Annotated in this window: 57 protein-coding genes and 5 pseudogenes (1 of these 62 cut by a window edge); 46 read left to right on the top strand and 16 right to left on the bottom strand. The window is 63.3% G+C overall.

All coding sequences use genetic code 11. The annotated features are described in order from the left end of the window. The 7 genes and pseudogenes from E4Q08_RS04425 to E4Q08_RS04395 form a co-directional block, all read left to right on the top strand. Positions 1-370, top strand: partial view of an RnfABCDGE type electron transport complex subunit D gene (locus E4Q08_RS04425; RefSeq protein ID WP_169069488.1) — the 3' end only. The gene continues 650 nt to the left of window position 1, outside the view; only the last 370 of its 1,020 coding nucleotides appear in the window; the start codon falls outside the window, past its left edge; the stop codon is at positions 368-370. Continuing rightward, the gene (rsxG, locus tag E4Q08_RS04420) at positions 370-1,098 is read left to right on the top strand and encodes an electron transport complex subunit RsxG (protein ID WP_169069487.1); all 729 of its coding nucleotides are present in this window, start codon (positions 370-372) and stop codon (positions 1,096-1,098) included. The genes E4Q08_RS04425 and rsxG overlap by 1 nt, the downstream gene beginning before the upstream one ends. A 62-nt stretch (positions 1,099-1,160) precedes the next feature. After that, positions 1,161-1,850 carry an electron transport complex subunit E gene (locus E4Q08_RS04415; protein WP_211203303.1) on the top strand — a complete coding sequence of 230 codons (690 nt, stop codon included), beginning with the start codon at positions 1,161-1,163 and terminating at the stop codon, positions 1,848-1,850. Between the two features lie 10 nt (positions 1,851-1,860). Next, positions 1,861-2,517 (top strand): endonuclease III, encoded by a 657-nt coding sequence (gene nth / locus E4Q08_RS04410; protein ID WP_169069486.1) that lies wholly within the window; start codon positions 1,861-1,863, stop codon positions 2,515-2,517. A 42-nt stretch (positions 2,518-2,559) separates the two neighbouring features. Next, positions 2,560-2,988, top strand: a complete 429-nt coding sequence (locus E4Q08_RS04405; protein ID WP_169069485.1) for a DUF1841 family protein — start codon at positions 2,560-2,562, stop codon at positions 2,986-2,988. Positions 2,989-3,058: 70 nt separating this feature from the next. Further along, positions 3,059-3,902, top strand: a pseudogene (locus E4Q08_RS04400) (AAA family ATPase). Positions 3,903-3,921: 19 nt separating this feature from the next. Next, complete coding sequence (locus E4Q08_RS04395) at positions 3,922-5,091, top strand: vWA domain-containing protein (RefSeq protein ID WP_169069484.1); 1,170 nt, start codon at positions 3,922-3,924, stop codon at positions 5,089-5,091. 343 nt (positions 5,092-5,434) lie between these two features. On the opposite strand, the gene E4Q08_RS04390 is transcribed toward E4Q08_RS04395, so the two are convergent. Then, a complete protein-coding gene (locus tag E4Q08_RS04390; protein ID WP_169069483.1) occupies positions 5,435-5,872 on the bottom strand; it encodes a hypothetical protein in 438 nt (145 codons plus the stop codon). A 388-nt stretch (positions 5,873-6,260) separates the two neighbouring features. Here E4Q08_RS04390 and E4Q08_RS04385 point away from each other — a divergent pair, with 388 nt between their 5' ends. Together E4Q08_RS04385 and E4Q08_RS04380 are read left to right on the top strand one after the other, a co-directional pair. Further along, on the top strand, positions 6,261-6,914 hold the full coding sequence (locus E4Q08_RS04385; RefSeq protein ID WP_169069482.1) for a DUF302 domain-containing protein: 654 nt from the start codon (positions 6,261-6,263) through the stop codon (positions 6,912-6,914). A gap of 11 nt (positions 6,915-6,925) precedes the next feature. Next, positions 6,926-7,438 carry an RBBP9/YdeN family alpha/beta hydrolase gene (locus E4Q08_RS04380; RefSeq protein WP_169069481.1) on the top strand — a complete coding sequence of 171 codons (513 nt, stop codon included), beginning with the start codon at positions 6,926-6,928 and terminating at the stop codon, positions 7,436-7,438. A 26-nt stretch (positions 7,439-7,464) separates the two neighbouring features. Here the strand turns inward: E4Q08_RS04380 and E4Q08_RS04375 are convergent, their stop codons facing one another. From E4Q08_RS04375 to E4Q08_RS04350, 6 genes are read right to left on the bottom strand one after another with little or no spacing between them, the layout of a single operon-like run. Beyond that, on the bottom strand, positions 7,465-8,250 hold the full coding sequence (locus tag E4Q08_RS04375) for a CoA-transferase subunit beta (RefSeq protein WP_169069480.1): 786 nt from the start codon (positions 8,248-8,250) through the stop codon (positions 7,465-7,467). Beyond that, positions 8,247-9,239 carry a CoA transferase subunit A gene (locus E4Q08_RS04370; protein ID WP_169069479.1) on the bottom strand — a complete coding sequence of 331 codons (993 nt, stop codon included), beginning with the start codon at positions 9,237-9,239 and terminating at the stop codon, positions 8,247-8,249. Before E4Q08_RS04370 ends, E4Q08_RS04375 begins: the two co-directional genes overlap by 4 nt. A 12-nt stretch (positions 9,240-9,251) precedes the next feature. After that, complete coding sequence (locus E4Q08_RS04365; protein WP_169069478.1) at positions 9,252-10,049, bottom strand: thioredoxin fold domain-containing protein; 798 nt, start codon at positions 10,047-10,049, stop codon at positions 9,252-9,254. A 1-nt stretch (position 10,050) separates the two neighbouring features. Further along, positions 10,051-10,878, bottom strand: coding sequence for an ABC transporter permease (locus tag E4Q08_RS04360; protein WP_169069477.1), 828 nt, complete (start codon positions 10,876-10,878; stop codon positions 10,051-10,053). A 44-nt stretch (positions 10,879-10,922) separates the two neighbouring features. Next, complete coding sequence (locus tag E4Q08_RS04355) at positions 10,923-11,708, bottom strand: ABC transporter ATP-binding protein (RefSeq protein WP_169069476.1); 786 nt, start codon at positions 11,706-11,708, stop codon at positions 10,923-10,925. Next, the gene (locus E4Q08_RS04350; protein ID WP_169069475.1) at positions 11,708-12,730 is read right to left on the bottom strand and encodes an ABC transporter substrate-binding protein; all 1,023 of its coding nucleotides are present in this window, start codon (positions 12,728-12,730) and stop codon (positions 11,708-11,710) included. Before E4Q08_RS04350 ends, E4Q08_RS04355 begins: the two co-directional genes overlap by 1 nt. Before the next feature lie 228 nt (positions 12,731-12,958). Here E4Q08_RS04350 and E4Q08_RS04345 point away from each other — a divergent pair, with 228 nt between their 5' ends. The 21 genes and pseudogenes from E4Q08_RS04345 (at position 12,959) to E4Q08_RS25990 (ending at position 28,658) form a co-directional block, all read left to right on the top strand. Continuing rightward, positions 12,959-13,477 carry a rhodanese-like domain-containing protein gene (locus tag E4Q08_RS04345; protein WP_169069474.1) on the top strand — a complete coding sequence of 173 codons (519 nt, stop codon included), beginning with the start codon at positions 12,959-12,961 and terminating at the stop codon, positions 13,475-13,477. Positions 13,478-13,497: 20 nt separating this feature from the next. Beyond that, a complete protein-coding gene (epsC, locus tag E4Q08_RS04340) occupies positions 13,498-14,463 on the top strand; it encodes a serine O-acetyltransferase EpsC (RefSeq protein WP_169069473.1) in 966 nt (321 codons plus the stop codon). Next, positions 14,460-14,681, top strand: a complete 222-nt coding sequence (locus tag E4Q08_RS04335; protein WP_169069472.1) for a helix-turn-helix domain-containing protein — start codon at positions 14,460-14,462, stop codon at positions 14,679-14,681. The genes epsC and E4Q08_RS04335 overlap by 4 nt, the downstream gene beginning before the upstream one ends. Positions 14,682-14,831: 150 nt before the next feature. Beyond that, on the top strand, positions 14,832-15,758 hold the full coding sequence (locus E4Q08_RS04330; protein WP_169069471.1) for a family 2A encapsulin nanocompartment shell protein: 927 nt from the start codon (positions 14,832-14,834) through the stop codon (positions 15,756-15,758). Then, the gene (locus tag E4Q08_RS04325) at positions 15,739-17,559 is read left to right on the top strand and encodes a family 2A encapsulin nanocompartment cargo protein cysteine desulfurase (RefSeq protein WP_372703519.1); all 1,821 of its coding nucleotides are present in this window, start codon (positions 15,739-15,741) and stop codon (positions 17,557-17,559) included. The genes E4Q08_RS04330 and E4Q08_RS04325 overlap by 20 nt, the downstream gene beginning before the upstream one ends. A 36-nt stretch (positions 17,560-17,595) precedes the next feature. Then, positions 17,596-18,479, top strand: a pseudogene (locus E4Q08_RS04320) (aliphatic sulfonate ABC transporter substrate-binding protein). Positions 18,480-18,491: 12 nt separating this feature from the next. Next, on the top strand, positions 18,492-19,331 hold the full coding sequence (locus E4Q08_RS04315) for an ABC transporter permease (protein WP_169069469.1): 840 nt from the start codon (positions 18,492-18,494) through the stop codon (positions 19,329-19,331). Between the two features lie 8 nt (positions 19,332-19,339). After that, the gene (locus E4Q08_RS04310; RefSeq protein ID WP_169069468.1) at positions 19,340-20,158 is read left to right on the top strand and encodes an ABC transporter ATP-binding protein; all 819 of its coding nucleotides are present in this window, start codon (positions 19,340-19,342) and stop codon (positions 20,156-20,158) included. A gap of 14 nt (positions 20,159-20,172) precedes the next feature. After that, a pseudogene (locus tag E4Q08_RS04305) lies at positions 20,173-20,370 on the top strand (OsmC family protein); the annotation flags it as partial. Further along, entirely contained in the window at positions 20,367-20,546 is a 180-nt protein-coding gene (locus E4Q08_RS24415) for a hypothetical protein (RefSeq protein WP_248594687.1), read from the top strand. The pseudogene E4Q08_RS04305 and the gene E4Q08_RS24415, both read left to right, overlap by 4 nt. Then, entirely contained in the window at positions 20,482-20,832 is a 351-nt protein-coding gene (locus E4Q08_RS04300) for a PLP-dependent transferase (protein ID WP_248594686.1), read from the top strand. The genes E4Q08_RS24415 and E4Q08_RS04300 overlap by 65 nt, the downstream gene beginning before the upstream one ends. 29 nt (positions 20,833-20,861) lie before the next feature. After that, complete coding sequence (locus tag E4Q08_RS04295; protein WP_372703516.1) at positions 20,862-21,389, top strand: PLP-dependent transferase; 528 nt, start codon at positions 20,862-20,864, stop codon at positions 21,387-21,389. 165 nt (positions 21,390-21,554) lie between these two features. Then, complete coding sequence (locus tag E4Q08_RS04290; protein ID WP_169069466.1) at positions 21,555-21,791, top strand: DsrE family protein; 237 nt, start codon at positions 21,555-21,557, stop codon at positions 21,789-21,791. Positions 21,792-22,012: 221 nt separating this feature from the next. Beyond that, positions 22,013-22,570, top strand: coding sequence for a hypothetical protein (locus E4Q08_RS04285; RefSeq protein WP_211203302.1), 558 nt, complete (start codon positions 22,013-22,015; stop codon positions 22,568-22,570). Between the two features lie 45 nt (positions 22,571-22,615). Then, on the top strand, positions 22,616-23,638 hold the full coding sequence (locus E4Q08_RS04280) for a taurine ABC transporter substrate-binding protein (protein WP_248594685.1): 1,023 nt from the start codon (positions 22,616-22,618) through the stop codon (positions 23,636-23,638). A 9-nt stretch (positions 23,639-23,647) separates the two neighbouring features. Continuing rightward, entirely contained in the window at positions 23,648-24,505 is an 858-nt protein-coding gene (locus tag E4Q08_RS04275) for an ABC transporter permease (protein WP_169069465.1), read from the top strand. Next, positions 24,502-25,308 carry an ABC transporter ATP-binding protein gene (locus E4Q08_RS04270; protein ID WP_169069464.1) on the top strand — a complete coding sequence of 269 codons (807 nt, stop codon included), beginning with the start codon at positions 24,502-24,504 and terminating at the stop codon, positions 25,306-25,308. Before E4Q08_RS04275 ends, E4Q08_RS04270 begins: the two co-directional genes overlap by 4 nt. Positions 25,309-25,335: 27 nt before the next feature. After that, a complete protein-coding gene (gene cuyA / locus E4Q08_RS04265) occupies positions 25,336-26,346 on the top strand; it encodes a D-cysteate sulfo-lyase (protein WP_169069463.1) in 1,011 nt (336 codons plus the stop codon). A gap of 9 nt (positions 26,347-26,355) precedes the next feature. Beyond that, positions 26,356-27,072 carry a cysteate racemase gene (cuyB, locus tag E4Q08_RS04260; RefSeq protein ID WP_169069513.1) on the top strand — a complete coding sequence of 239 codons (717 nt, stop codon included), beginning with the start codon at positions 26,356-26,358 and terminating at the stop codon, positions 27,070-27,072. 241 nt (positions 27,073-27,313) lie between these two features. Continuing rightward, a complete protein-coding gene (locus E4Q08_RS04250; RefSeq protein WP_169069462.1) occupies positions 27,314-28,324 on the top strand; it encodes an ABC transporter substrate-binding protein in 1,011 nt (336 codons plus the stop codon). Positions 28,325-28,358: 34 nt separating this feature from the next. Next, complete coding sequence (locus tag E4Q08_RS25990; protein ID WP_169069512.1) at positions 28,359-28,658, top strand: DUF2325 domain-containing protein; 300 nt, start codon at positions 28,359-28,361, stop codon at positions 28,656-28,658. A gap of 60 nt (positions 28,659-28,718) precedes the next feature. Here E4Q08_RS25990 and E4Q08_RS04240 read toward each other — a convergent pair. Then, positions 28,719-29,975: pseudogene (locus tag E4Q08_RS04240) on the bottom strand (GMC family oxidoreductase); the annotation flags it as partial. Positions 29,976-30,325: 350 nt separating this feature from the next. On the opposite strand from E4Q08_RS04240, the gene sauS reads away from it, so the two are divergent. The 3 genes from sauS to E4Q08_RS24405 are packed head-to-tail and all read left to right on the top strand — an operon-like array spanning position 30,326 to position 32,996. After that, positions 30,326-31,723, top strand: a complete 1,398-nt coding sequence (gene sauS / locus E4Q08_RS04235) for an acylating sulfoacetaldehyde dehydrogenase (RefSeq protein ID WP_169069461.1) — start codon at positions 30,326-30,328, stop codon at positions 31,721-31,723. After that, positions 31,720-32,397 (top strand): AMP-binding protein, encoded by a 678-nt coding sequence (locus E4Q08_RS24410; protein ID WP_308240058.1) that lies wholly within the window; start codon positions 31,720-31,722, stop codon positions 32,395-32,397. The genes sauS and E4Q08_RS24410 overlap by 4 nt, the downstream gene beginning before the upstream one ends. After that, complete coding sequence (locus E4Q08_RS24405; protein WP_248594694.1) at positions 32,298-32,996, top strand: AMP-binding enzyme; 699 nt, start codon at positions 32,298-32,300, stop codon at positions 32,994-32,996. The genes E4Q08_RS24410 and E4Q08_RS24405 overlap by 100 nt, the downstream gene beginning before the upstream one ends. Here E4Q08_RS24405 and E4Q08_RS04225 read toward each other — a convergent pair. From E4Q08_RS04225 to E4Q08_RS04200, 6 genes are all read right to left on the bottom strand, one after another. After that, positions 32,984-33,169 (bottom strand): hypothetical protein, encoded by a 186-nt coding sequence (locus E4Q08_RS04225; protein ID WP_169069460.1) that lies wholly within the window; start codon positions 33,167-33,169, stop codon positions 32,984-32,986. The genes E4Q08_RS24405 and E4Q08_RS04225 overlap by 13 nt on opposite strands. Positions 33,170-33,461: 292 nt before the next feature. Continuing rightward, the gene (locus tag E4Q08_RS04220; RefSeq protein WP_169069511.1) at positions 33,462-34,376 is read right to left on the bottom strand and encodes a TauD/TfdA dioxygenase family protein; all 915 of its coding nucleotides are present in this window, start codon (positions 34,374-34,376) and stop codon (positions 33,462-33,464) included. 119 nt (positions 34,377-34,495) lie between these two features. Beyond that, positions 34,496-35,482, bottom strand: a complete 987-nt coding sequence (locus tag E4Q08_RS04215) for a hydroxyacid dehydrogenase (protein ID WP_169069459.1) — start codon at positions 35,480-35,482, stop codon at positions 34,496-34,498. Further along, positions 35,475-36,353 (bottom strand): ABC transporter permease, encoded by an 879-nt coding sequence (locus E4Q08_RS04210; protein WP_169069458.1) that lies wholly within the window; start codon positions 36,351-36,353, stop codon positions 35,475-35,477. The genes E4Q08_RS04215 and E4Q08_RS04210 overlap by 8 nt, the downstream gene beginning before the upstream one ends. Continuing rightward, entirely contained in the window at positions 36,343-37,125 is a 783-nt protein-coding gene (locus E4Q08_RS04205) for an ABC transporter ATP-binding protein (RefSeq protein ID WP_169069457.1), read from the bottom strand. Before E4Q08_RS04205 ends, E4Q08_RS04210 begins: the two co-directional genes overlap by 11 nt. 2 nt (positions 37,126-37,127) lie before the next feature. After that, positions 37,128-38,114 carry an ABC transporter substrate-binding protein gene (locus E4Q08_RS04200; RefSeq protein WP_308240057.1) on the bottom strand — a complete coding sequence of 329 codons (987 nt, stop codon included), beginning with the start codon at positions 38,112-38,114 and terminating at the stop codon, positions 37,128-37,130. A 225-nt stretch (positions 38,115-38,339) separates the two neighbouring features. Between E4Q08_RS04200 and E4Q08_RS04195 the strand changes: the two genes are divergently transcribed. The 12 genes and pseudogenes from E4Q08_RS04195 to E4Q08_RS04140 all read left to right on the top strand — a co-directional run bounded on the left by E4Q08_RS04195 (position 38,340) and on the right by E4Q08_RS04140 (position 53,805). After that, positions 38,340-38,555 (top strand): hypothetical protein, encoded by a 216-nt coding sequence (locus E4Q08_RS04195; RefSeq protein WP_169069456.1) that lies wholly within the window; start codon positions 38,340-38,342, stop codon positions 38,553-38,555. Positions 38,556-38,679: 124 nt separating this feature from the next. Next, the gene (locus tag E4Q08_RS04190; RefSeq protein ID WP_169069455.1) at positions 38,680-39,126 is read left to right on the top strand and encodes a hypothetical protein; all 447 of its coding nucleotides are present in this window, start codon (positions 38,680-38,682) and stop codon (positions 39,124-39,126) included. 88 nt (positions 39,127-39,214) lie between these two features. Beyond that, complete coding sequence (locus E4Q08_RS04185) at positions 39,215-40,717, top strand: efflux transporter outer membrane subunit (protein ID WP_169069454.1); 1,503 nt, start codon at positions 39,215-39,217, stop codon at positions 40,715-40,717. A 35-nt stretch (positions 40,718-40,752) separates the two neighbouring features. Beyond that, a pseudogene (locus E4Q08_RS04180) lies at positions 40,753-41,836 on the top strand (efflux RND transporter periplasmic adaptor subunit). Beyond that, positions 41,833-44,934 carry an efflux RND transporter permease subunit gene (locus E4Q08_RS04175; RefSeq protein WP_169069453.1) on the top strand — a complete coding sequence of 1,034 codons (3,102 nt, stop codon included), beginning with the start codon at positions 41,833-41,835 and terminating at the stop codon, positions 44,932-44,934. The pseudogene E4Q08_RS04180 and the gene E4Q08_RS04175 overlap by 4 nt, the downstream one beginning before the upstream one ends. Positions 44,935-45,085: 151 nt before the next feature. Next, positions 45,086-46,546, top strand: coding sequence for a patatin-like phospholipase family protein (locus E4Q08_RS04170; RefSeq protein ID WP_169069452.1), 1,461 nt, complete (start codon positions 45,086-45,088; stop codon positions 46,544-46,546). A gap of 532 nt (positions 46,547-47,078) precedes the next feature. Further along, entirely contained in the window at positions 47,079-48,995 is a 1,917-nt protein-coding gene (locus E4Q08_RS04165) for a PHA/PHB synthase family protein (protein WP_256435953.1), read from the top strand. Positions 48,996-49,166: 171 nt separating this feature from the next. Next, positions 49,167-50,573 carry a bifunctional enoyl-CoA hydratase/phosphate acetyltransferase gene (locus tag E4Q08_RS04160; RefSeq protein WP_169069508.1) on the top strand — a complete coding sequence of 469 codons (1,407 nt, stop codon included), beginning with the start codon at positions 49,167-49,169 and terminating at the stop codon, positions 50,571-50,573. 5 nt (positions 50,574-50,578) lie between these two features. After that, a complete protein-coding gene (locus E4Q08_RS04155; protein ID WP_169069451.1) occupies positions 50,579-51,757 on the top strand; it encodes an acetate/propionate family kinase in 1,179 nt (392 codons plus the stop codon). Positions 51,758-51,798: 41 nt separating this feature from the next. Then, entirely contained in the window at positions 51,799-52,632 is an 834-nt protein-coding gene (gene fabI / locus E4Q08_RS04150; protein ID WP_169069450.1) for an enoyl-ACP reductase FabI, read from the top strand. Between the two features lie 49 nt (positions 52,633-52,681). Next, on the top strand, positions 52,682-52,963 hold the full coding sequence (locus E4Q08_RS04145; RefSeq protein WP_169069449.1) for a hypothetical protein: 282 nt from the start codon (positions 52,682-52,684) through the stop codon (positions 52,961-52,963). 116 nt (positions 52,964-53,079) lie between these two features. After that, positions 53,080-53,805: an EAL domain-containing protein gene (locus E4Q08_RS04140; RefSeq protein WP_169069448.1), complete on the top strand. Its 726-nt coding sequence runs from the start codon at positions 53,080-53,082 to the stop codon at positions 53,803-53,805. A 156-nt stretch (positions 53,806-53,961) separates the two neighbouring features. On the opposite strand, the gene E4Q08_RS04135 is transcribed toward E4Q08_RS04140, so the two are convergent. After that, complete coding sequence (locus E4Q08_RS04135) at positions 53,962-54,423, bottom strand: EAL domain-containing protein (protein ID WP_256435952.1); 462 nt, start codon at positions 54,421-54,423, stop codon at positions 53,962-53,964. 170 nt (positions 54,424-54,593) lie between these two features. After that, the gene (locus E4Q08_RS04130) at positions 54,594-54,818 is read right to left on the bottom strand and encodes a hypothetical protein (protein WP_169069446.1); all 225 of its coding nucleotides are present in this window, start codon (positions 54,816-54,818) and stop codon (positions 54,594-54,596) included. Between the two features lie 359 nt (positions 54,819-55,177). Here E4Q08_RS04130 and E4Q08_RS04125 point away from each other — a divergent pair, with 359 nt between their 5' ends. Beyond that, on the top strand, positions 55,178-55,378 hold the full coding sequence (locus E4Q08_RS04125; RefSeq protein ID WP_169069445.1) for a hypothetical protein: 201 nt from the start codon (positions 55,178-55,180) through the stop codon (positions 55,376-55,378). Positions 55,379-55,414 lie beyond the last annotated feature (36 nt).

The raw sequence follows: 55,414 nt of genomic DNA, 5'->3' as shown, positions 1-55,414 counted from the left end.
CGGGCTGTGGCTGTGGCAGCGCAGGATCGTCACCTGGCATGCACCGCTCGGTTTCATCGGCGGCCTGTCCTTGCTCGCCGCCGTACTCTGGGTCTGGAGCCCGCAACAGTTTGCCAATCCGCTCTTCCATCTGTTCTCCGGCGGCGCGATGCTCGGTGCCTTCTTCATCGTCACCGACCCGGTTTCCGGATGTACCACCAACAGGGGCAAACTGATCTTCGGCTTTGCCGCCGGTGTGATGGCCTACATCATCCGCGTTTTTGGCGGCTATCCGGACGGCGTCGCTTTCGCCGTGCTGCTGATGAACCTCTGCGTGCCGCTGATCGACAGGTACACGCAACCGCCGATCTTCGGCATGAAGAAGCAGTAATGACGCTACCGCAGAAGACGCCCAGTGCGGCCAGGATGGCGGTGCGCACGGCGCTCATCCTGCTGATTTTCGTGGTGGCGTTCACCAGCCTGCTGGCTGCCGCTTTCCTGTCGACCCGGACGGCGATCGAGGCCGCCGCCGCAGAGGAAAAAATGAAGCTGATCGCTGAAGTGCTGCCGCGCGAACTCTACGATAACGACCTGCTGAACGATCATCTGCCGCTGCCGCCGAGCACTGCCCTCGGTACCGACGAAGCCACGACTGCCTACCTGGCACGCAAGGCCGGCCAGACCAGCGCGCTGGTTTTTGAAGCGGTCGCTCCCGATGGCTATTCCGGAAAGATCCGCCTGTTGATCGCCGTCGCCGCCGACGGAACGCTGCTCGGCGTCCGCGTCACGCAACACAAGGAGACCCCAGGCCTGGGCGACTACATCGATCCGAGGAAGGACAAGAACAAGGAGCACCCGTGGATCCGGCAGTTTGACGGTCTCTCGCTGGCGACGGTAGCCGACCGCGAATGGCGGGTCAGGAAGGACAAGGGTCGCTTCGACTCGGTCGCTGGCGCGACGGTGACGCCGCGCGCCGTGATCAAGGCGGTGCACAAGGCCTTACACTACGTTGCCGAAAATCGCCAGCAACTCTTGCATGTAAAAGTCGCGTCAGCGACTCACGAATCTCCCCTCCCCCCTCGCGGGGGAGGGGTCGGGGGGAGAGGGAAACGGTCATGACTTTCACGATCGAGGGTGCCTGGAAAAGTCATGACCGTTAGCGCGAGCGCAGGAGGAGAGAAATGATCAGTCGTGAAGAATTCCGCCAGATCGGCGCCAACGGCATCTGGCACCAGAATACCAGCCTGGTGCAGATTCTGGGCCTCTGCCCCTTGCTCGCCGTGACCACCAATCTGGTCAACGGCGTGATGCTGTCGCTGGCGACGATCGTCGTCATGGCCATCGCCAATGTTGCCGTCGCATCGCTGCGAAACCTGATCCCGCACGAGATTCGCATCCCGGTCTTCATCCTCATCGTCGCCGCGCTGGTGACCGTTGTCGATCTGCTGTTCAATGCCCAACTGCATGAGTTGTACCTGGTTCTTGGCATCTTCATCCCCCTGATCGTCACCAACTGCATCGTGCTGGCGCGTGTCGAAGCCTTCGCCAACAAGAATCCGCCACTGCAAGCGGCATTCGACGGCGTCTTCATGGGCGTCGGCATGTTGTGGACGCTTGCCCTGCTCGGTGGGCTGCGCGAACTGATCGGCGGCGGTACGCTGCTGGCCGGTATCGACATGGTTTTTCCGGCGCTGCAGCCCCTGCAGTTGCTGCCGGCCGACTATCCCGGTTTTCTGCTGGCAATGCTGCCACCTGGCGCCTTCATCCTGCTCGGCTGCCTGATTTCCTGGAAAAACTGGCTCGAAGCCCGCGCCGCTGCGCGCCGGCCGAAATCACAGCCACCACTGCTGGCGCTCGGCGATGGCGTCTGAGTCGGCGACGATGAACCGTGTTCAAGCCCAGGAACTCTTCGCCCGCCTGCGCTTGGCCAACCCGGAACCGACCACCGAACTGGCCTACGCCAGCACCTTCCAGTTGCTGATTGCCGTCATCCTGTCGGCACAGGCCACCGACAAGAGCGTCAATCTCGCCACCCGGCAGCTCTTTGCCGACGCGCCGACGCCGCAGGCGATACTGGCGCTCGGCGAAAGCGGTCTGGCCCCCTACCTCAACCGCATCGGCCTTTACCAGGGCAAGACCAGAAACATCCTCGCCACCTGCCGGCAGTTGCTCGAACAACATGGCGGCGAAGTCCCGCACTCGCGCGCAGCCCTCGAAGCGCTGCCGGGGGTCGGTCGCAAGACTGCCAATGTGCTTCTCAACACCGCTTTCGGCGAGGCCACGATCGCCGTCGATACGCACATCTTTCGAGTCGCCAATTGCACCGGGCTGGCCCCCGGCAAGACTCCCCTGGCCGTCGAACGTGCGCTGCTGCAGGCGGTACCGGAGGAATTCCTGCATGCCGCCCATCACTGGCTGATCCTGCACGGGCGCTACGTCTGCAAGGCGCGCAAGCCCGATTGCTGGCGCTGCAGCATTGCCGATCTCTGTGCCTACCCGGAGAAGACCAGTGCTCCGCCCGGGCCGCCGCCCCGATGAACGCCGTCACTGCTCCGATCCCCCGCGCAGCCTGGAGAAGCCATGTTCAATCCCAGCCGTGAACAGGTCCGCCAGTTTTTCTGCGAAGCCTGGCGTAAATACCGCGAACGTGCGATTCTCGAAGGCGCCGAGGTCACGGCTGCCGACCTGATCCTGCATCACCCCGAATACCACGCTCTGCTCGAAAACCCGGCGCTGGCGCTGGAGCAGGAGTTCACGCCCGAGAGCGGGCAGATGAATCCCTTTCTCCATCTCTCGCTGCACCTCGCCATCGCCGAACAGATCAGCATCGACCAGCCACCGGGAATTCGTGCCGCCTATCAGGCCCTGCGCACCCGCCTTGAGGTGCATGCCGCCGAACACGCGTTCATCGAGTGTCTTGGCGAGGCGCTCTGGCGTGCGCAGCGGCAGGGTGGGGCAATCGATGCGGCGGCTTACCTGGATTGCTTGCGGCAGACGGCGAGCCGCTGAAACGCCACAGCCTGACCCTTGTCGGGACATTTGCGGGTAAAATCAGACCGTCACTGAGAGGATTCCCGCCATGCGCTTTTCCGGTTCCGATACCTACGTCGCCACCCGCGACCTGACCCTGGCGGTCAACGCCGCGATCACCCTGCAGCGCCCGCTCCTGATCAAGGGCGAGCCGGGGACCGGCAAGACCATGCTCGCCGAAGAGGTGGCTGCCTCCCTGGGCTTGCCGCTGTTCGAGTGGCACGTCAAATCGACGACCAAGGCGCAGCAGGGGCTCTACGAATACGATGCGGTGTCGCGCCTGCGCGACTCGCAGCTCGGCGAGGCGAAGGTTGCCGACATCGGCAGCTACATCGTCAAGGGCATTCTCTGGCAGGCGTTTGAATGCGAAACGCCATCGGTGGTGCTGATCGACGAGATCGACAAGGCCGACATCGAATTTCCCAACGATCTCCTGCGCGAACTCGACCGCATGGAGTTCTTTGTCTACGAAACCCGTCAGCAGGTGCGTGCGCGCCACCGACCGGTGCTGTTCATCACTTCGAACAACGAGAAGGAACTGCCCGACGCCTTCCTGCGTCGCTGCTTTTTCCATTACATCCGCTTTCCCGACAAGGAGACGATGACCAGGATCGTCAACGTGCACTTCCCCGGCCTGAAACCGACACTGCTGTGCGAAGCACTGGAGGTCTTCTTCGAACTGCGCGAGATTCCGGGTCTGAAGAAAAAAACCCTCGACCTCGGAACTGCTCGACTGGCTCAAGCTGCTGCTGGCCGAAGACATTCCGCCGGAAGTGCTGCGCAGCAAGGATCAGAAGTCCGCGATCCCGCCACTGCACGGCGCGCTGCTGAAGAACGAGCAGGACGTACACCTCTTCGAGCGCCTGATTTTCATGGCGCGTCAGAACCGCTGAGGCAAATCGGGCAGCAACGATGCTGATCGACTTCTTCCTGCACCTCAAGGCGAGCCGCCTGCCGGTATCGATCAAGGAATTCCTGACCCTGCTCGAAGCGCTGCAGCAGCATGTCATCGAACAGAGCATCGACGACTTCTATGTGCTGTCGCGTGCCACCCTGGTCAAGGACGAGACCCATTTCGACAAGTTCGACCGTGCTTTCGGCGAGTACTTCAAGGGAGTCGAGGCACTGCCGGGGATGGACGTACTGATCCCCGAAGAGTGGCTGCGGCAGGCGGTCAAGCAGCATCTGAGCGACGCCGAACGCGCCAGACTCGAAAAGCTCGGCTGGGACAAGCTGATGGAAACCTTCAAACAGCGCCTCGCCGAACAGAAGGAGCGACATTCCGGCGGCAACAAATGGATTGGCAGCGGCGGCAGCTCGCCGTTTGGACACGGTGGCACGCATCCCGAGGGAATCCGCGTCGGCGGCAGGAGCGAGAACCGCTCGGCGGTCAAGGTCTGGGAGAAGCGCGAATACCGCAACCTCGACGATCGTGTCGAAATCGGCACGCGCAACATCAAGGTCGCGCTGCGCCGCCTGCGCCGTTTTGCCCGCCAGGGCGCTCCCGACGAGCTCGACCTCGAAAGCACGATCACCGGCACCGCGCGCAACGCCGGCTGGCTCGACCTGCACATGCGCCCGGAACGTCACAACGCCGTCAAGGTGCTGTTGTTCCTCGACATCGGCGGCTCGATGGACGACCACATCCGCGTCTGCGAAGAACTCTTCTCGGCCTGCCGCAGCGAGTTCAAGCACCTCGAACACTACTATTTCCACAATTGCGTCTATGACCGTCTGTGGAAGGATAATCGCCGTCGCCACAGCGAGCGCATCGCCACCCAGGACGTGCTGCACAAATACGGCAATGACTACAAGCTGATCTTCGTCGGCGACGCGTCGATGAGTCCTTACGAGCTCGTACAGCCCAACGGCTGCCTCGAATACAACAACGCCGAACCCGGCGCCACCTGGTTGCGCCGCCTGGCCGAAACCTGGCCGCACGCGATCTGGCTCAACCCCGAGTCGGAACAGTCGTGGCCATACCGGCAATCGACCTCGCTGATCTACAACCTGATGGGGGGTCGGATGTTTCCGCTGACACTCGATGGGCTGGAGCGGGGAATGAGGTTGTTGAGCAAGTAGGGGCCATGGCCTGCGGAAGGCCTGGCGCTGAAGGGGAGGGCGGCGATGCCGCTCGGTCGGTCCGAAGTCCGACGTTGGCCGCTGATGGCAGAGTGGCCTGGATGGCAGCCCCGAGCATTCCGATTCCGGCGGTCGGTTTTTACACTCCGCGCAAAGCCCGCTTCCCGCCCTTGCTGGGGCTTTCCGCGCGATTGGCTCGCTCCTGGAAGCCCATTGACGGCTTCCGGGTGTCGAAATTTTTTTACACTTGGCGAGCGGTATCGATAATCATCCGCACCAGAAAACAAACAACAGATTGAATTAAAAAATAGATAAATCATTGGCTTGATTCCCGGAGATCGCCTTATTCAGAGATGTCAGGAATCTCTGGCGAGTTGCAGCAGTCCTTGCCGTCATCCGCGGAGGGTTCGCTCCGGAGGACCGTATAACCGTGAGTTCGCAGAACACGCATGGCCTTTTCGAGCTTCTTGATCTGCCGCCGAGCCGTAGCAAGATCTCGGGCTTGTGAACCATGGGCGTCGCTAGCGAGTTCGTAGCCCTGGTACCGCAACCACTCAATGATCGTTGCCAGGCCCTTTCGGCCGATTCCCTCGGCCCGCTCGAGGCGCCGATGACCAAGGCCGGCCACCTCACCGGGAGTAAACTCGGGACGATCAAATACCTTTCTCAGCGCATTGCGTTGCATGGTCGGCAATTGCCAATGGGCCGGCAGCTCGCAGGCAGGGGAATCGCCGGTGCTTGATCCGGCGCTCGTCGTCTCTGGTGTTGCGTGATGCGACATCCGATTGACCCTCAATCCACCCCCGGATGCGGTTCGCTCGCCTACGTCTGAACGCTGCTTGCAGCGGGAAGCGGCAACAAGGCCCTGGCAATCTGGCAACTGGTCACGGCACCCCAGGCGATTCGACGATCAAAGAAACCCCAAGATTATGCAGGGAGCAACGGCAGGCAAAGTAAGAATTTCTTATAACCATATTTGCCGAAGCCAATTTCCGGCAGCGCTATTCGCGCCACCTCGGGATCCGGCGCGAGTCGGCAGAATCACTATTTGCTTATGGGAAATAAATCGTTTGCGATACTCCTGGTGGTTGGCATCATGCGCCGCTTGTCGGCCCGTTTCGGCAGGCCTGGAAAGGAGAAGAGCATGAACGACAAAGCGAGAAGGTGACATGGCGAGCCACCCGAGCGCTCTCCTCGCAATGAGTCTGACCCTGGCTGCCAGCGGGGCTTTGGCGCAAGCCAATGACGCCGCGAACGTCGGCGGCCCTTCCAGCCTCCCGGCAGCGATCCCCTTATCAGCGTCGAATGTGCGGCCGTTCACTCCCAACACCATGATGGACCCGATTACGCCAGAGGCACGGCGAACGTTTCTTCAGACGTCGCTGGCGCAGTCACCGCTTTCGATCCGCGAACTGATCAACCTGGTGACCTACAAGGTCGCAGCGCAGCCGGGTCTTTCCTGGGATGATGTCATCACCTCCATGAAGCTCCGGGCAAACAAGATCAACCTGAAGTTCATTGGTACCCACCCGGTCCACAAGGAAATCGAGGCGATGACCGGCAAGCCGACACCCAGGGTCGAGATCTACCACTTCTGTGACGCGCTGCTTGCCCGGGAACTCCTCGATTACAGTCTCGAGTTCGCGGCTTTTCTACCCTGCCGCATCGCCGTCGTCGAGGACGCGCAGCGAAAGATCTGGCCGGAGAAAAAGGTGCCGCTGGTGGTGGAGGGCTCCGGTGGCGTTTCGAAAGAGGCGTCGGTCGAGGAAGGTCTCTACACGCGGGCCTGGGCGACAAGCATCTGGAAAGACACCCTGGGCTGATCGACAAGTCCATGGATATCACCCTGATCGTCCCGGGTCTGCGCAACAGTGGGCCAACTCATTGGCAGACCTGGTTCGAAAGCACGCTCAGCGATACCCGGCGGGTTGAGCAAGCCGACTGGAACCAGCCCGGTCTTCCCGAATGGGCGGCACGCGTGCGCGCAGCCATCGACGCCCAGAGCAAGCCGGTGTGGATTGTCGCTCACAGCTTTGGTTGCCTCGCAACAGTCAGCGCCGGTCTGGTCTGCCCCACCCGTATCCGCGCGGCCCTGCTCGTGGCACCTGCCGATCCCGAGCGTTTCGGGGCAGCGGCCGAGCTCCCGGAAGAGCGACTTGCCTTCCCCAGCCTTGTCGTCGCCAGCAACAACGATCCGTGGGTAAAGCGCAGCGTCGCCGAACACTGGGCAGGCGTCTGGGGTAGCCGCTACCGCAACCTTGGCGACGCAGGTCACATCAACGTCGAGTCGGGTTACGGCGCATGGCCGGAAGGCCTCGCCCTGTTCCATGAACTCCGACGAACTTAGGGCCCGCCGGGGCCCTTTGGCCCTCGCTACCGGCGCAGCATGCCGGTTTCGTCCACGCGGCGCAGGGCCGCGAGTTCCTCGGACGATGGCTCGGAGACGACGCGGACGTCGGCCGCCACCTTTAGATCCCAGCCGGTATTGCTCAGAATCTCCTCGGCACCGGAAAATGGAAAATAGGCGTCGAGCTGGAATTCGCGGCTTTGCGGGTCGGGCCGCAGGATGCCGAGGGTGGTGATGATTGCAGAGGGACCGCCACCGATCAAACCCACCTGTTCACGGGCGTCGCCACCGTCGAGGTAACCCGGTGATGTGACGTAGCTCACCCGGTCCACGAAGCGTTTCGGCTCATGGCTAACCATGATCAGGTACCGCTTGGCACCACAGGCGATGTCGTTGGCGCCGCCGGCGCCGGTCAGGCGAGTCTTCGGTGGGCGGTATATTTCGCCGATCGGCCCGTCCCAGATGCCGGTCGTGTTGACATTGCCGAAGCGATCGACCTGAGCGGCGCCGATGATACCGACGTCGCAGCGACCGGAGGCGACCAGGCAGCCGAGGGCGTCCAGGGCACTGGTGAAGCTCACCGCATTGACCGCCAGGCGATTGCATTCGATCCCCCAGGGCAGGCCGCCAACCGGTCTCGCGCCATAGACGCCGCCTTCGGTCATGGCGCGGACGCCGGGAGCGTGATGGGCCTGCGCGAAGTAGCCGGCGAGCATCGACAGACCCACGCCGAAGATGGCCAGTTCGCCATCGCGAATCTCGCGGCCGGTGGCGATGGCCATCATCTCCTGGCGGCTGTAATCGGTAGTCATGTGCTGGCCTCCGCGGTGAGGGCCAGCGCTTCGGCATGGGGAAGCAGCCAGCGCCGGTAGGGGTCAAGCAGGAAAGCGGTCGCCCCGTTCGAAAGTTCGCTGATCGTCTCGCGGCCGATCAGGTCGAGATAGCCATCGAGATCGGCGTAACTTTCGACGTAGTCGCGGATGTAGGCGGCCGTACCATCGTCGCTACCGAGAGCTACGTTCATCGCCTTCATGTGGGCCTCGTCTACGTCGTGCATACCGGGCGAAGCTTGCGGCCAGGCAGCAAACGGCCAGTAGACGACGGCTTCGACGACGATCCCGGGGATGCGCACGAGATTCGGATACTGGCGCATGCAGTCGGTGTCCACGATGGCATCGGCCAGCAGAACGACTCTTCTCGCCGCCCGCGACAGTTCGAAGCGGCTCCACTCCGTGCCGAGCATGATCGCGTCGCCCTCCGGATCGGCGAGCGTCACGTGGATCGCCGCCAGATCAGGACGCAGCGGCGAGAAAGCGCCGATCTGCTTCCCCGAAAAGGGATCGGTCACCGAAGGTATCTTGTTTGGATTGGGGTGCACGTCGGGCTCGAAAGCGCGCCGGTATTGCAGGTCCGAGCCGATATTGACCGTCGCCGGAACGAACGGCCAGTTCAGCGCACCACCCAGCAGGCGCAGCGCCATCGCCAGATTCGAGAAGTCCTCAAGGACCAGTCTGCCCTGCTCGATGGCCCGCCGCAGGCCGTTGGCAAAGCCGAAGCCCTCCAGCCCGCTGAAACCACATTCTGCCCGGGTCACCGCGCCTGCCGCTGCCAGCAGGTTGAGTTGCTGGGTGTTGGCGTGAAAGATGGCGTGCAGTTCGCGGCGCTGCTGGCGCAACAGTTCACGCCCGAAGACGATGGCATCCGAACCGACCGGCAGGGCCGCACCGCTCGCGTACTGCATGCCATCCCAAGTGTAGCGGCGAACGGCCTCGGCAAGGGTAATCAGTTTGTTGGTGGGCATTCGTCCATCTCTTCAGTTGGCACGCGCAAGTCGCTGCGCTATTGCTGGTCCGCCGGAGCCTTCAGCCAGCAGGTGGGCCAGGTCGCTGCGCAGGTCGGCGACGCTCTGGCCGAACGGGGCGAGGCCGCGCAGGCGACCGTTGGCATCAAACAGGAAGACACCGGCCGTATGGTCCACGGTATAGCCCGCACTCGCCGACGGTCTTTTCTCCGCCACCAGTTGCAGGTAGAGCGGCAGACTGCCGGCGGGAGGAGAGGCGTACAGCGCCCTCTCCTGACGAGCGGCAGGGTTGCCGCGGGCAGCGTTCCGTGGCACGAACGGAAAGTCTTCGAACTTCGCCCGCACAACGTAATCGGCGAGGTCGCGTAGCCCGGCTTGATCGAGAGTGCCCGTGTACCGGTAAGAGAAACTGCCGTCACTCGCGAAGAAGACGAAGGACGGCGTCGCGACGGCGCGAAGGCGTTTGGCGAAATCGGCGACCGTCGTGGCACGCCCCAGTGCGTCGATGATCGGCGCAGAGCGCGAGAGGTCAAGACGAACCGTCCGGAAGCGGCCTTCGATCAGCTTCTCCGTGCGCCGGTCACGATAGGCGGTTTTCTCCATTTCCCGGCAGCCGGGGCAATCCGGGAGGGTGAGGACGACAGCCAAGCGCTTCCCTTCCGCGTGGGCTGCCTCCGCCTCTTGCTGCAGATTGTCAGCGCTTCGCTCGAAGAGCGCCGCCTGCGACCCGCCGCCGACCAGGTAGAACAGCAGGCCGGCAGCGACCTGCAGGTATGTCGGAATCAACGGACGGAAAGGGTGACGCCGCATGCTATTTCAACCAGAACAGCGACCGCCGGCGGACGCCGTCGAGAAGCGTCATCGCCAGGAATGTCACCAGGCCGGTATACAGGATCCCGGCAACCATCTTGGGATAGTCGGCAAAATCCGCGTAATACTGGACAAAGCGGCCGAGGCCGGCGTTGGCGCCGAACAGTTCGGCGACGGTCAGCAGGATGAACGAGAAGGCCAGGCCCACCGCCATACCCGTGAAGACATGCGGCAAGGCCGCGGGAAAAACGACGCGCCGCTGGTACTCGAAGCGAGTCAGGCCGAGGATGCGGGCATTGTCGCGATAACGCTGTTCCAGCGCATGCGCCCCGGCAACGGCATTCTGGAAGATCGGCCAGAAGGCGCCGATGAAGACAACGAAGATCGCCGACAGCTTGAAGGTAGGCAGGATGGCGATCGCGTACGGGATGTATACCGTCGGCGGCACTGGGCCGGCGACCTTGGCGAAGGGCAGGAAGATCCGCTGTAGCCGCGCTGACGTGCCCACTGTCAGCCCCGAGACGATGCCAAGCAGTGTTGCCAGGGCGAAGCCGGGGATCAGGATGGTCAGCGATGACAGGGTCCCCGCCCATAGTTCGGGCAGCGATTCCCACAGTGCCCTGGCAGTGATCAGCGGCGACGGCAGCAGCGGGTTGTCGCCCAGCGGCAGATGGACTGAAGCGACCCACCAGGCCAGCAGCAGTACGATCCAGACCGAAACGCTTGCCAACGCACGGCCCAGCCAGCCGGGTGCCGGACCGGGCTCAGCCGATGCGGCAGGCACCGCTGCCGGCACCTGCAGGTCCACCAGGGCAATAAAGTCACTCATCGGTCATCCTCCTTGTTGCCTTGTTGAATTGCAGCGGGCGGGCTTCAGGCGGCTTTGAGCCGCTCCAGGGTATCCTGCACCAGCGTCGCCGCCACCTGTTCCCGCAGCGCATGCAGGCTGTGACTGTCGAGCAGGCTACGCCGCTCGCGTGGTCGCGGCAGTGGCACCTCCAGGTCGGCGATCACCCGACCCGGTGACGACCCGAGGACGACCAGGCGATCGCCGAGGTAGATCGCCTCGTCCACATCATGGGTGACAAAGACGATGGTCTTTCTCGGTGTCGCGACTTCCCAGACCTCCAGCAGCAGGTCCTGCAAACGAGCACGGTTCACCGGATCGAGCGCCCCGAAGGGCTCGTCCATCAACAGCAGCGGGGAACCCAGGGCGAGCGCACGGGCAATCGCGGCGCGCTGGCGCATGCCTCCCGACAGTTCGCCCGGGTACTTGCCGATCGCTGCTTGCAGCCCCAGATCCCCGAGGTATCTGGCGGCCTCCGCCAGCCGTTCGGCTTTCCTGACCTTCGGCTTGGCCTTGGCGATCGCGATCTCGATGTTATCCACCACCGACAACCAGGGAAACAACGCGTAATCCTGAAAAACCACGCCGCGCTCCAGGCTGGTGCCGACCACCGCCGCGCCATTCCAGGTCAGGCGGCCGCTGCCGACTGGATCGAGGCCCGCCGCCAGCCGCAGCAAGGTGGTCTTTCCAGAGCCGCTGGCTCCCAGCAGGCTGACGAACTGACCCTCCGGAATCGTGACGTTGATGTCCTGAAGGACCTGCGTCGTGTCGTAGGCGAAGCCAACGCCCTCCAGCTTGAGGCCAGGGCTCATCACGCGTCCTTCTGCTTGAATTCTCTTTGCAACTTCTTCCAGAAGGGATCGCCCGGATTTTCCCTCGCCAACTGGTTCAGCACCTTCTCATACACACGCACGTCGATCGCGGCGTCGAGGTCGGGCTTGGCGGAAATGAACTCGCTATTCACCATCACGTCGGCGAAGTGCTTGACACCCTTGACATCCGGGTCGCTCGACTGGTCAAGATACGGCGAGTAGTAACCGCGCCACAGCAACTGGCGGTCGATCTTGACGTAATGAGCGATCGATTCGATGGTCTCTTTCTTGTTTTCGGCAGCGAATTTCTCGGCTTGCAGGATGGCGCGCAGGAATTTCTCCCAGGTGACCGGGTTCTTCAGGCTGGCCTCGGTGACTACCAGGCGACAGCACGGATGACCGGGCTGCAGATCGGTGGAGTGAATCACCACCTTCAAGCCCTGATCTTCGGCCCGTAGGTCGTGCGGTCCCCACACCAACCCGGCGTCCACCTGGCCGGACTTGACTGCCTCGATCACCGCCGGCGGGTTCTTCAATTCGAAGATCTGGACGTCGGTCTTCCAGTTGAGACCCTTGTCCTTGAGGGCGCCGCGCAGCACGGCATCCCCGGAAGCCATGCGTACGGTGGCGATCTTCTTGCCCCTGAGATCGGCCACACTGGCGATCTTCGCTGCATTCGCCGGCGTCGCGATCAGTGCGGCATCGCCACCCATGATGCCGCCGATGATCTTGATCTTGGCACCCTTGGCAATGTGCGCCACCGGTGCGGTGGTACCGAAGGCGCCGATATCCAGTTTGCCGGCAACGATGGCGTTGAGGCCGTCGGCGGAATTCTGGAATTCGATCAACTCGACCTCCAGCCCTTCCTTGGCGAACAGGCCCTGCTCCTTGGCGACAAAGAACTTGGCGTGGCCGGTCACCGGCAGATAGCCAACCTTGAGCGCTTCCGCCGTGGCGTTGCCGAGCCCCGTTGCCAGGGCCAGGGCAGGTAGCAGGCAGCGCAGGGTTTTCAACTGGATCATCGCGTTCTCCTGAGAGTGGGGAAATTCAGGATGGAACTCTAGCGTGTCCAACAAGCGACAAGAACGATTGTTTCATTCGTTGCTTATACCCCACAGACTATTAGCGCCATTCCGTTATAAGCAACGCAGTTTTTCTTCGTTCGCTGTCACAGACCCTGCGGTTAGAGTGCTGCCCACAGGCCGGCGCCATCACCACGACGGCTGGTTTTCCATGTCCAGGAGACTTCGATGCTTGCCACTGCCCAACCCGACTTTGCCCCGATCGCGACGGAATACGACTCGGATGCTGCTGCGCACGACGCCGACCTGCACGGCATCCTCGCCGCAGCGACCGCGCGTGCCGCGCGCGAGAACCTTCCCTACGCCGGTACGATTCCGCCGCACGAGGCCTGGACTTTGGCGGAGGCGGGGGTCGCCATTCTCATCGACGTGCGCACCACCGAGGAATACAAGTACGTCGGTCACGTGCCCGGTACTCCACTGGTGCAATGGCAATCCGGGGCGGCTCTGACGAAGAATCCGCGCTTCGCCCGTGAACTCGCAGGCAAGGCCGCCAAGAACGACGTGATTCTCCTCATTTGCCGCAGCGGCAAGCGCTCGGCCGCGGCCGCCGAAGCCGCTACACGCGCTGGCTTCCTGCGGGTGTTCAACGTTCTGGAAGGCTTCGAGGGCGAGATTACTGCCGACGGACAACGCGGTGTGACCGGTGGCTGGCGCTACCATGGCCTGCCCTGGGTTCAGGACTGAGCGTTGAGGAAAAACGATTGATGAACGCAACCTTTCGTTCACTACCCGATCCGTCGAACTCGGCGCTCTCGGGTCTTGACGACATCGTCCGCGATCTGCGCGCTGCTCGTGAGCGCTGGCGCCTGGCGCAGCACCGCGCCCTCGAATCGGGCGCCCGCGAGTTTCCTTCCCGTGACGCTCTGCGCGACATCGTCGAGCGGCTGTGCGGCGCACTCTTTCCGATGCGCCTTGGCCCGCCCGATCTGAAGCAGGGACACAGCGAAGATTTCTATGTCGGCCACACCCTCGACATCGCGTTGCGCAGTCTCGTAGACCAGGTGCGCCTGGAATTGCAGCATGTTGCCCGGCACGACCCGGAGGTCGACGCCGCGACCATCGAGAAGCAGGCGATCGAGGTCGTGCGCCAGTTTGCTGCCGCTTTGCCCGACATTCGTGTCCTTCTCGACAGCGATGTCGAGGCCGCCTACCGTGGCGATCCGGCTGCTCGCAGTGTCGATGAAATCGTTCTCTGCTATCCAGGGACGCTGGCGACCATTCACCACCGCCTGGCGCATACCCTGTACCGGCTCGGCGTGCCGCTGCTGGCCCGTATCGTCGCCGAACTCGCCCACTCCGCCACCGGCATCGACATCCACCCTGGCGCCAGTATCGGCAGCAGCTTCTTCATCGATCACGGCACCGGCGTCGTCATTGGCGAAACCGCAGTCATTGGCCAGCGGGTTCGTCTCTATCAGGCGGTTACCCTCGGTGCCAAACGCTTCACCGTCGATGCCGACGGCGCCCTCGAGAAGGGCTCGCCGCGCCATCCGCTGGTCGAGGACGATGTGGTCATCTACGCCGGCGCCACCATCCTCGGCCGCATCACGATCGGCCGGGGCTCGTCGATCGGCGGCAACGTCTGGCTGACGCACAGCGTTCCGCCGGGGAGCATCGTCACCCAGGCGTTTGCCAGGAACGAGATTCTCGAAGACGGCGGCGGCATTTGAACGGCCTCAGCGACCGCTTCCCGGTCGTCGTCCGGCAGTTACGTCAGGCGCACGGCTGGTCGCAGGAGCGTCTGGCGGAAAAGGCCAACCTCAACCGCTCCTACGTCGGCGAGATCGAGCGCGGCATTGCCTGTCCTTCGCTGATCACCGCCGACAAGCTGGCACGAGCGCTGGAGGTCGACCTCTCGGCTCTGGTCGCTCGTTGCGAGCGTGGATAGCGCTCGCCCGAAGTCAGCGGCATCGGCCCTGGTGGTGGCTATAGCATGTTGAGCTACCCGTCCCGCAAAGGGTAATGTTGCCTTTTAAGCAAAATTTATTTGCTTATGCGTTTTTCTTATAACCCCTGTCACAATTGCAAGGAGTACCCCATGGCAGATAGTCCCCACCAAGCCGCCCTGAGCGATGTCGCCGCACGGCAACTGGCCAACGCCACCAAGACCGTCCCGCAGCTCTCGACCATTTCCCCGCGCTGGCTGACGCACCTGCTGCAATGGCTGCCCGTCGAAGCCGGCATCTACCGCCTGAACCAGGTCAAGAACCCGCGCAATGTGCAAGTCGCCTGCGCCAAGCGCGACGAGTCGGAACTGCCGCAGACCTTCGTCGATTACGAGGAGAAGCCACGCGAGTACTTCCTCAGCGCCGTCACCACCGTCCTCGACGTACACACCCGTATTTCGGACCTGTACAGCAGTCCGCACGACCAGATCAAGGAACAACTGCGGTTGACCATCGAGACGATCAAGGAGCGGCAGGAGAACGAACTGATCAACAACGGCGACTACGGCCTGCTGGCAAATGTCGCCGACGGTCAGCGCATCACGACGCTGAGCGGCGCGCCGACGCCGGATGACCTCGACGATCTGCTGACCAAGGTCTGGAAGGAACCCGCCTTCTTCCTCACGCATCCGCTGGCGATTGCCGCTTTTGGCCGCGAGTGCACCCGCCGCGGCGTTCCACCACCGACCGTTTCGCTGTTCGGCTCGCAGTTCGTGACCTGGCGCGGCATCCCGCTGATCCCGTCGGACAAGGTGCCGGTCGAGGACGGCAAGACCAAGGTTCTGCTCCTGCGCGTCGGCGACAAGCGCCAGGGGGTCGTCGGCCTCTATCAGCCGGGCCTGCCGGGCGAACAGAGCCCCGGCCTGTCGGTGCGCTTCATGGGCATCGACCGTAATGCCATTGCCTCCTACCTGATTTCGCTCTATTGCTCGCTGGCTGTCCATACGGAAGACGCATTGGCTGTCCTCGATGACGTGGAGATCGACAAATACCATGACTATGCTGACACCTACCGCTGATTCGCTGCCCGGCGCATTGCCCTTCAGCCTCGCGGCCATTCCGGGGCTGCCGGACGAAACGGCGCTTGCCCGTCTCGCCGGCGAATTTTTCCGGGCACTGCCAGGGGGCGAGGCCTCGTCTTCGCCATTGGCGCCGGGGATCAAGGGCCTGGCCATCGGCGAGCCGGGGCCGGCGTTGCAGCCCTTCGCCGCGCCCTCGGTCGGCCAGGCGCCGGTCGAAGCGGGGCCTGTCGCGCCGGAGTTTGGCGTGCCCGAAGCCTATGCCGCCGCGTTGCCGATGACCGCCCCGATCAGCGCCCCCGCGGGTGTACCGGGGTCGCCGTATTACTTCCTCGGTGAAGCAGCGGCGCTCTCGTCAGCACACCAGGCACCGGCAGCGGGTGCGGACAATCACGTCGTCGCCCACCCCTTCGAACTGCCAGGCGAGGCCGCCCTGCGCCGCGTGCTCGATGAACTCGCCGGCGAACGCTCACTGCCGGCGGCAGCGCCGCCATCGGCGCCCGGCCACGGCGGCTACTACTTCCTCGATCAGCCGGCGTCAGTCCCGCAGTCCGATGTCGGGCGCTTCCCGGCCTTCGACGTGCAGGCTGTACGTCGCGACTTCCCGATCCTCGCCGAACGCGTCAATGGCAAGCCGCTGGTCTGGTTCGACAATGCGGCGACGACGCAAAAGCCGCAGGCGGTCATCGATCGACTGGTGCAGTTCTACCAGCACGAAAACTCCAACATCCACCGTGCCGCGCACGAACTGGCGGCGCGCTCGACAGATGCCTACGAGGCCGCTCGCAGCAAGGTGGCGCGCTTCATCGGCGCGGGTTCGGCCGAGGAGATCATTTTCGTGCGCGGCGCCACCGAGGCCATCAACCTGGTCGCCAAGAGCTGGGGCAGGCAGAACATCCGCGAAGGCGACGAAATCATCATCTCGCTGCTCGAACATCACGCCAACATCGTCCCTTGGCAGCAGCTCGCCGCCGAAACGGGGGCCAGAATCCGGGTCATTCCGGTGGACGACAGGGGCCAGCTTCTGCTCGAAGAATACCAGCGACTGTTGAACGACCGCACGAAGCTGGTGGCTGTCAGCCAGGTCTCCAATGCCCTGGGCACCGTCACGCCAGTCAAGGAAATCGTTGAACTCGCCCACCGGGCGGGCGCCAGGGTGCTGGTCGACGGTGCCCAGTCAGTGTCGCACATGCGCGTCAACGTGCAGGCCATCGATGCCGATTTCTTCGTCTTCTCCGGCCACAAGGTATTTGCGCCGACCGGCATCGGCGTCGTCTACGGCAAGCGCGACATTCTCGAAGACATGCCGCCCTGGCAGGGAGGCGGCAACATGATCGCCGACGTCACCTTCGAGCGCACCCTGTACCAGGGCGTGCCAGCGCGCTTCGAGGCCGGCACCGGCAACATCGCCGATGCCGTTGGCCTTGGTGCGGCGATCGACTATATGGAGCGGATCGGCATCGAGAACATCTCGCGCTACGAGCATGACCTCCTTGCCTACGCGACGCAGCGGGTCAAGCCGATCCCCGGCATTCGCCTGATCGGCACGGCCGACGACAAGGCCAGTGTGCTGTCCTTCGTCCTCGCCGGTTACCGCCCGGAGGAGGTCGGGGCAGCGCTCAACGAGGAAGGCATTGCCGTACGCGCCGGCCATCATTGCGCGCAGCCGATCCTGCGCCGCTTCGGTGTCGAAGCCACGGTGCGGCCATCGCTGGCCTTCTACAATACCTGCCAGGAAGTGGATTTGCTGGTGTCGGTACTGCAGCGCCTGGCGAGGGGAAAGGGCCGGGCAGTCAGCTAGCCGGCTGCCGGCCTAGGGAAAGAGAAGCGCCCCGGCGTGCTGCGTGCACCCCGGGGCGTTGTCATGTTCGCACCGAGCCTGGTGCTCAAGCGTTTTGGCTGGAGCAGGACCTCAAGGCCGAAAACGTTCCAGTCAAATGGGTGCTCAGCGCCGGCAGCAACCGCGCTCTCGAATATCTCAACAGCGGCAGCATCGATTTCGGCTCGACGGCTGGCCTGGCCGCAGTATTGAGCAAGGCCAACGGCAACCCGATCAAGGGTGTCTACATTTACTCGCGCCCGGAATGGACCGCGCTGGTTGTTCCCAAGGATTCGCCGATCAAATCGATCAAGGACCTGAAGGGCAAGAAAGTGGCCGCTACCAAGGGCACCGATCCCTTCCTTTTTCTGTTGCGCAGCCTGCACGCCGAAGGCCTGAAGAAGTCCGACATCGAGCACGTCGCACTGCAGCACGCCGATGGCCGCGCCGCTCTTGAGCAAGGCAAGGTCGATGCCTGGGCCGGCCTGGATCCGCTGATGGCAGCCAGCGAAGTCGAGGCCGGATCGAAGCTGATCTACCGCAACGTTGCCTACAACACCTACGGCTTCCTCAATGTCACCGAGAAGTTTGCCAAGGATCATCCGGATCACGTCAAGAAGGTCATTGCTGCCTATGAAAAAGCACGCAAGTGGATCATCGCCAATCCGGACGAAACCGCCAAGATCATTTCCGAGGAAGCCAAACTGTCGCTACCGGTGGCCAAACTGCAACTGACCCGCAACGATTTCAAGAACTCCGTGCCGGGTGAAGAACACATCAAGGCCTTCAAGTCTGCCGGTTCGATCCTGATCGAGGAGGAACTGGTCAAGAAGGGCACGGACGTGAACAAAGTTATCGATGAACTGATCGAGCCGAGCTTCGCCAAAGCCGTCGTTCGCTAAGGGGTCCACCGGATGAGCCTGAGCAGTACCGCCATTCTCCCCGCATCGGGCGAGACCCCTGCAGGCAATTCACTCCGGTGGCAGACCCTGGCCCGCAAGGGCCAGGGTCTGATCGTGCCGGTGATTCTGCTGATCATTTGGGAAAGCGTGGTCCGTCTCGGCTGGGTCAGCGCTCATTTGTTGCCGCCGCCGAGCGAACTGGTGTTCACGCTGGCCGATCTCGGACAGAGTGGCGCCATCTTCGGTCATATCGGCGTCAGTTCGCTGCGTGTCGTGATCGGATTTTCCATCGGCGCAGGCCTGGCCCTGATCGTCGGTGCTGCCGTCGGCCTGTCACGCTGTGTCGAAGCACTGCTCGACCCGACCTTCCAGGCGATTCGCGCCATTCCCTCGCTGGCCTGGGTGCCGCTGCTGCTGCTCTGGCTGGGCATCGACGAGTCGCCGAAAATCACGCTGATCGCGATCGGCGCCTTCTTCCCGGTCTACCTCAATTTCGTGGCCGGCATCCAGAATGTTGATCGCAAGCTGGTCGAAGTTGGCGGTATCTACGGGCTGACCGGTGCCAAGCTGATTACCCGGATCTTTTTGCCGGCATCGCTGCCCAACCTGTTTACCGGCCTGCGTTCCGGGCTGTCGCTGGCCTGGATGTTCCTGGTCGCCGCCGAACTGATCGCCGCGACAAAAGGCCTTGGCTATCTGCTGACCGATGGCCGCGAGACCGGTCGGGCCGACCTGGTCATCGTCGCCATCATCGTCCTTGCCCTGCTCGGGAAACTGAGCGACAGCCTGCTGTGCTGGCTCGAACGCCGCCTTCTTGCCTGGCGCGACGTCTTCGACAGCCGTCCCTCCTGAGCCATACCATGTCACAACCATTGCTGGCACTGGCCGTCAAGGCCAAGGATTTTCAGACCCATCACGTCATCGACAATGTCGAGTTCTCCATCGACCAGGGCCAGGTCGTCAGCCTGGTCGGCCCGAGCGGTTGCGGCAAGAGCACCCTGCTGCGCATCATTGCCGGGCTGGGCTCTGACTATCAGGGCGAGGTCCGCGTCAAGGGCGAAAGGCCCCACCTGCATTCGCGCGATGTCGGTTTCATCTTTCAGGAGCCGCGCCTGTTGCCCTGGCTGACCGTCGCCGAAAACGTCGGATTCGATCTCGGACGGGCCGGCGGCAAGCATCCGCGGGTCCATGAACTGCTGACCGAAGTGGGCCTGGCAGATTTCGCCAACGCCTACCCGAAACAGCTTTCGGGCGGCATGGCCCAGCGCGCGGCAATCGCCCGCGGCCTGTTCACCCAGCCCGCACTGCTCCTGCTCGACGAACCGTTCAGTGCCGTTGATGCCTTCACCCGCATGCGCCTGCAGGATCTGCTGCTGTCCATCACCAGCCATCACGACACGACGCTGTTGATGGTCACCCACGACGTCAACGAGTCGGCCTACCTGAGCGACCGGGTGGTCGTCATGGCCAGCCGCCCGGGGCGGATCAGCGGCGAGATCGAGATCGGTCTGCCGCGCCCGCGCGACCGCCGCAATCTGCAACTGACCCAGCGTGCAGCTGATATCCTCAACCTGCTCAACGGTGGCCAACCCGACTCCCTCGACTTCTCCGAAAATCCTGAGCAATCGGTGGGCTGCCGAGAGCCGCTGTTCATTTCCCGATTCAATTTTGCCCACTGAAGGTTTTCAAACATGATTTCCGCGGCACCCTCGGAGTCAGCAAGAAAGCGCCGGTCGGTTTCACCGACATCCGCCTGAAGTTCGTGCTCGACACCGAGGCGAGCGACGAGCAGTTGAACAATCTGCTGCGCCTCTCCGAGCGTTACTGCGTCATCTATCAGACGCTGAAGCGGCCGCCGCAACTGCATCTCGAACGGCAGAGGCTGGCATGAGCCAGATTCACCCAGAAACCTTGGCCGCGCATGGCGGCAGCGGCGTCGCCGAGCCGTATCGCGACATCGTCCAGCCGATTCATCTGGCCACCACCTTCGAGCGGGCTGCCGATGGCAGCTACCCAGGTGGTCGTCATTTACTCGCGCGACCAGAGCCCGGCTTACGACGGCGCTGAAAAACTGCTGGCCGAACTCGAAGGCGGCGCCCAGGCACTGCTTTTTGCCTCCGGCATGGCGGCGGCAACGGCCGTCCTGCTTGCCCTTAAACCTGGCGACCGCCTCGTGGCAGCACGCTCCGCTTACTGGGCCTGGCGCAACTGGTTGCGCGACTTCACAAGCCAGTGGGGCATCGAGCTGGCGCTGTACACCAACAGCGACCTGAAAATACCTGAACGGCCACTCCGATGTCGTCGCCGGTGCCTTGATCACCCGCGGGTGGTGTTCCTCAAGTGGATATGCTAACCTATAAGATATTGATTATAAAATACTATATGAGGCTGATATCCACGTCTGGACCACTACCCACCCGCGATACCGACGATTTTTGGCTGCGCATCCGCAAGGCGCGCAATCTTGGCGGTGCCGTGCTCGGGCCGTTCGAAGCATGGCTGTTGCAGCGCGGCCTGCTTACCCTTTTCCTGCGCGTGCGGACTGCTGCGGGCAACGCCGAAAAGATCGCGAATTTCCTGGCCGCTCATCCGGCTGTCGTCGAGGTCCTTTACCCAGGGCTACCCGGGAACCCGGGCCACGAAGTTGCCGCCCGCCAGATGCAGGGTGGTTTCGGCGCCATGCTGTCGGTGCGTATCGCCGGCGGAGAGTCAAGGGCCCGCGCCGTGGCCGGCAAGCTCAAACTCTTCCGGCAAGCCACCTCGCTCGGTGCCGTGGAAAGCCTGGTCGAACATCGCGCGAGTGTCGAGGGCGCCGGCACGCTGGTTCCCGACGACCTGCTGCGGCTGTCGATCGGCATCGAATTCGCCGATGACCTGATTGCCGACCTGATGCAGGCGCTGGCCGCCTGACGGCTGCTTTTTCGCAGCGTCCTTTTTTACGTTTGCCAGCAGATCAACGCCCTCATCGACAGGCGCACGCCGGTCTGGTTGCAGCCGCTGAGCCTGCGTCTCCCTTGATGCTTCGCAGGAGGCATACGGGGATTCCATCGCGCCAGGAAAATCGGCGGCGTCGGATTGATCAAGCGCCAGCCATCCTGGCTGCGCAACATATTCGAAAACCATATCCGAGGCGTTGGCGGCCCGGACAAGGTTGACATCGTTCTCGTCGCCCACGGTCCTGCCCTGAAGGCTTTCGAAAAGAAGGAAGCCCAGTCGGGCCTGCTTGACCGCGTCGCCGAACTCAGGAACAAGGGTGTGAACTTTGACGCTTGCGGCAACACCCTGCGCAATAACCGCACGACGTTGCAATAACCGCACGACGTTGAACGATCTCATCGACGGCTTCGCCCGCGTCGACCAGGGTGGCGTCGTGCGCATCGTCGAGCTGCAGCAACAAGGCTACATCTACCTCCGCCCCTGATAGCAGTGAGAAAATCCCCGAAGCGGGGGGACATGCCGATACACTGTCCTGTAAATTTTGCTTCTCCCTCCCGAAGAATCCTTGGCAAGAACGCTTGCGCACGAGCCCATTCGTGCTTGATACGAACCCTTCATGGCAGGGCAACAGCTTGCAGAACCTCGCCAACGCGGCCTGGGGAAAGCGCTCGGCGTGGAGCAACGACTCCAGCCTGATCCAGGCCTTCATCCGCGAATCGCCGGAGTACGCCGCCGCCATCGCCAAGGGCCGGACGCCTGCCCAGGCCATGCAGGAACTGCCGGCCGACAAGGACCTCATGCGCGTGCTGCGCCAACAAAAGACGCAGATACAGATCGGTTTCCTGGCCATCGATCCGCGCAACGGCCACGTCAAGGCCTGGGTCGGCAGCCGCGACTTCGAGCAGGAGGCCTTCGACCATGTGCAGCAGGCGCACCGCCAGCCCGGCTCGACCTTCAAGCCCTTTTTACGGCGAAGCGTACCGCCAGGGCGCCAGCCCGGACGACCGATTGATCGACCAGGCGGTGGAAATCGACGTCGGCGGCACGCAGCGAAGTGTAGCAGATGGGTGCGCCCGCGATGGCAAGTCGGCGGTCTGCGGGTGCCAGGTTCATATAAGAACATCGTTTTATCTTCGTTCCAGCGTGAAGGGTAGCGCCCTATAGTGTTCGCCCGGACGAACCCAATCAGGAGAACCCTCATGCTGGCAAAGTGGATCGAGATGCTGCTGTATTTTCTAGTCGTATCGGTGCTGGCGCTGTCCTCTTCGGTGCATGCCGAAACGCTGCCGTCCGAGGTGCGCTTCGCCTACGCTGGCGGACCGCGAGTCTGGATTCTGGGCAAGATCGACAGCGCTTTCGACAAGGCTTTCGGGACCAGGGTAAAGTGGATTCCGTTCAACTCCGGAGCGGACGTGCTGACGCTCTTTGCTGCCAAGGAAATCGACATTGCCCGCTTTGGATCAAGTCCAGCGGCTGCCGGTATTGCACGCGGGCTGCCGATCGAGGTGATTGGTACGCCGGAAATCATCGCCACCAGCGAGCGCCTGATTGCCCGCAAAGGGATCAACAAGCTCAAGGATCTGGAGGGCAGGACCGTCGCTTTTCCTGCCAACTCGACCGCACAATACGCTTTTGAAGTGGCGGTGAAACTGGCCGGTGTCGAGCGCAAAAAGATCAAGTCGCTGGCGCTCAAACCCGCGGAAATCGTTGCTGCCTGGAAACGCAACGATATCGACGCCGCCTACGTCTGGGGGCCGTTCAGCCAGCAACTGGAAAGCGATGGTGGCAAGGAGATCTTTGCCACCCGCGACCTGCAGAAGGATGGTGTGCTGATTTTCAACAACTTCGCGGTGCGCAAGGAATTTGCCGAGAAACATCCTGACCTGGTGGTCAAGTTCCTGCGCGTGGTGCAGGACAAGGTCGACCAGTACAAGAAGGATCCCGAAGGCTCGGCGCAGCAAATTGCCAAGCATCTCGACATCCCGCTGGATACGGCACGCAGCACGCTGTCCGGCCTGGAATATCCGTCGATTGCCGAGCAGCTAACCCCCGCCTACATCGGCAACGAGGCCACCAAGAACAATTCGCGCGTCACCCGATCGTACAATGACGCCGCCAGCTTCCTGGCCGAGATTGGCGAACTGCGCAAGGCGGATATTCCCGAGTCCTATGCGCCGGCAATAAATACTTCCTTCCTGCAGCGCGCCCTGGCTGGCAAGTGAACCGTGGGAATGCGCTCTGAAGCTGAATTGGCGCTGCTGCTGCCACAACAGGAAGCGGCAACCGGCAAAGGTCCACGAGAACCGGCGGCGCCGTGGCGACGCTGGAAGTATCCGCTGATCAGTGGCACCACCGTCACTCTGTTTGTCCTGGTCTGGCAGCTCTCCGGCAGCCTGAACTGGGTTGACCCGCTGCTACTCCCACCACCCAGCGAGATCCTGCGCACGGCGCTTGAATTGCTTGCTTCCGGCTACCGGCAAACGCCCTTGTGGGAGCATTTTCTCACCAGCACGGCGCGAGCGCTGGTCGCGTTCGTGGTGGCGATCGTCAGCGGGGTTCCACTGGGCCTGGGGATGGGCTTGTCACCGACCCTGGGCGCCGCGCTCAATCCCTTTGTGCAGTTCCTGCGTCCCTTGCCCAAGATTGCGCTGATTCCGCTGGTCATCGTCTGGTTCGGGATTGGCGAGGGGGCGAAGTTCTTCCTGATCTTCATTTCCAGCTTCCTGAGCATCGTGGTGGGTGCGGCGGCCGCCGTACTCGGCGTCAGCCAGGCTCGCCGGCGAGCCGCGCAGACCCTGGGCGCCAACCGCCGGCAGCTGTTCCTGTATGTGGTACTGCCGAATGCGCTGCCCGAACTCTTCACCAGCGTCCGGCTGTCCATCGGCATCGGCTGGACCTCGCTGATCGCCGCCGAAATGGTGGCTGCCAGTTCGGGGCTGGGCTGGATGGTGATCAATGCCGGCAGTTACCTGCGTACCGATGTCGTCTTGCTGGGCATCGTCCTGCTCGGACTGACCGGCTATTTCTTTGACTGGTCGCTGGTGCACCTGCAACGCCGCTTTGCGCCGTGGGCCGGCATGGATTCATGAGCCTGCCACCGAGGATTTCCCTGCAACGGGTCTGCAAGCAATTCGCCGGCCCAACTTCTGCGGCCCTGGACGGCGACGTGCTGAGAGACGTTTCCTTCGTGCTCTCGGCTGGTGAATTTGTCTGCCTGCTCGGTGCGTCGGGTTGCGGCAAGTCGACGATCCTCAACCTGGTGGCCGGTTTTGACCAGGCCGACCGGGGCGAAGTGCTGCTGGATGGCCGACCCATCCACGCCCCAGGCCCGGAGCGCGGCATGGTGTTTCAGCAGCCGACGCTGTTTCCGTGGTTGTCGGTACGCGACAACGTGACCTTTGGACCGCGCATGTCGGGTCAGACCGCGCAGCAGTATCTGCCCGATGCCGAGCGCTACCTGCGCCTGGTCGGCCTGCAGGACTTTGCCGAGCACTTTCCCTGGCAACTCTCGGGTGGTATGCGCCAGCGGGCCGCCCTGGCGCGCGCCTGGCTGCCGAATCCGGAAATCCTGCTCATGGACGAGCCCTTCGGCGCCCTCGATGCGCAGACCCGGCTGGCCATGCAGGAACTGCTGACCACGATCTGGCAAACCATCCAGACAACCATCCTCTTTGTCACTCACGACATCGACGAAGCGCTGTTCCTGGCGGACCGCGTGCTGATCATGTCGGCACGGCCGGGCCGTATCCGCGAGGAGCTGCAGGTTCCCTTCGAGCGGCCGCGCAGCCTCGAAGATCTGGTCGCGGACCCACGCTATGGCCAGTTGAAGCGCAACATTCTGCACGTGGTGCGCGAAGAGGCGGCCAAGTCCCTCGTCGGCGAACCTGCCTGACCCTTCTGTTACGGAGCATCAAGAAACATGAACCTTGCTTCATTTCCGCGCGTCCGCCTGACCCAGGCGCCAACGCCACTGGAGTTCCTGGGCAACCTGACCCGCCTTCTCGATGGCCCGAACATCTACATCAAGCGCGATGACAATACCGGCCTGGCATTGGGCGGCAACAAGACGCGCAAGCTGGAGTTCCTGATCGGCGATGCACTGGCGCAGGGCGCCACACATATCCTCACCCAGGGAGCCACCCAGTCCAACCATGTCCGCCAGACGATAGCGGCGGCCAACAAGTACGGATTCAAGACGACCGTTCTGCTGGAAGAGCGCGTCAGCGGCGCACCAGCGGATTACTACGCGAACGGAAATGTGTTGCTCGACCAGATTCTCGGGGCTGTCATCGAAACCCGGCCGGCTGGCCTCGACATGCACGGGGAATTGATCGCGGCAGGCGAACGTCTGCGCGCTGCCGGCGAAACACCCTATCTGATCCCGGGTGGCGGATCCAATCCGATCGGTGCACTGGGCTATGTCGTTTCGGCACAGGAGATCGTTGCCCACGCCAACGAACACGGGCTGCATATTGACCACGTGGTTCACGCGACCGGCAGCACGGGTACACAGGCGGGATTACTGGTTGGCTTGCAGGGGTCGAACAGCCACATTCCCGTACTCGGCATCAGCGTCAGGGCGGCAAAGGAGAAGCAGGAACACAACGTTCGGCAGTTGGCTGCCCGGACCTGGGACCTGCTCGGCATACGCGGGAGCTTCCCCGAGGACTCGGTGGTGGTCAATTCCGACTACGTCGGAGAGGGCTATGGCGTGCCCACCGACGGCATGATCGAAGCCGTGCACCTGCTGGCTCGGCACGAGGGCATTCTCCTCGACCCCGTATATACCGGCAAGGGCTTCGCCGGCCTGGTCGACCTGGTGCGCAACAGGCATTTCCGGAAGGGACAAAACATTGTCTTCCTGCACACTGGCGGAGCGACCGGCCTGTTTGCCTACCGTTCGCTGCTTGCGCCGAGAGCGGCGCTCTGATCGATGTCGGTGACGCAGCCACTGATCGGCGTGCTGGGGGGGATGGGCCCACTCGCGACGGTCGATTTTCTCCACAAACTGATCGTCGCACTGCCGGCCCGCCGTGACCAGGAACACGTGCCGACGGTCGTCTGGAATGTGCCGCAAATCCCCGACCGGCAGCGCGCATTGGCCGGTACTGGCGAGTCCCCGCTGCCGGCGATGCTGGCCGGTATCGCCCGACTGAACGCGGCGGGGGCGACCCGGATCGTCATCCCTTGCAACACGGCACATCTGTGGTTTGACGCCCTGGCTGCCGCCAGCAGCGTGCCTGTGATCCATATCGCCGATGCGACGCTGGCAGCCTTGGCGCGTGCAACTTCGGCGGTCGCACCCGTCGGGCTGATCGCAACCAGGGGTGCCTTGCGCGCCGAGATCTACCAGCAGCGTTTCGTTGCCGGGGGTATTCCCTTTCACACCCATACCGACGAAGAACTGGACGAATTCTTCACTCCCGGCTGCTACGCGATCAAGAACTACGAACTGGAACGCGGAGGCAAATTGCTCGAGCACGCCGGTCGTCTGCTTGTCGAGCGGGGGGCACGCCGGCTGGTGCTGGCCTGTACCGAGGTACCGATCGGGCTGACCCACATTGACTCGGAACTCCTGCCGATCAGCATCGACTCGACGCAGGCTCTGGCCGAGGTTTGCGTCGCCTATTGGCGGCAGGTCTCGCCGCAGCCGTGACGGATCGGCCCTCTATCGCCACGGGGCATCCGGAAGGGGCTTGCGTCAGGGCAAGGTGAGCCGCGGGGTAATAAGGAACTCATTTCTTATTATTTGCCGCGAGCGTCAGCATTGGCCAGACTGTACTTGTCAATCCCCCAACGGAGAATGTCGTGCACATCCAGTCAATCAACGCTAGAAACGAGTTCAGCGGACGGATCGAGGAAATCATCGACGGTCCCGTCGTTTGCGAAGGTCTGCAATGAACTTGAACTTCAGTCGCCGGCAGATCCTCGGTATCGCTGCCGCTACCGGCATCGGTGCTTGCCTGGCGCCACTGGCCCGGGCTGCCGAAACGACCACCCTGCGCATCGGCTACCAGAAATCCTCGACCCTGATCACCTTGCTGAGGACCTGGGGTACGCTGGAAAAGCGCCTGACTCCTGCCGGGGTGACGGTGAGCTGGCACGAATTCACCAGTGGCCTGCCCTTGCTGGAGGCCCTCAACATCGGCAGCGTCGATGTCAGCGCCGACGTCGCCGATACCGTGCCGGTCTTCGCGCTGGCAGCCGGCGCGCGCCTGACCTATCTGGCTCAGGAAGCGCCGTCGCCGACTGCGCAGGCCCTGGTGGTGCGCGCGGATTCGCCGATCAAGTCGGTGGCCGACCTCAAGGGAAAGCGGGTGGCGGTGGCCAAGGCGGTGGCCGACCTCAAGGGAAAGCGGGTGGCGGTGGCCAAGGCGGCGGGCAGTCATTACCTGCTGATTGCCCTGTTGGAACAGAGCGGCCTCAAGTTCAAGGACATCGAGCCGGCCTATCTCAGTCCTGCCGATGGCCGTGCCGCCTTCGAGCGTGGTGCCGTCGATGCCTGGGTGACCTGGGATCCCTTCCTTGCCGGAGTGCAACGCCAGTCGCAGGTGCGCATCGTCAGCGATGGCCGCAATGTCGCCGACTACCAGCGCTACTACCTGGTTTCCACTCCCTACGCCCGAGCCAATCCGCAGGTATTGAACATCATTTTCGAGGAACTGAAGAAGGCGGGCGTCTGGATCAGGCACAACCCGAAGGAGGCCGCGAGCCTGCTGGCACCGGTCTGGGGGCTCGATGCGGCTACCGTCGAACTGGCCAACAGCCGCCGTAGCTATGACGTGCGCACGGTCGCGCCGGCAGCTCTCGCCGAGCAGCAGAAGATTGCTGACGCGTTCTTTGGCGAGGGACTGGTGCCGAAGAAGGTGAATACCGCCGAGGTAGTCATCTGGAAACCGGCGGGCTGACCGCGATGCCCGCGAATCCTTCCATCCGGCTGGTGTGTGGAGTGCAGTCGTCGTGATCGCACTGATCGTCGGCGGCGACCGCGTGGGGAGCTACAGCGATTTTCTGCAGAGCCGGGGCTACGCGACCGTCCACCACTGGAATGGTCGCCGGAAAAGCGAGTGCCACCGCCAGATTCCGTCCGGGACGCGCCTGGTCGTCGTTCTCGTCGACCAGGTCAATCACCTCCTGGCCTTGAAGGCCCGGCGGACCGCCAACAAGATGCGCGTACCGATCATCTTCAGTCGCCGTTGCCTCAGTCAACTGGGCGAGGCGCTGGCTGGAATCGGCGCCTGATCCTGGCCGCGGCTGCCGCCTGATTGACCCCGGCCAGCAGGGTTCAAGCGGCAGCGCGGCCAGGATCATTTCGGCCGCTTTTTCGGCAATCATTATCGTTGGCGCATTGGTATTACCCGAAACCAGAGTCGGCATGATCGAGGCGTCGACGACGCGCAGGCCCGCAAGCCCGTGAACACGCAACTGCTGATCAACGACGGCCATTTCGTCGCTGCCCATCCGGCAGCTACCGACCGGGTGAAAGATCGTGACTCCGTAGTCGCGGGCAAACTGCAGCAGGTCCTCGTCGCTGCGTGCGGCTTTCCCGGGGCGGTATTCCTCGCTGAGGTAAGCTTGCAGCGCTGAGGCTGACGCCAGGCGGCGGGCAAAGCGCAGTCCGGCGACGGCGGTTCGCTGGTCCAGTTCGGCGGTCAGATAGCCGGGGCGAATGGCCGGTGGCGTCAGCGGGTCCGGCGAGCGCGCATGCACGCTGCCGCGGGATTCCGGCCGCAACTGGCAGACCGAAAAGGTGCAACCGGACCAGGGGTGCGGCTGGCCTCCCGCCTGGTCGGCGGACAGGGTGGCGAAGTGGAACTGGACATCGGGGCTGTGGGATTCCGGCAAGACACGGGTAAACAACCCACCCTGATTGATACCGATGGCCAGGGGGCCGCTGCGACGCAGCAGCCACTGCAGCCCGATACGGGCCTTGCCGGTGAGGGTGCGTAGATCGTCGTTGGTGGTGATCGGTGTGGCCACCCGGTACATCAGGCGCAATTGCAGATGGTCCTGCAGGTTCTCGCCAACCCCCGGCAGGTGGCGAATCACCGGAATGCCCAGTGTTCCCAGCCGCGCGGCATCGCCAACGCCGGACAGTTCAAGCAGTTGCGGGCTGTGCACGGCACCGGCGGCGAGGATGACTTCGCCGCCGGCCAGCGCCGATCCTTCACTGCCGCCCCGGCGATACTCGATGGCTCGGGCGTGTCTGCCGGCAAAGCGGATACGGGTGACCTGGGCACCGGTGAGGACCCGCAGGTTGCCACGCCGGCGGGCAGGTTGCAGGTAGCCGGTGGCCGACGACGAACGCCAGCCGCGGTGCGTGGTGAGCTGGTAGTAGCCGACGCCTTCCTGCTGCGGGCCGTTGAAATCGACAGTACGGGGAATGCCCAAGGATTCGCCGGCGGCGATGATCGCCTCCATCAACTCGTGCTCCTGGCCGATACTCGACACCTTGAGCGGTCCGGAGTTGCCGTGCAATGGTCCGCGACCGAGATCGTTGCTCTCGGCGCGGATGAAGCAGGGCAGCACCTCCTGCCAGGCCCAGCCGGCGTTGCCGAGTGCTGATTAGCTTATCAATCATTCAGCAGGGCCGCCTTGAAAGGCCCCAATGGGCAGATCCTGGATCCGCCTCGGGCTTTTTCCCGAACGGCGATCGCCGAATAAGCTAAGCAGGAAAGCGTCGTTACGGCCGCCGCCGCCGGCCCCTAGAATCGAGTGTTCAATCACGGAGAATCGAGGATGGGAGCAGGAAGGCAGCGGATGACGCCCCCGGAGGCGTTTGTCGAGACCTTGGTCGCCAACAGCTATCTGCAATTCGAAGCGCCCCACTCGTTCTTGGCCGCGATGCCTTCAAGCCGCCGAAGCGCCTGCTGGCGAAATACGCGGCGCGTAGTGCCAAAGGCTGAGCGGTGACCGACAGCGACCCGGTCGGCACACTGCTCGGCCGCGCGCGCTCTGCCCAGGCCGAGTTCGCGACCTGGACCCAGGACCGGGTCGACGCGGCCGTCGCCGCGGCCGGCTGGGCGATCATCGAGCCTGGCCGCAACCGACGCCTGGCCGAGCAGGCGGTGCGCGACACCGGCTTTGGCGCGGTCGAGGACAAGGTGCGCAAGAATCACCGCAAGACGCTCGGCCTGCTGCGCGACCTGCAGGGCGTGCGCACGGTCGGCGTCATTGCCGAGGACTGCGCGCGCGGCATGACCGAGATTGCCCGCCCGGTCGGCGTGGTGGCGGCAGTGACGCCATCGACCAATCCGGCAGCGACGCCGGCCAACAAGCTGATCAATGCGCTCAAGGGTGGCAACGCGATCATTCTCGCCCCTTCACCCAAGGGCGCCTCGACCTGTGCGCTGCTGCTCGACTTCGTTCACGCCGAACTGGTCAAGGTCGGCGCACCCCTTGATCTGGTCCAGCAACTTCCTCCCCCGGGCTCGCGGGCGATGCTGGCGAAACTCATGGCCCAGGCTGATCTGGTCGTTGCCACGGGTTCGCGGGACAATGTCAAAGCGGCTTACCAGAGCGGCAAGCCGGCCCTCGGCGTCGGGGCAGGCAATGTCGCCGCGATCGTCCTGCCCTCTGCCGACCCGGTGGTCACGGCAGCCCGCATCGCCACCTCCAAGACTTTCGACCATGCCACCAGTTGCTCCTCCGAAAACAGCCTGATTGTCGTCGAGGGCGCCTGGGAGCGGCTGTTGGCTGCGCTGCGTGCCGAAGGCGGCGTACTCGCGACGCCGGCCGAGAAGGCCTGCCTGGCCAAGGCACTGTTCCCGGAGGGCCGCCTGTCGCCCCGCCTGATCGCGCGCCCGGCGACGGAAATTGCTCGTCTGGCCGGACTCTTCGGAGCGGCGTACGAGAGTTGCCGTTTCATCCTCGTCAGCGAGGAAGGGGTGGGAGCGCAATTCCCCTTTTCCGGCGAAAAGCTTTCGCCGGTGCTCACCGTTTATCGGGTGCCGGATTTCGACGCCGCCATCGCCCAGGTGCGGCGCCTCTACGAGTACCAGGGCCAGGGGCATTCGGTCGGCATTCACGGCGCCAACGCCGAACAGCAACTGCGCCTCGGCCTTGATCTCCCGGTATGCCGGGTCATCGTGGACCAGGTGCACTGCTACGCGGTCGGCGGTTCGTTCGCCAACGGCCTGCCGTTCTCGCTGTCGATGGGTTGTGGCACCTGGGCCGGGAACAGCTTCTCCGACAACCTCAACTATCGCCACTTCCTCAACATTACGCGCATCGTGCGGCCGATCCCGGAACGGGTACCGAGTGAGGAAGAGATCTTCGGGGACTACTGGCGGCTTTTCGGCAAGTGAATGCCCACGACCATCCGGATTCCCGCGGCAGTTCCGTCCGTGGTGTCCTTGAATACCAGGCCAGAACCCATGCCGCTGCGGATTTCGTGATCGCTCCGGAAACGGGTCGCCGACTCAGCTTCGGCGATCTCCTGCGAAGTTCACGCGCCCTCGCCGCCTTTCTTGCCGCACAGGGAATTGCCGCCGGCGCCCATGTCGGGCTGCTCCTGCCCAACGGCCTGCAGGCCGTGCGCTTGTTCGTCGGCGTTACGGCCTGCGGCCGCGTCCTGGTTCCCTTGAGCCTGATTGCCCAGCCGGCGCAACTGGCCTTCATTCTCGGCCACTCCGATTGCCAGGCGGTTTTCGTGGCCCCGGAACGGGAAGAAGCGCTGCGCGCGGCGCTGGCGAGCGTTCGTCGGGAAGTACGGATGCGCCTATTCATCGTCGATCCCGACAGCGCCCTTCTGCCCGGAGAATCGGAGCAGGCGTCCTGGCCGGACCCGGAACCAGCCGCCGACGCGCCGGCGCTACTGATGTACACCTCCGGCTGCTGCAGGGCGACAGTGGCCATGCGACTGCGGCTGCTGCGGGTCGTCTGCGTTTCTGCCGCTCGGCGTCGGCACCGCTGCCGCCGGCTCATCAACGCGCCTTTGAGGAGCGCTTCGCCGTCGGCATCATCGAAACCATGGGTCTGACGGAGACTGCGGCGCCCGTGTTCACCAACCCCCTCGAACGCAGCGCGCGCAAGCTCGGCAGTCCCGGCCGCGCCTTCGGCAACCAGGCGAGGGTGATCGATCCGGACAGCGGCGTCGAGCAAGCGGTCGGCGTTGCCGGCGAGATCGTCGTTCGCGGTGAGAACGTGATGGCCGCCTACTACAAGGCGCCGGCAGAAAGCGCACGCGCCTTCACGGCCGATGGCTGGCTTCGCACCGGCGACCTTGGTTACCGCGATGAGCAGGGTTTCTATTTCATCACCGGTCGCCTCAAGGAACTGATCATCAAGGGAGGCGAGAACATCGCTCCGCGCGAGATCGACGAAGTGCTGCTGGCCCATCCGGCCGTGCTGGAAGCAGCTGCCTTCGCCATCCCGGACCCGCTCTATGGTCAGGAAATTGCCGCCGGCGTCGTGCTGAAGCCGGGCGAGGTCGGTGACGATCTGATCGCCTTCTGCCGTCACCACCTGGGGCCCTTCAAGACGCCGGCGCGGATTCTCCTCATTGAAGAACTTCCCAAGGGGCCTTCCGGCAAGGTGCAGCGCCTGCGGTTGCCGAATCTGATTGCTCAGGACAGGTGATCCGCCGGTGTCAGCGGCACTCCGGCGCGCAACGCTTGCCGGGCCAGCGAGAGCGCTACGGGCCGGGAAACCTCCTCAAACCAGGCGGGCAAGGCACCAAAATGCTTTTCGTAGGCAGACAGTGGATCGTCGAAAGATCGGTGCCACACGGGCAATTCGAGAGTGATGACCATGATGCTGCTCCTTGCTCCCCTGTGATCCGGCGTGGCCGGCTCCCGGGGAGTGCTGGAGCGAGCGACGCTTTAGCCAGAATTTGTATCCCGCCCCGGCAAGTTATCGGTTAAAGCCGGCGGTCGAGGTACATTCTCTCGGAGGCGGGGTAGCGAGGGGAAATACTTTGCACTTATGAGCTTATGAGCTTATGCGCTGTAGCGGGCGACACCGCCGCTCTTCTGTGGATGGGTGTTGTCGCACAGGTCATGCCGCAATTATCTGCGCTCGGTCGCTCCGGGGCAGGCGGTTCACTCAGGCTTGCTGCGGCGGGAAGCCGAGGGAGGCAGAAACGCGTTCTCCCCAGCGCTCGAAAGGATAGTAATCCCAGATCGCGTGGTGTTGCGTTGCCCAGTTGTCCCAGAAGATCAGCGTGTCGGGCGTCCAGTGAATGTGCGCCTGGAAGGCGAGGTGTTTCTCGACGTGGCGAAATAGCAGTTGCAGCAGGGCATCGCTTTCGGCGCGGGTCAACTGAACGACGTGCGAAGTGAAGGCAGGGTTGACAAAAAGGAACTTGCGGCCGCTGAAGGGATGACGGGCCACGACCGGGTGCTCGCTAGCCGGGAAGGTCTGGCCGGGATCCGGTTCGGCTCCGTAACCGGCAGTCCAGGCCTGGCGTCCATCGTGGATTGCCGTCAAGCCATCGAGCAACCGCTTGATTGGATCGGAGAGGGATTCGTAGGCGAGGTGCAGGTTGGTGAAGGCGGTATCACCGCCGCCGATCTCGGGCATACGGGTGACCCGCAGGAAGGAGCCCCAGATAGGCTCGGGATCGCAGGAAACATCGTTGTGCCAGGCATCGCCGGCGGTGTAACGCGAGCTGCGGCCGGTCTTCCAGGCCAGGATCTCTGGATCTTGGCTGCGCGCCGAGAGCGTGCTGTTGCCCGCCAGGAGATGCCGGTGCAGGGTGCCGAAATAGCGCGCGAAACGTTTATGGTCCTCGGCAGCGATTTTCTGGTCGCGAAAAACAAGGACGAGATTTTCCGTGATCGCCTGCCTGATCTCTGCCAGTTGCTCCGGTGCGGTTTCCTGCCGCAGGTCGACGCCTTCGATTTCGGCACCTAGCGCGGGTGACAGCGGGGTGACCTTGATCGTCCGATAGGCGCCGCGTTCAAAAGTGTTCCACTGCTCGATGGCCAGCTTGTCGTTGTAGTCCTGGTAGAAACTCATCATGATTCCTCGATATAGGATGAAGATTGGCAGAACGGCCTTGCTGCCCACCTCTTGTGCTGCACCCAGCGTTGTCGGGCAGCGGGGGCGGGGTGCGTGGGGCAGTCATGGGTCGATTTTCAGCTTGATGACTGGCAAACAGCCTGGTCTTCGGTGATGCGGGCGAGGCTCCGGCTGACCTGCTCGGCAATCAAAGCACTGACGCGGAGATTGGCTTCTCGGCTGAGTCCGGCGATGTGCGGTGTCAGCCAGACGTTGGGCAGGCCGGCCAGCGGTGAGCCGGCAGGCAATGGTTCGCGTGCGAAAACGTCGATTGCCGCGCCCGACAGATGACCGCTGCACAGGGCATCGGCCAGAGCGCGCTCGTGAACGATGCCGCCATGCGCAGTGTTGATCAGGATGGCTTGCGGCTTCATTCGGGCGATGGTTTCTCGCCCGAAAAGACCGCGGCTGGCGGCGGTCAGCGGCAGGTGCAGGGAAACGACGTCGGCCGCAGCCAGCAAGTCATCGAAGCCCACCGGTTCGATATCCAACTCTCTCCACAGCAGGGAACCAGGTGCGTGCGCCGGATCGCAGGCAATGACCCTGCAGCCGATGGCGCGGGCGAGCCTGGCGGTCAACTGACCGATAGCGCCAAAGCCGACGAGCCCCAGTGTCTTGCCAGCCGCCTGGCGGCCGCCGGCGTGATACGCGCTTGGCCATCTGCCCGAGGAGAGATCTGCCGTACGGTGATAGTCGTCGCGCAGGGTGATCAGCATCATCGCCAGAACGTATTCTGCAACCGCGCGGGCATTGGCCCCGGCGGCGGGGTGCACGGCAATGCCGCGCGCGCGGCATGCTACGAGGTCGATGTTGTCCAGCCCGACACCCAGGCGACCGATCACTTCCAGCCTCGGCGCCCGGCCGAGCAACTCCCCATCGACCCGGGTCCGGTTGCGGACGATCAGGGCGCGGACGCTGGCCAGCAGGCGGTAGAACTGTGCCGGATGGTCGAACAGTTCGGGGTCGTAATGGACCGGGAATTGTGCCCGCAAGCTCCTTACGGCCGCAGCCTCCATGAACTCGGAAATCACGACGACCGGGTCCAGTGTTTCAGCGTCAGGCATGCATCCCCCAACGTCTGACGGTACATACTTCGATGCTGCGAAAAACCAGGTTTTCCATGGCCAGACCGATCAGGATGACGGTCAGCAGGCCAGCGAACACCGACGGGATTTCCAGTTGGTTCTTGTTCTCGTAGATGAACCAGCCGAGGCCACCCGACCCCGAGCTGACCCCGAAGACCAACTCGGCGGCGATCAGCGTGCGCCAGGCAAAGGCCCAGCCATTCTTCAAGCCGGAGAGAATGCATGGGAAAGCGGCGGGAATGAGGATCCGGGTTACGTAGCGTGGGCCGACAAGTCCATAGTTGCGGCCGACCATGCGCAGCGTCGGCGAGACCGATTTGAAGCCAGCATGGGTACACAGGGCAACCGGCCACAGGACGGAGTGAATCAGTACGAAGATCAAGCTGCCAGCGCCCAGGCCGAACCAGAGCAGCGCCAGCGGCAACAGGGCAATCGCCGGCAAGGGGTTGAACATCGCGGTCAACGTTTCCAGCAGGTCGTTACCCAGCCGGGAGCCGATCGCCAGACCGGTCAGCAAGCCCGCGAGCAGGACGCCGCTGGCGTAGCCGACGAGCAGGAGTTTGAGCGTGAAGGCCGCGCGCTGGATCAGGGCTCCCGACAAGAGGCCTTCCCACAACGCTTCCAGCGTGGCGGTGAAGGTCGGGAAGAGCAGGGGATTGTCGAGGCGGCTGGCATAAGCCTGCCAGAGCACGGCGAGCACCATGAGCAACAGGATCTTGCGTAGCGCGGCGACGTTGGCGAGTTGCTCGACGAGCACGAGTGGGCGTTCACCGGCGATTGGCGGCTCGTTGAGCAATGGTGGAGCCTCAAGCGTGCCGGAGGTCGCCGGGCAGCGAGCGTCAGGCGGCATGGACCAGTTCCTTGGCAACCGGTTCGGACTCGAAAAGTTGGCGATGGATGCGCTCTGACAGGCGCAGGCCGGAAGCGTCTGCCCGATCGCTGCCGTCGCTGTGCACCAGTTTACGTACCCGGCCCGGGTGGGCCGACAGCAGGAGGATGTGGCTGCCGACCTTGACCGCCTCCGGGATCGAGTGGGTAACGAAGAGCACGGTGAAGCGCGTGTCTTCCCAGAGGCGCAGCAACTCGTCCTGCATCTGCTGCCGGGTGAGCGCGTCGAGCGCGGCGAAGGGCTCGTCCATCAGCAGGATGGCGGGCTGCATCGCCATACCGCGCGCGATGGCCACGCGCTGCTTCATGCCGCCAGAGAGGGTGTGAGGATAACTGTTGGCCGAGCCGGCGAGTCCAACCATGGCGATGTAGTGCAGCGCCCGGTCCTCGGCCTCACTGCCGCTCAGCGTTCGGCTGGCGACAAGAGCGAACTTGACGTTTTCCTTGACCGTTTTCCACGGAAGTAGCTGATCGAATTCCTGGAAGACCATCACCCGATCGGCTCCTGGTTTACGAATCGGTGTCCCGTTCAGACGGATTTCGCCTTCGACCGGAGCCAGATAACCACCAACGGCCTTGAGCAGAGTTGACTTGCCGCAGCCGGAAGGTCCAAGGACGACAAAACGGTCACCGGCATGCACCTGGAAGCTGACGCGCTGCGTAGCGGTAACGAGACGCTCGCTGGTCTTGTACTGCAGGGTGACGTCGCGAACATCGAGCAAGGGTGCGCTCATCGTCAACTGCCCGACAGATGGTGAATCTCGGGGAAGAAGAGCTCCTTCCAGCTCGCCGGCCGGTACTTGATCGTGCCGATCTTGAACAGGAAGTCGGCGTATCGCGTGATGTTCTTGGGCGTCTGCGTGAATTCGATCTGCGGATCGTTGAGTATCGCCAGAATGTCCTTCACCGTGTCCTTGTCCTTCGAATACTTGAGGTAGAACTCGGCAGCAGCTCTCTTGTCCCTGTTGATCAGCGCGATGGCCTCTTCGAACGCGGCGAGGAAGGCCTGGTAGATCTTCGGGTTGGCCTCGCGAAATCTGGTGGTGGTGTAGATCACGTTGAGGGTGGCCGGACCGCCGAGCACTTCATACGAATTGAGCACGGTATGAATGCCGGGCTTTTCCAGTTCCTGGTACTGGTAAGGTGGCGTTGTGAAGTGCGCGCTGATCTCGCTGCTGCCCGACAGCAACGCCACCAGGGCATCCGGGTGCGACAGCGTGACGGTCAGCGCATCGAGCTTGTTGTGGTTGCCTTCACCGAACAGCTTTTCGGCAGCCATCTGCAGGGTTACGGACTGGATCGAGACTTTCACGGCCGGCAGGGCAATCTTGTCCTTGTCGGTGAAATCCTTGATCGATCGGACGTTCGGGTTGCGCGTGTTGAGATACATCGGCATCGAGTTCATTGCCGTCACCAGCTTGACCTCGGACGGAGTGCCACGCGTCTTGGCCCAAAGTGTCGTCGCCGGCGCGACGCCGGCAGCGGCGAAATCGAGGCTGCCGGAGAGCAAGGCGTCATTCATCACATTGCCGCCAGCGAACTTCGACCACGTGACCTTGATCTCGCCGAGACCCCTGGCTGCGGCGTGCTTCTCCAGCAACCTGTTCTGCTCGATCTGCATCAGCGGCAGATAACTGATGCCATATTGCTGGGCAAGGCGGACTTCGGTGGTTTCGGCCTGCGCCGTGAACAGCGTGCCGAGCAGGACGATCGCTGCCAGCACACGGGAGGACAGTTGCTCTCCCGCATTCGCGGGCGAGGGGGAGATTCGTGAGTCGCTGGCGCGACTTTCACAGTAATTCGATTGGACACGGTCGTTCCTGGGGCAAGCCGCGCCATCTGGGCAGGTCGGTTTGCCCGAATCCGGACAACTTGGCGACGTTACGCTGACAACTCGGCGTACGAGAACCGTTAGGCTAGCCTCGATGACTCACCATCGACAACTGAGATGACCTTCAACACTGACTCCAAATACCCGACCCGACGCGCCTACGTGGTGAAGGTGCGCGGCGATGCAAAGCCCGATGCGCTCGCCGGCCGTATCGAGAACCTCGTTACCGGACGGCAATGTGAATTTGCGTCCGGTCGCGAGTTGCTCGAGTGCGTTGCTAGCGACCTCGACGCGACCCTCCACGAGCGGCCGTTCAATGCGGAATGCGAGTGATCGATACCGTTCAGCGTCGGCAAGGCTGCAAACGGAGCAGATTGAGGCGTATGTCGTCGAGCAGCTCAGGAATCGCTTCGGCGATTTGCTGGGAAAGTGGCCGCCCGCGTGAATGAGCGAACGCATGGATAGTGCAATCGTCAGCGCAATGGCAGGCGTGCTCGGCTCGCTTGTTGGCGGCTCGGCTGCCGTTGCGACCGCCTGGGTTACCCAGAAGACGGTCAGCCAGCGCGAGCTGATTCAGGGGGATATGCGCATGCGTGAGACGCTATACGGCGAATTCATCGCCGAATGCGCGAAGCTTCTCATCGACGCGTTCGTCCACACGCTCGACGATCCGGAGAAGCTGCTCCCACTCTACGCACTCACGAATCGCATTCGCCTCACCGCCTCGCAGCCGGTGCTCGCCGAAGCCGAACGTCTGTTGAGCCACATCACCGACCAGTACTTCTCGCGCAACCTGACGGTACAGGAGATGGGCCAACTTGCCCGCTCCGTAGGCGCCGACCCGTTGAAGGCGTTCGGCGAAGCCTGTCGCGCGGAGCTCAAGTTGATACGCGCCCGCCTGTGAATCCGCGTCGCACCTTCCGACGAAATCCCGACAGAACGTCGACGCTTCGCTGACGACTCGCGGCAACCATTCCCTTACGCTCACTGCCATGTCGAACCCAGCCAACCCCAGTATCCCATTCCGCCATTTGCGTGTACTCGCCGCGTCGCTCGCCCTCGCCCTGGCGGGGTGTGCCGCACCCGTGCTGAAGGCCTCGCTCGATGTGCCGGACCAATTCGCGGCAGCGACGGTCGCCGCAGACGAGCCCGAGGTGGCGTGGTGGGAAAGCTTCAAGGATCCCGTTCTTGCCGACCTCATCCGCCGCGCCGCACAGCAAAACCGCGACGTCAAGATCTCGGCCGAGCGGCTACGCGCCGCGCGCGCCGGAGAGACGATCAGCCGTTCGTGGCTGTTTCCGGCCGTTGGCGTCGGCGGCGATGCCTTCGATCACAAAACGAACTACGACTCGGCTCTCAAGAGCGTCGTTCCGGAAGCGGCGAATACGAAGGCGGCGCAGATCGGCGTCGGCGTGACGTGGGAAGTCGACCTTTTCGGTCGCCTGCGCGCGGGTGCCGCTGCGGCCGCGGCCGACACGCTGGCCGTCGAAAACGGCGCGCGAGGCGTGCGTCTGTTGGTGTTGAGTGACGTCGCCAGCAATTACTTCAAGCTCACCGGCGCGTTGCGCCAGCTCGAAACGGTGCGTGCAATATCGGCCGCGCAAGACGAAACGTTGCGCCTCGTAGCGGCGCGCCATCGGGTCGGTCTCGCGACGCCGTTCGACGTCGAACGCGCGCAGACGGAAGCCTGGCGGGCACGCGCAGCCATCCCGCCGCTGGAAACACTTGCCGCCGTCTCGCGGCATCGCCTCGCCGTGCTCATTGGCGGTCAGGCGTTCAATGCCGCGAGCATCAAGCCGTCGACCGTCGAAGCCACCGTTCCGCCGGCGCGTCCCGGCCAACCCGCCGCGCTGCTGCAACGCAGGCCGGACCTGCTCGCTGCGAGCGCGCAGATCGACGCCGCCAACGCGCGCCGGCAGCAGGCGATGGCGGAGTGGTTTCCGCGGCTTGTTCTCGGCGCCGTGTTTGGTCGCGAGACCATCAATCTCAATGGCGACAGTCTTGGCCCGGCGCGCTTCACCAACGTCGCGGCGATGTTGGCGATGCCGATCTTCAACGCCGGACGCACGCCAGCGATCAACGACATCGCCGAGAGTGGACAACGCGAAGCCGTCCTGCGCTACGAGGACGCGATCGCGCGCGCCTTGGAAGACGTCGAGAACACGCTGGTGGCGCTCGCCGATGAAAGGCAACGCGCGCAGGCGCTCAACAGCGCTGCGGCATCGGCCGACGCGGCGCTCGGTCGTGCGCAATCGCTGTACGACCGCGGCCAGATCGACCTCTTGCCACTCCTCGACGCGCAACGCGCGCGATTGGCGGTGCGCGTCGGAGCCAACGACGCCAACACGCAGTTGCTGCTCGACAGCGTGCAACTGTACAAGGCGCTCGGCGGTGGCTGGCAGGCGTTCGAGCCTGTCACCGACCCCGCGGCAGCCGCCAACCCGAATTCGCCTACATCATCAAACTCCGTCGCTCAATACGAGGATCCGTCGTGAATCCGTCTCCCACCCCCGCATTAGTCGTCGTCGCGGTGATCGCCGTCGCCGGCCTGTCCGCGTGTACATCGAAGCCCCCCCGCTGAAGCCCTGCGCGCCGTGCGCACCGCCGAGATCCGCTACGACAAGACGCAGGAAACGAACCGCTACGTCGGCACGGTGCAGTCGCGCCACGAAGTCAACGAGGCATTTCGCGTTGGCGGCAAGGTCGTGCAGCGCAAGGTCGATGTCGGCCAGAAAGTGCGCGAGGGGGATGTGCTGGCGGTGCTCGACGACACCGATTACCGGCTGGCGGAGGGTGCGGCGCGGCAGCAGCTCGTCGCCGTCACGACGCAGGCGCGGCAAGCGGAATCGGATCGGCGGCGGCTCGACGCGTTGAAGAGCGACGGTTCGGTGAGCGTGTCCGACGACGAGAAGGCGCAGACCGGTGCGACGACGACTTCCGCCGCGGCGGAGGCCGAGGCGAGGAAGCTCGAGCTGGCCCGCAACCGGCTGAGGTACACGGTGCTGCGCGCGTCGCAGAGCGGTGTCGTCACCGCCGTGCGCTTCGAGGTCGGACAGGTGGTGGCCGAAGGGCAACCGATCGTCTCGATCGCCAACGAAGGCGAACCCGAGATCGTGGCCGACGTGCCCGAGGATCACCTCGCCGTATTCAAGACGTCGCGTTACCAGGCGTGGCTGGCAAGCGCGCCCGAGCAAACGTTCGAGGTCGCGCTGCGCGAACTGTCGCCGCAGGCAGCGGCGCAAACGCGAACCTTTCGCGCCCGCCTGAAGCCGGTCACGCCGCGGCCGCTGCCGCTGGGTGCAACCGCCACGCTCGTCGTCGAACGGCAGGTCGGCGAAGCGCCGGTAGCCGTAATCCCGGCCTCGGCGATCACCCAGAACAAAGGCCAGCCAGCGGTCTGGGTCGTTCGTCGTGCGGGTACCGATCCGGTCGCCACCGTCGATCTGATCAACGTCTCGGTGCACGGGTATCGCAACGAGGAGGCGCTCGTGTCGGGCCCGCCGGCCGGTGAGCTCGTTGTCACCGCCGGCGTGCAAAAGATGGCGCCGGCCTTGCGGGTCGCGCTGCTGGGCACGACGCGCGGCGAAGCTGACGCCAAGCGGGCCGTGCGATGAAATCCTTCAACCTTACCGAATGGGCTCTGCACCACCGCGCCGTGGTGCTCTTCTTGATCCTGGTGATCGCCATCGGCGGCGTGCTGTCCTTCACCAAGCTCGGCCAGCTCGAAGACCCGAACTTTTCGGTGCCGTCGATGACGGCGATGGTGATCTGGCCCGGCGCGACGGCACAGCAGGTCCAGGACGAGCTGCTCAACCGGATGGAGAAGAAGTTCGAGCAGCTCGACCACTTCGAGAAGGTCAAGACCTACGCACGCCAGGGCTACGGCGCCATGCTGATCACGGTGGTCGGCGGCACCTCGCCCGCGGAACAGCAGGAGGCGTGGTACCAGGCGCGCAAGAAGTTCAGCGACATCAAGCTCGAGCTGCCCGAAGGCGTCATCGGCCCGTTCTTCAACGACGAATTCGGCGACGTGACCGGGCTGCTGTATGCCGTCAAGGGCGACGGCGTCAGCTTAGCGGAGCTTTCCGACGTATCCGAGGACATCAAACGCCGCCTGCTGAAGGTGCCGATGGTGAAGAAGATCGACATCTACGGCAAGCAGGCGAAAAAGGTCTACGTCGAGTTCTCGCACCAGCGGCTGGCCGCCCTCGGCATCACGCCGCTGGCCATCGCGGAGAGCCTCAGGAGCCAGAACAGCGTGCTCTCGAGCGGCTCGATCGACACCAACGGCGACCGGGTGCTCGTTCGCGTCAGCGGGCAGTTCGCCAATCTGGACGATATCCGCAACGTGCCGATCGCCGCCGGCGGCCGGCTGATCAAGCTCGGCGATTTCACGACGATCACTCGCGGCTACGAAGATCCGCCGACCTACACGGTGCGCCACAACGGGCAGCAGGTCCTGATGCTCGGCATCACGATGACCGGCGACGGCAACATCGTCGACCTCGGCAAGGCGATCGCGGGCGCGGTCGCCAAGCTGCAGACCGAACTGCCCTACGGCATCGAGCTCGAGCGCATTGCCGATCAGCCGACCGTCGTCACCGATTCCATCTGGGAATTCGAACGCGCGCTGCTGGAAGCGCTCGCCATCGTGCTGGCGGTCTGCCTGGTCAGCCTCGGCTGGCGCACCGGCATCGTGGTCGGCCTGGCGGTGCCGATCGTGCTCGGCGTGGTCGGCGTGGTCGCGCTGGTGATGCTGGCGATGGGCTGGAACCTGGAGCGCATCTCGCTCGGCTCGCTCATCATCGCGCTCGGCCTGCTGGTCGACGACGGCATCATCGCCGTCGAGATGATGGTGGTGAAGATGGAGGAAGGGTGGGATCGCCTCAAGGCCGCCGCCTTCTCCTACAAGGCGACGGCTATGCCCCGGCTGACCGGCGCGCTGGTCACCACCGCGGCCTTCATGCCGGTCGGCTTCTCCCAGTCGACCACCGGCGAATACGCGGGCGGCATCTTCTGGATCGTCGGCATTGCGGTGCTGTTCTCGTGGGTCGTTTCCGGGATTATCACGCCCTACCTCGCCGTCAACATGCTGCCCAAGGACTTCGGCACGCATCACCACGGCGCTGACCCGTACGACACGCCCTCTTATCGCAAGCTACGCAGGTGGATCGACGTCGCCGTCGAGCGGCGCTGGTGGGTCATCGGCGCGACCGTCGCCGCCCTCGCGCTCGCCGTCTACGGCGCACGCTTCGTGCCGCAGCAATTCTTCCCCAACAGCTCGCGGCCGGAACTGGTCGTCGAGCTGCGCCTGAAGGAAGGCGCTTCGTTCGCCGCGACGACCGAGCAGGTCAAGAAAATGGAGTCGATCCTCGCCAAGGATGAAGACGTCCGCTTCTTCAGCGCCTACACGGGCGCCGGTCAGCCGCGCTTCTATCTCTCGCTCGACCCGGAGCTGCCGAACCCGGGCTACGCAGCCTTCGTGGTGATGACCAAGGACACGGAAGCCCGAGAGCGGGTGCGCTCGCGCCTGATGGCGAGCGTCAACGAGGCGTTCCCTGAGGTTTGGGTCCGCGTCACGCGCCTTGAGCTCGGCCCGCCGGTCGGCTTCCCGGTCCAGTTCCGTGTCGTCGGTCCGGATACGCAGAAGGTTCGTTCGATCGCGCGTGAGGTCGAAGCGGCGGTCGCTTCGAGTCCCAAGGTGCGCGATGTGCAGCTCGACTGGAACGATCCGGTGCGCGCGCTGAGAGTCGACCTCGACCAGGACAAGGCGCGTGCGCTCGGCCTGGCGCCGGCCGACGTCGCCTTCGTGACCCAGACCGTAATGAACGGCGCAACGATGTCGCACCTGCGCGAGCACGAAGACTTGATCGACATCGTCGCCCGTGCGGTTCCGTCCGAGCGTCTCGACGTCGACACGCTGAAAGACGTCAATCTCTATACCCGTGAGGGGACTGTCGTGCCGCTGTCGCAAGTCGCGCGCGTGCGCTACGAGCTCGAAGAGCCAGTCCTGTGGCGGCGCAACCGCGACATGGCGATCACCGTGCGCGCGGACGTCAAGGATGGCGAGCAGGGCGTGTCGGTGACTCAGGAGATCCGGCCGCTGCTGAAGGACATCGAAGCGAAGCTGCCGTTCGGCTATCGCATCGATGTCGGCGGTGCGGTCGAGGAAAGCGACAAGGCCAACCGCGCGCTGGCGGCCGTGGCCCCGGTGATGCTGGTCACGATCCTCACCATCCTGATGCTGCAGCTTCAGAGCTTCTCCCTCATGTTCATGGTGTTGCTGACGGCGCCACTCGGACTGATCGGGGTGGTCGCCGCGCTGCTGCTGTTCCAGGCGCCGCTCGGCTTCGTCGCGATCCTCGGCATCACCGCCTTGAGCGGAATGATCATGCGCAACTCCGTGATCCTGGTCGACCAGGTGCAAGCGGAGATGGCCGAGGGCCGCGATCCCTGGAACGCCGTGCTGGAAGCCGCCGTGCATCGGACCCGCCCGGTCGCGCTCGCGGCCATGGCCACCGCACTGGCCATGATTCCCCTCACGCCGAGCATCTTCTGGGGCCCGATGGCCATCGCGATGATGGGTGGCCTCATCGTCGCCACGATCCTGACGATCTTGTTCGTGCCGGCGCTTTACGCGGCGTGGTTCAGGGTCGAGCGGGCTTCTGTTCCGAATCCTCCGATGCCGTCGGCGGCCGCCACCCCGGCATGAGGCACCGATGAACGATTGTGGAGCCCGAGGATCGCCTGCGGCTGATCCTCGGTCGCGACTCGGTATTCCTGCGGCGCGCGCTGCTCGCCGGGCAGCGCGGCCGAGCCTTCGACCGGCCAAGGATCGCCTGCGGGGCCCTTCCTTCGTACTCGTGGCGCTGCTGATTACCTTCGGCCTCGCGGGCTGCGCCACGCGTCCGGTCAATCCGCGGATCGAGCACTTCGATCCTGCGACGATGTACACGTTCCAGCGGCCTTCGGAGAACCAGGAGGATCGCCGGCATTTCGTCTTGCTTGCTTTTTCGGGCGGAGGCATGCGTGCGGCTGCATTCTCCTACGGCGTGCTGGAGACCCTGCGCGACATCGAGATCACCACCCCGAGCGGCCGCAAGGTCCGGGCTCTCGACGAAGTCGAGGTGATTACCGGCGTATCGGGCGGAAGCTTCACTGCGCTTGCCTACGGGCTCTACGGCGACAAGCTCTTCGACGATTACGAGAGGCGGTTTCTCAGGCGGGACGTGCAGGGCCAGCTGATCGCCCGCGTGCTGAATCCTTTTAACTGGGGCGCACTTGTTTCAACGGGGTGGGGCCGATCGGAGCTGGCCGCGGATCTCTACGACGAAGTGTTGTTCAACGGCGCGACCTACGCCGACCTGAAGCGTGACGGTCCGCAAATTGTCGTGAGCGCCACTGACCTGTCTGAGGGCACACGCATCGACTTCAACAAACCGACATTCGATATGTTGTGCACGGACTTGGGAGGTTTCCGCCTCGCCCGCGCGGCCGCGGCTTCCTCCGCCGTTCCGGTGGTCCTGTCGGCCATCACCATCGATAACCACGGCGGGACCTGCGATTACCGTCCCCCTGCGTGGACCAGGCTATTGCTCGACAATCCCGATCCTCCGCGACCCGCCGTACGCTCGATCAAACACTTGAATGAATTGCGAGCCTACAGCGACCAGTCGAGGCGACCCTACCTTCATCTTGTGGACGGCGGTATCTCCGACAATATCGGTTCTCGGGGTGTCCTGGATGTCCTATCGACGTTCGCCTCGCTCCACGCATTAGGCATGCCGACGCCGTTTGATCGCTTGCGCGAGGTCTTCGTTTTCGTTGTCAACTCGCTGGCAACTCCTCCCAACGACTGGAGCTTGCACGAAAACCCACCCGGCATGGTCGAGCTGCTCATTCAGACCGCTGGCGCACCGATCGATCGCTACTCGTATGACACCGTCGAGACGTTGAAGGATATGCAGGCCGGGTGGCAGGTATTACGGGTGGTGCGCACGGACATGAAGCCGATAGCGGAGGGAAATCCGAAGCTCGATTTCATCCTGCGGGCGCCGGACATCAACATCCACGTGATCGACGTGTCATTCGCCGTCCTGAAGGACTCGGCGGAGCGCGATTATCTGCACCGTTTGCCCACTTCGCTCGTTCTGCGAAGCGAAGCCGTTGATCGGCTTCGGGCCGCGGCGAGGACGGCAATCCTCGAATCGCCCGCCATTCGGGAGCTGATGAAGCAGGACATCGCGCGCATGGTCGGTAGTGGGCCGACATCGGCGGGCGCCGCGCAGATGGAGGTCGCGCCCGCGCGGGTGCCCGTGGACTAGCTGCACTGGTTCCTCCGACCCGCCACCCCACTGATGCATCGAGGCATCGTTGTCACGCGCTCTGGCTCACTTGGGAGTTGGAGTCGGTGACATCGGCCACAGCGAGATCGCGAACACGCTGCTCCCACAGTTCCCTTGCGAGGGTGAGCACCACCGGACTCCGTAGTCATGCAAAACTGGCCGTTTCGCGGCGGCCGTCCGGGCTGTATACGTTCGGGCGCGCAAGCTCACTGCGTGTTCGCAGGGGGTAGTGCCTCGGCGCCATCGAAAGCATGCTAAACGCCGCGCTGGTCGAAGTCATAAGCAGAGTGTCGGCATTGCGTCCCGATTTGGCTCGCCGGCAGGGGCCCGGACGCGGCGATGGCAGCGGTGCCGGCACGCCATGCGTGCCGAGCGTCTCGTCTGTGGCATCGGCACGGGCATTCGCCACCGAGTTCCCACGTATCGCAGACGTTTCGCTGACCACTCGGTGATTGGATGTGAGTACGCTACCCTCAGCATCACAAGAGTTCATTTGAATGGAGAAACGACCATGAACGCAACCTCAAATCCAACATCCTTGACCACCCCGACCGATGATCGAAGAGCGATTACGCCAAGCGCATCAAATGGGCCGAGCGCGCCTTCACCGAGCCAAGAGGCGCTTGAGCCAGCCGCCGCATCGCGTCAGGCAGGCGCGCTCGGCGCCCGACCCGGTCGGCGCATCGGCGACCGCGCCCTGTACGAGTCCGAATGGCTGGAAAGCGCGGATCGCATGACCAACGCCGCTATCGCCCACGCCACCGGTGGCATCTCGCCTACCTCCGTCGCGATGGACCTTTTCGGCTGGATGGCGCATCTGGCCAGTTCCCCCGGCAAGCAGTTCGAGCTCGGCCAGAAAGCCGTGCGGAAGGCGCTGCGTCTGGGGCGCTACGCCGCGACGTGTGCGGCCGACCCCGGCGCCGCGCCTTGCATCGAGCCACTGGCGCAAGACCATCGATTCGAGCATGAGGCCTGGCAGCGCTTTCCGTACAACGTCATCTATCAGGCCTTCCTTCTGGATCAGCAGTGGTGGCACAACGCCACGACCGGCGTCCGCGGAGTTTCCAAACACAACGAAGAGGCGGTCTCGTTCATCACGCGCCAAGTGCTCGACATGTTCTCGCCCTCAAACATTCCGTTCTTCAATCCCGAAATCGTGCAAACCACCCTCGCCGAGGGAGGCGCCAACCTGCTGCGCGGCGCGCAGAACTTCGCCGAGGACTTGCGGCGAGGTATCCGCGGCGAGCCGCCGGCCGGCACCGAGACATTCCAAGTCGGCAAGAATCTCGCCGTCACTCCCGGCAAGGTCGTCTACCGCAACCGCCTGATGGAGCTGATCCAGTACACGCCCACCACGGCGAGCGTTCAGCACGAACCGGTGCTGATGCAGTCGGCGTGGATGATGAAGTACTACATCCTGGACCTGTCGCCGCACAACTCACTGGTCAAATACCTCGTCGATCGCGGCCATACGGTGTTCATGATTTCGTGGCTCAACCCTGGGCCCGAGGACCGCGATCTGGGCCTGGAGGATTACCGCAAGCTTGGCACCATGGCGGCGATCGATGCCATTTCCGACATTCTGCCGGACCGCAAGATCCACGCCGTCGGTTACTGCCTGGGCGGCATTCTGCTGACCATCGCCGCGGCCGTCATGGCGCGCGACGGTGACGACCGTCTGGCCAGCGTCACCCTGTTCACCACCATGACCGACTTCACCGAGGTCGGCGAAATCAATGTCTTCATGGACGCCGGCGAGGTCACCATGCTCGAGGACATAATGTGGCAGAAGGGCTATCTCGATCACAAGCAGATCTCCGGCGGTTTTCAGTTGCTCAAGTCTGCCGACCTGATCTGGTCGAAGATGGTACGCGAGTACTACCTGGGAAATCGTGAACCGATGTTCGACCTAATGGCGTGGAACGCGGACGGCACACGCATGCCCTACCGCCAGCACTCCGAGGTTCTGCGCCGACTCTACGTCGATAACGAATTGTTCGAGGGCAAGTACATGGTCGGCGGGCGCGCCATCTCGATCAGCAACATCCACTGCCCGATTTTTGCCGTCGCCGCAGTGGCCGACCATGTCGCCCCCTGGCATTCGGTGTACAAGCTGCACCTGCAGAGCGACGCGACCGAACTCACCTTCGTGCTCACCAGCGGCGGCCATAACGTCGGCATCGTCAACGAGCCAGGCCGCCCGCGCCGCAAGTTTCAGATGGCCACCTGCAAGGAAGGCGAACGCTGCCTCGATGCCGAGACCTGGAAGGCGCAGACGCCGGTCACGCAAGGCTCGTGGTGGCCAGCCTGGGACCAGTGGCTGACGCAGCATTCGAGCGGCGGCGTTACGCCGCCGCTCATGGGCGCCCCGGACAAGGGCTATGAGCCGTTATGCGACGCGCCCGGGACCTACGTGTACCAGAAGTGACAGAACTGCCTGGGGAGATGGGCAACGGCATCGGAAAAGGCCGACGCGCTGAAGCCCTCGCCGAGACGTGCCGAATCTACGCTCCGTCGTATAGCGTACGGCCGTCCCGGCGCCGGAACCACGGTAGCCCATGATGAACTGCGATGAGAAGGAGTGACGGTCGTGACTGAAATGCTGGAGAACAGAACCTTCGATGAGATCAACGTCGGAGACGCGGCGAGCCTGACCTGGGCGCTGCAGGCAGAGAACCTTGAAACGTGGGCGGCCGTGACCGGAGACAGGAACCTGATGCGGGCATTCGACGTGGCGACCCGACAAGGCCCGGGCAGTGAAGCTACCGGCAACAGCATGTGGGTCGCGGGCTTGTTCGGAACGATTGTCGGCAACGAACTACCCGGTGTCGGCTCGGTGATCCGTTCGGTGAATCTAAGCTTGTGCGAACGGCCGCTGGCATTCGGAACCTCGGTAACCGCGACGGCCACGGTGACTTCGAAGGACGCGGCGCAGGGCACGGTGACACTGCAGTGTCGCTGCGTCGATGATCGAGGTACCGATTATGTCCAGGGCACCGTCGAGGTGGTCGCGCCCAGGCTAAAGATCAGGGAACCGCTCCGCGAGTTGCCTTCTGTTCAAGTTCGCCGGGAGGATCGCTTCCTTGAACTCCTGAGGCGCTGCGAGGGCATAGCGCCCGTCAATACGGCGGTGGTTCATCCGTGCAGTGACGATGCCCTGGTGGGGCCGATACAGGCCGCCGAGCGTGGCCTCATCAATCCGATTCTCATCGGGCCACCCGCGAAGATCCACTCGATCGCCGAGAAGGCGGGTCTCGACATCTCCGCCTACACCCTCGTCCCCGTGCAGCACAGTCACCAGGCCGCGGAGAGGGCGGTTGCCATGGTCAGGTCCGGAGAGGCTGAGCTGTTGATGAAAGGAAGCCTGCACACCGACGAGCTGTTGCACGAGGTGCTCATGCGCGACACGGGGATTCGCACGGAGCGACGGCTCAGTCACTGTTTCCTGCTGGCGGTGCCGACCTACGCCCGTCCCTTCATTCTCACGGATGCCGCCATAAACATCGCCCCGGATCTGATGGCGAAACGCGACATCTGCCGGAATGCCATCGATGTTGCGCATGCCATGGGAATCGCGCAACCGAAGGTCGCCATCCTGGCGGCGGTGGAGACCGTCAATCCGACAATGCAGGCGACGATCGATGCCGCAGCCCTGTGCAAGATGGCCGATCGCGGCCAGATCAAGGGCGCGATCGTAGACGGTCCGCTCGCCTTCGATAACGCCGCGGACGAGGGGGCCGCCCGCACCAAAGGCATCGTCTCAGCGGTGGCCGGCAAGGCCGACATCCTCGTCGTTCCGGACCTCGAGGCCGGCAACATGCTGGCCAAACAACTCACCTTCATGGCCAATGCCGAAGCGGCCGGCATCGTGGCAGGTGCCCGCGTACCGATCATCCTGACCAGCCGCGCCGATAGCGTGCAAACGCGCATGGCCTCGTGCGCCGTCGCAGCGCTGCTCGCCGACGCGAGGCGTAAGGGCATGGCTGGCCTGAAAGACGGAGACTAGATGCCATGACAAACGCCATCCTGGTTTTTAATGCGGGCTCTTCCAGCATCAAGTTTGCCGGCTATGCACAGACCGGGTCAGCGGAACTCGAGCTGCTGGGAAAGGGGCAGGTCGAAGGGCTTCGCACCGTGGCTCGCTTCGTCTGCGACAGTCCCGCCGGAGAACGGCTTGCCGAGCACAGGTGGTCGGGGCCGGTCAGTCATGCGCTGGCGCTGGATTACGTGATTCAGTGGATCGAAGCGAACGCGCCCAATATCAAGGTGACGGCGGCTGGCCACCGGGTGGTCTTCGGTGGCACGAGCTACACGGCGCCGACGCGCTTGTCCGATCAGGTCGTGGCCGAGCTCGACAGGCTGATTCCGTTCTTTCCGCTGCATCTGCCGCACAACCTGGCCGCCATCCGCGCTCTGGCGGAGCAGCATCCGACGCTGCCCCAGGTCGCGTGCTTCGACAACACGTTCCACCACACCTTGTTGCCCGTGGCCCAGTGGTTCGCCCTGCCACGCCGAATGTTCGAGCAAGGCATCCGCCGCTATGGCTTCCACGGTTTGTCCTACGAATACATCGCGACGAGGCTGCCGGAGTATGTGCCTGCCGGCTCACGTGTCGTGGTCGCCCATCTCGGGAGCGGCGCCAGCATGTGTGCGCTGCGCGATAGCCGGAGCATCGAGAGCACGCTCGGATTCAGCGGGCTCGATGGTCTTCCCATGGGAACGCGCCCAGGAGCGATAGATCCCGGCGTGCTGCTGTATTTGATGCAAACCCAGGGTATGGACGCCAAGGCGATCGAGAAGCTTCTCTACACCGAGTCCGGTTTGCTCGGTGTGTCGGGCATCAGCAATGACATGCGCGATCTTCTGACCAATGACGATCCCCGGGCCAGGGAGGCGATCGAGCTCTTCACCTATCACATCGCCAAGCAACTTGGAGCGCTCGCCGCGGTGCTCGAGGGATTGGATGCCATCGTATTCACTGCAGGCATCGGCGAGAAATCGCCGGAGATCCGCAAGCTGGTCTGCCAGCGTGCACGGTGGCTCGGGGTACGGCTGGACGAGGAGGCGAATGCAAGAGGTGGCCCGAGAATCAGCACTGCGGACAGTTCCGTGTCGGCTTGGGTCATCCCCACCGATGAGGAGCGAATGATCGCCATCCACACGCAGCGTACGCTCGCGACGCGTGGATAGGCTTGGGTTCCATGAGTTAATATTTTTGAGGAGAATGAGTGATGACACAACTGACTGCCACTGAACAGTTTTTTGAAGACCTCAAGGAGGATGTCAAAGGTTCTGCGGGCCCCCTTGAAGGCAAGAAGGCCTTGATCGTCGGCATCGCCAACGATCAGTCCATCGCCTATGGCTGCGCGCTCGCCTTCCGTGCCTTCGGCGCGGATATCGCGATGACCTATCTCAACGACAAGACCCAGAAGTACACACAGCCGCTGGCCGATCACCTCGGTGTCGGTCCGGCCCTGTATCTACCCTGCGACGTGCGCGTAGAGGGGCAACTGGAGGCTGTGTTCGAGGCCATCGGCAAGACCTGGGGGAAACTCGACATTGCCCTGCATTCCATCGCCTTCGCGCCGCGCGAGGATCTGCATGGCCGCGTTACCGATTGCTCGCGCGACGGTTTCCTGACCGCGATGGATGTCTCCTGCCACTCGTTCATCCGCATGGCTAAGCTGGCGGAGCCACTGATGAAGGACGGTGGAGCACTATTCACCATGAGCTATTACGGCGCGGAGAAGGTGGTCGAGCATTACAACGTGATGGGGCCCGTCAAGGCCGCGCTCGAGGCATCGGCACGGTACCTGGCGGACGAACTGGGACCGAAAGGAATTCGCGTCCATCCGATATCACCCGGCCCGATCCAGACCCGCGCCGCAACGGGAATCGATCGCTTCGACGAGTTGATGGAGACTGCCGCGCAACGCGCCCCCAGCCGCATGCTGGTCACAATCGAGGATGTAGGCATGGCGACGGCATTTCTCGCTTCGGATTTCGCGAAGCTCATTACCGGCGACACCATTCATGTCGACGGCGGTTACCATATCGTCGGCTGAGGGAAGAAGGGCCACGCAGCAACGCCGTGCTTCTCAACGGTCGCGAGAAGTGATCAAGCTCCGTAACACAACGGGTGTAACGATTCGCGCGACCCGCCCGGACGACAGGGAACGCTTGGTGAAGGCGTTTCGAGGGTTGGATCCCCGATCGATCTACCTGCGGTTCCTCTTTCACAAGAAAGTACAGTTCGAGGCAGATGTGCTCGCTGAGAACACGCCCATGCTGAACGTATTGCGCCACGGCGGTCTGTTTATGACCGAAAGTGAAGAGGATGACATCGTGCATGCGACGCTGTATCTCGCAAGGCTGGCATACCGAACTCGAGAGTGAACCTGGCCACGCGCTCCGCCGTGTAGGGCGCCTCAGACCCCTATTGCCCACCATACATCACCGCAGCAGCGCGAGTGGGTGATTGCAGAGCTGGACTAATGAACCAGGATCTCCTGATGGTGCTGGAGCGCGCGACGGTGCACTACCAGCCGATTATCGATCTCGATACCGGCGCTATTGCGGGTTTCGAAGCGTTGTTGCGGACCGTCGACGGCGACGGCAATGCGGGTTCGATCGACCCGGTCATCGAGCAGATCGAAAGCGATCCAGTGGTGCTCGATCGCCTGATGCGGCGGTTGCTAGGCATGATCAGTCGCGACGCGGTGCCACTGTGCGAACGCTACCCCGCTTTTTACGTCGGCGTGAACGTACCGCCGGCGATACTCGGCGCGAGAACGGCGCTCGGCGAGCCGGCGATGCGTGTCATGCTCGCTGAATTTGCCCTGGAACCCTATCTCGGCCGTCTTGTTTGCGAGATAACGGAGCGGCAGGCGCTCAGTGCGCAAGGGCGCGCCGCGCTCGAACTCGCGCGGCAGGTCGGGATCCGACTCGCGGTAGATGATGTCGGCACCGGGCACAGCGGCATTGCGCAAATGCTCGGCCTCACCATCGATGTCCTGAAGCTCGACCGCTCGCAGGTCGTGCTGCTGACCAAGGACGTGACAGCCGAGCGGCTAGTGCGGGACGAGGCGCTGACGCTGCTCGATCGCGTCGGCCTGGCCATGGACGAGGGCAAGGTCCTCGCACGCGCAACGCCGAGCGAATTCTTCGGCCGGCCCGAGCATCCGCGGCTGCGACAGTTCCTGTCGGACATCCGGACGCCATTCCCGGACGCGGCGTGAGCGTGGTGAATGACTAAGGGTCCGGCTGTTGCAGGAACCCCCGATCAGGAAAGCCATGACCGATTCCCTCCCTTACAGGGCGCATTCCGGCTTGCACGCCGGAATCGCTCGATGGGCACTTTCCATTGCGCTACAACCACAAGACCACAGGTTCGTTCAGAGAGAGCGGAATTCCTTCCCTACGAGATCGACTTTCGTGCCAAGCTGGCGGCGAACGGAAACGGACACTCGCTGTTCGATGGGCTGGAGCAGCGGTTGTATCAAATCTGCACGTGTTTGCCCGATAAACGACTGCCACTGAATGTCATTCGGAACCTCGATCGCCACTTTGACGCCCAGCTCGTGAATCTGATCGATGAGATCTTCGAGAGGTTGGGCCGATGCGAGAAGCAGGCGATCGAACTTGACGATGTCAGGTTGCAGCGCGCGCACCAGGGAAAGATCAATGGAACTTCGTCCAAAACCGCTGAGGGTGATGCCGTAGCCGCGTTGCCGGTAACTGACGACAGCCCGCGTGAAGTGATCCACGTTTTTCAATCCGTCGGCATCGAGTTCGAGCATGATCTGTTGGGGGGGGAAGCCCGCAAGCGCGGAGAATCCCTTCGAACGCGAGGCCATGGTCGGTCGGCACGCTCATCACGTGGCGCCGGTTCACCTTGAGGAGAAGCGTGCTGCGAAGCGGGTGGGTGAGGTAGTTGAGGGTGTGCAGAGTTCGCACCAGACGATCGACGTAGACGAATTCCTGGTCATCCGCTGGAAGAACGAAGACAGCATCCGGGCTGACCGGGTTACCCGTACTCAGGCCATACACGCGCAAGGCCGCCGCATGTCCAAAAAATGCCCTGGGAAGCGGTGGCGGTGATGGGAAGAAAAATTGATTCGAGGGCCAGATTGGCGACATGGACGAACGCACTTCCATCGCCCGAGACTCGAAACCTGGAAGCGAAACGTCCAGCAGGCAGCTGCTTGGTGTACTGGTTATTCAGATAACGAACGAGATCGGTCAGTGGCATCGGTCTTACTCCAGGAAATAATGTGGCAAGAGGATCTGGTGCGGGAAATGTCGGCGTGGAGCGAGATACACATGACAGCTACCTCCGGGGTAATTGATGGAGATCGGATGAAAAACTGTAGGACAACCGGCCATCCCGACAAACAATTTCTTTATCATTTATTTATCGGGCCGGAGTGATAAGTAAAGACATAAAACATCGTTTCCAAATGCTGGGGCACGGCCTATTCTGACAGATCAGGGGTAACCGTTTAGCCCCCTACGACATATACCAACTATGCTGCAGTGGTTGCAAGCGAGGGATGGTTTGGCTATGGTATCTCACCAGTGAGCGGGTAATCGTGTTCGTGAGGCAAGTGAGTGTACCTGAGCGACTTTGATCTTCAGCAGTGGGATGAGCAGAAGCTGATGGCGTTACCGGCGAAGCAGAAAGATGGCTTGCTGGTGAAGTTGCTGTGGGATTTGAAAGAGGCGCGGGAGCGGCTCAAGGCGAACTCCCAGACCAGTTCTCGGCCACCCCGCAGTGACCCTCCGTGGCACAGCACAAACTCGTGGGGATGAGGATTCGGAAGCGGCCGGGGAGGCAGATGGTGCGGT

Origin of the sequence: Candidatus Accumulibacter contiguus (assembly GCF_012940005.1) — a bacterium.
GTDB lineage: Bacteria > Pseudomonadota > Gammaproteobacteria > Burkholderiales > Rhodocyclaceae > Accumulibacter > Accumulibacter contiguus.
Note: the sequence above shows the minus strand (reverse complement) of the source record. Positions and strands in the feature narration are given on the sequence as shown.

Coding starts and splice junctions, on each gene's coding strand:
- rsxG (WP_169069487.1), top strand. CDS start 370: ATGACGCTACCGCAGAAGACGCCCAGTGCGGCCAGGATGGCGGTGCGC.
- E4Q08_RS04415 (WP_211203303.1), top strand. CDS start 1,161: ATGATCAGTCGTGAAGAATTCCGCCAGATCGGCGCCAACGGCATCTGG.
- nth (WP_169069486.1), top strand. CDS start 1,861: ATGAACCGTGTTCAAGCCCAGGAACTCTTCGCCCGCCTGCGCTTGGCC.
- E4Q08_RS04405 (WP_169069485.1), top strand. CDS start 2,560: ATGTTCAATCCCAGCCGTGAACAGGTCCGCCAGTTTTTCTGCGAAGCC.
- E4Q08_RS04395 (WP_169069484.1), top strand. CDS start 3,922: ATGCTGATCGACTTCTTCCTGCACCTCAAGGCGAGCCGCCTGCCGGTA.
- E4Q08_RS04390 (WP_169069483.1), bottom strand. CDS start 5,872: ATGTCGCATCACGCAACACCAGAGACGACGAGCGCCGGATCAAGCACC.
- E4Q08_RS04385 (WP_169069482.1), top strand. CDS start 6,261: ATGGCGAGCCACCCGAGCGCTCTCCTCGCAATGAGTCTGACCCTGGCT.
- E4Q08_RS04380 (WP_169069481.1), top strand. CDS start 6,926: ATGGATATCACCCTGATCGTCCCGGGTCTGCGCAACAGTGGGCCAACT.
- E4Q08_RS04375 (WP_169069480.1), bottom strand. CDS start 8,250: ATGACTACCGATTACAGCCGCCAGGAGATGATGGCCATCGCCACCGGC.
- E4Q08_RS04370 (WP_169069479.1), bottom strand. CDS start 9,239: ATGCCCACCAACAAACTGATTACCCTTGCCGAGGCCGTTCGCCGCTAC.
- E4Q08_RS04365 (WP_169069478.1), bottom strand. CDS start 10,049: ATGCGGCGTCACCCTTTCCGTCCGTTGATTCCGACATACCTGCAGGTC.
- E4Q08_RS04360 (WP_169069477.1), bottom strand. CDS start 10,878: ATGAGTGACTTTATTGCCCTGGTGGACCTGCAGGTGCCGGCAGCGGTG.
- E4Q08_RS04355 (WP_169069476.1), bottom strand. CDS start 11,708: ATGAGCCCTGGCCTCAAGCTGGAGGGCGTTGGCTTCGCCTACGACACG.
- E4Q08_RS04350 (WP_169069475.1), bottom strand. CDS start 12,730: ATGATCCAGTTGAAAACCCTGCGCTGCCTGCTACCTGCCCTGGCCCTG.
- E4Q08_RS04345 (WP_169069474.1), top strand. CDS start 12,959: ATGCTTGCCACTGCCCAACCCGACTTTGCCCCGATCGCGACGGAATAC.
- epsC (WP_169069473.1), top strand. CDS start 13,498: ATGAACGCAACCTTTCGTTCACTACCCGATCCGTCGAACTCGGCGCTC.
- E4Q08_RS04330 (WP_169069471.1), top strand. CDS start 14,832: ATGGCAGATAGTCCCCACCAAGCCGCCCTGAGCGATGTCGCCGCACGG.
- E4Q08_RS04325 (WP_372703519.1), top strand. CDS start 15,739: ATGCTGACACCTACCGCTGATTCGCTGCCCGGCGCATTGCCCTTCAGC.
- E4Q08_RS04315 (WP_169069469.1), top strand. CDS start 18,492: ATGAGCCTGAGCAGTACCGCCATTCTCCCCGCATCGGGCGAGACCCCT.
- E4Q08_RS04310 (WP_169069468.1), top strand. CDS start 19,340: ATGTCACAACCATTGCTGGCACTGGCCGTCAAGGCCAAGGATTTTCAG.
- E4Q08_RS24415 (WP_248594687.1), top strand. CDS start 20,367: ATGAGCCAGATTCACCCAGAAACCTTGGCCGCGCATGGCGGCAGCGGC.
- E4Q08_RS04300 (WP_248594686.1), top strand. CDS start 20,482: ATGGCAGCTACCCAGGTGGTCGTCATTTACTCGCGCGACCAGAGCCCG.
- E4Q08_RS04295 (WP_372703516.1), top strand. CDS start 20,862: ATGAGGCTGATATCCACGTCTGGACCACTACCCACCCGCGATACCGAC.
- E4Q08_RS04280 (WP_248594685.1), top strand. CDS start 22,616: ATGCTGGCAAAGTGGATCGAGATGCTGCTGTATTTTCTAGTCGTATCG.
- E4Q08_RS04275 (WP_169069465.1), top strand. CDS start 23,648: ATGCGCTCTGAAGCTGAATTGGCGCTGCTGCTGCCACAACAGGAAGCG.
- E4Q08_RS04270 (WP_169069464.1), top strand. CDS start 24,502: ATGAGCCTGCCACCGAGGATTTCCCTGCAACGGGTCTGCAAGCAATTC.
- cuyA (WP_169069463.1), top strand. CDS start 25,336: ATGAACCTTGCTTCATTTCCGCGCGTCCGCCTGACCCAGGCGCCAACG.
- E4Q08_RS04250 (WP_169069462.1), top strand. CDS start 27,314: ATGAACTTGAACTTCAGTCGCCGGCAGATCCTCGGTATCGCTGCCGCT.
- E4Q08_RS04225 (WP_169069460.1), bottom strand. CDS start 33,169: ATGGTCATCACTCTCGAATTGCCCGTGTGGCACCGATCTTTCGACGAT.
- E4Q08_RS04220 (WP_169069511.1), bottom strand. CDS start 34,376: ATGAGTTTCTACCAGGACTACAACGACAAGCTGGCCATCGAGCAGTGG.
- E4Q08_RS04215 (WP_169069459.1), bottom strand. CDS start 35,482: ATGCCTGACGCTGAAACACTGGACCCGGTCGTCGTGATTTCCGAGTTC.
- E4Q08_RS04210 (WP_169069458.1), bottom strand. CDS start 36,353: ATGCCGCCTGACGCTCGCTGCCCGGCGACCTCCGGCACGCTTGAGGCT.
- E4Q08_RS04205 (WP_169069457.1), bottom strand. CDS start 37,125: ATGAGCGCACCCTTGCTCGATGTTCGCGACGTCACCCTGCAGTACAAG.
- E4Q08_RS04195 (WP_169069456.1), top strand. CDS start 38,340: ATGACCTTCAACACTGACTCCAAATACCCGACCCGACGCGCCTACGTG.
- E4Q08_RS04190 (WP_169069455.1), top strand. CDS start 38,680: ATGGATAGTGCAATCGTCAGCGCAATGGCAGGCGTGCTCGGCTCGCTT.
- E4Q08_RS04185 (WP_169069454.1), top strand. CDS start 39,215: ATGTCGAACCCAGCCAACCCCAGTATCCCATTCCGCCATTTGCGTGTA.
- E4Q08_RS04175 (WP_169069453.1), top strand. CDS start 41,833: ATGAAATCCTTCAACCTTACCGAATGGGCTCTGCACCACCGCGCCGTG.
- E4Q08_RS04165 (WP_256435953.1), top strand. CDS start 47,079: ATGAACGCAACCTCAAATCCAACATCCTTGACCACCCCGACCGATGAT.
- E4Q08_RS04160 (WP_169069508.1), top strand. CDS start 49,167: ATGCTGGAGAACAGAACCTTCGATGAGATCAACGTCGGAGACGCGGCG.
- E4Q08_RS04155 (WP_169069451.1), top strand. CDS start 50,579: ATGACAAACGCCATCCTGGTTTTTAATGCGGGCTCTTCCAGCATCAAG.
- fabI (WP_169069450.1), top strand. CDS start 51,799: ATGACACAACTGACTGCCACTGAACAGTTTTTTGAAGACCTCAAGGAG.
- E4Q08_RS04140 (WP_169069448.1), top strand. CDS start 53,080: ATGGTGCTGGAGCGCGCGACGGTGCACTACCAGCCGATTATCGATCTC.
- E4Q08_RS04135 (WP_256435952.1), bottom strand. CDS start 54,423: ATGGCCTCGCGTTCGAAGGGATTCTCCGCGCTTGCGGGCTTCCCCCCC.
- E4Q08_RS04130 (WP_169069446.1), bottom strand. CDS start 54,818: ATGCCACTGACCGATCTCGTTCGTTATCTGAATAACCAGTACACCAAG.